This window comes from Streptomyces sp. NTD91, assembly GCF_059510455.1.
The window spans coordinates 55,551-113,221 of record NZ_JCAJZW010000013.1 but is presented as its reverse complement, the minus strand read 5'-3'; the positions used below and the strand labels follow the sequence as shown (position 1 = coordinate 113,221).

General features: G+C 70.8%; 48 protein-coding genes and 2 pseudogenes (2 of these 50 cut by a window edge). 14 read left to right on the top strand and 36 right to left on the bottom strand.

What is annotated here, in order from left to right; translation table 11 throughout:
- The 16 genes and pseudogenes from AC5WRT_RS16385 to AC5WRT_RS16310 form a co-directional block, all read right to left on the bottom strand.
- Positions 1-936: the 5' portion of a cytochrome P450 gene (locus tag AC5WRT_RS16385; RefSeq protein WP_496094740.1), read on the bottom strand. 540 nt of this gene lie to the left of the window's left edge; the window shows 936 of its 1,476 coding nt (coding positions 1-936); it begins with the start codon at positions 934-936; the stop codon falls past the left edge of the window.
- 59 nt (positions 937-995) lie between these two features.
- A pseudogene (locus AC5WRT_RS16380) lies at positions 996-1,610 on the bottom strand (GTP-binding protein); the annotation flags it as partial.
- Positions 1,591-2,004, bottom strand: a complete 414-nt coding sequence (locus AC5WRT_RS16375; protein ID WP_496094739.1) for a DUF742 domain-containing protein — start codon at positions 2,002-2,004, stop codon at positions 1,591-1,593. The pseudogene AC5WRT_RS16380 and the gene AC5WRT_RS16375, both read right to left, overlap by 20 nt.
- On the bottom strand, positions 2,001-2,405 hold the full coding sequence (locus AC5WRT_RS16370; protein WP_330341041.1) for a roadblock/LC7 domain-containing protein: 405 nt from the start codon (positions 2,403-2,405) through the stop codon (positions 2,001-2,003). The genes AC5WRT_RS16375 and AC5WRT_RS16370 overlap by 4 nt, the downstream gene beginning before the upstream one ends.
- The gene (locus AC5WRT_RS16365; protein ID WP_496094738.1) at positions 2,402-4,069 is read right to left on the bottom strand and encodes a sensor histidine kinase; all 1,668 of its coding nucleotides are present in this window, start codon (positions 4,067-4,069) and stop codon (positions 2,402-2,404) included. The genes AC5WRT_RS16370 and AC5WRT_RS16365 overlap by 4 nt, the downstream gene beginning before the upstream one ends.
- Before the next feature lie 384 nt (positions 4,070-4,453).
- Positions 4,454-7,309: a DEAD/DEAH box helicase gene (locus AC5WRT_RS16360; RefSeq protein ID WP_496094737.1), complete on the bottom strand. Its 2,856-nt coding sequence runs from the start codon at positions 7,307-7,309 to the stop codon at positions 4,454-4,456.
- A 417-nt stretch (positions 7,310-7,726) separates the two neighbouring features.
- Entirely contained in the window at positions 7,727-8,668 is a 942-nt protein-coding gene (gene tatC / locus AC5WRT_RS16355; RefSeq protein ID WP_496094736.1) for a twin-arginine translocase subunit TatC, read from the bottom strand.
- Positions 8,669-8,714: 46 nt separating this feature from the next.
- On the bottom strand, positions 8,715-9,002 hold the full coding sequence (gene tatA / locus AC5WRT_RS16350) for a Sec-independent protein translocase subunit TatA (RefSeq protein ID WP_496094735.1): 288 nt from the start codon (positions 9,000-9,002) through the stop codon (positions 8,715-8,717).
- 238 nt (positions 9,003-9,240) lie between these two features.
- Positions 9,241-9,435 (bottom strand): hypothetical protein, encoded by a 195-nt coding sequence (locus AC5WRT_RS16345; RefSeq protein WP_496094734.1) that lies wholly within the window; start codon positions 9,433-9,435, stop codon positions 9,241-9,243.
- A gap of 42 nt (positions 9,436-9,477) precedes the next feature.
- A complete protein-coding gene (locus tag AC5WRT_RS16340; RefSeq protein WP_496094774.1) occupies positions 9,478-9,738 on the bottom strand; it encodes a hypothetical protein in 261 nt (86 codons plus the stop codon).
- 189 nt (positions 9,739-9,927) lie between these two features.
- Positions 9,928-10,920, bottom strand: coding sequence for a helix-turn-helix transcriptional regulator (locus tag AC5WRT_RS16335; RefSeq protein ID WP_496094733.1), 993 nt, complete (start codon positions 10,918-10,920; stop codon positions 9,928-9,930).
- A gap of 15 nt (positions 10,921-10,935) precedes the next feature.
- On the bottom strand, positions 10,936-11,889 hold the full coding sequence (locus AC5WRT_RS16330; RefSeq protein WP_496094732.1) for a helix-turn-helix transcriptional regulator: 954 nt from the start codon (positions 11,887-11,889) through the stop codon (positions 10,936-10,938).
- Between the two features lie 181 nt (positions 11,890-12,070).
- Positions 12,071-12,442, bottom strand: a complete 372-nt coding sequence (locus AC5WRT_RS16325; RefSeq protein ID WP_228618670.1) for an FKBP-type peptidyl-prolyl cis-trans isomerase — start codon at positions 12,440-12,442, stop codon at positions 12,071-12,073.
- A gap of 119 nt (positions 12,443-12,561) precedes the next feature.
- Positions 12,562-13,572: an FKBP-type peptidyl-prolyl cis-trans isomerase gene (locus AC5WRT_RS16320; protein ID WP_496094731.1), complete on the bottom strand. Its 1,011-nt coding sequence runs from the start codon at positions 13,570-13,572 to the stop codon at positions 12,562-12,564.
- Positions 13,573-13,715: 143 nt separating this feature from the next.
- Positions 13,716-15,077, bottom strand: a complete 1,362-nt coding sequence (pafA, locus tag AC5WRT_RS16315; RefSeq protein ID WP_330341031.1) for a Pup--protein ligase — start codon at positions 15,075-15,077, stop codon at positions 13,716-13,718.
- Between the two features lie 9 nt (positions 15,078-15,086).
- On the bottom strand, positions 15,087-16,346 hold the full coding sequence (locus AC5WRT_RS16310) for an MFS transporter (RefSeq protein ID WP_496094773.1): 1,260 nt from the start codon (positions 16,344-16,346) through the stop codon (positions 15,087-15,089).
- A gap of 93 nt (positions 16,347-16,439) precedes the next feature.
- Here AC5WRT_RS16310 and AC5WRT_RS16305 point away from each other — a divergent pair, with 93 nt between their 5' ends.
- Entirely contained in the window at positions 16,440-17,468 is a 1,029-nt protein-coding gene (locus AC5WRT_RS16305) for a LacI family DNA-binding transcriptional regulator (protein WP_496100345.1), read from the top strand.
- A 64-nt stretch (positions 17,469-17,532) separates the two neighbouring features.
- Here the strand turns inward: AC5WRT_RS16305 and prcA are convergent, their stop codons facing one another.
- From prcA to arc, 6 genes are all read right to left on the bottom strand, one after another.
- On the bottom strand, positions 17,533-18,285 hold the full coding sequence (gene prcA, locus AC5WRT_RS16300) for a proteasome subunit alpha (protein WP_496094729.1): 753 nt from the start codon (positions 18,283-18,285) through the stop codon (positions 17,533-17,535).
- Between the two features lie 60 nt (positions 18,286-18,345).
- Positions 18,346-19,191, bottom strand: a complete 846-nt coding sequence (prcB, locus tag AC5WRT_RS16295) for a proteasome subunit beta (protein ID WP_496094728.1) — start codon at positions 19,189-19,191, stop codon at positions 18,346-18,348.
- Positions 19,143-19,646: an endonuclease VII domain-containing protein gene (locus tag AC5WRT_RS16290; RefSeq protein WP_496094727.1), complete on the bottom strand. Its 504-nt coding sequence runs from the start codon at positions 19,644-19,646 to the stop codon at positions 19,143-19,145. The genes prcB and AC5WRT_RS16290 overlap by 49 nt, the downstream gene beginning before the upstream one ends.
- Before the next feature lie 113 nt (positions 19,647-19,759).
- Entirely contained in the window at positions 19,760-19,978 is a 219-nt protein-coding gene (locus tag AC5WRT_RS16285) for a ubiquitin-like protein Pup (protein ID WP_496094726.1), read from the bottom strand.
- Between the two features lie 173 nt (positions 19,979-20,151).
- Entirely contained in the window at positions 20,152-21,663 is a 1,512-nt protein-coding gene (dop, locus tag AC5WRT_RS16280) for a depupylase/deamidase Dop (RefSeq protein WP_496094725.1), read from the bottom strand.
- 231 nt (positions 21,664-21,894) lie between these two features.
- Positions 21,895-23,661, bottom strand: coding sequence for a proteasome ATPase (gene arc, locus AC5WRT_RS16275; protein WP_496094724.1), 1,767 nt, complete (start codon positions 23,659-23,661; stop codon positions 21,895-21,897).
- Between the two features lie 527 nt (positions 23,662-24,188).
- Here arc and AC5WRT_RS16270 point away from each other — a divergent pair.
- Positions 24,189-24,491, top strand: coding sequence for a ferredoxin (locus AC5WRT_RS16270; RefSeq protein WP_496094723.1), 303 nt, complete (start codon positions 24,189-24,191; stop codon positions 24,489-24,491).
- Positions 24,492-24,510: 19 nt separating this feature from the next.
- Here the strand turns inward: AC5WRT_RS16270 and AC5WRT_RS16265 are convergent, their stop codons facing one another.
- The 3 genes from AC5WRT_RS16265 to AC5WRT_RS16255 all read right to left on the bottom strand — a co-directional run bounded on the left by AC5WRT_RS16265 (position 24,511) and on the right by AC5WRT_RS16255 (position 28,120).
- On the bottom strand, positions 24,511-25,092 hold the full coding sequence (locus tag AC5WRT_RS16265) for a hypothetical protein (protein WP_496094722.1): 582 nt from the start codon (positions 25,090-25,092) through the stop codon (positions 24,511-24,513).
- A gap of 234 nt (positions 25,093-25,326) precedes the next feature.
- Positions 25,327-26,229: a tRNA (adenine-N1)-methyltransferase gene (locus AC5WRT_RS16260; RefSeq protein ID WP_061921269.1), complete on the bottom strand. Its 903-nt coding sequence runs from the start codon at positions 26,227-26,229 to the stop codon at positions 25,327-25,329.
- Positions 26,230-26,365: 136 nt separating this feature from the next.
- Positions 26,366-28,120, bottom strand: coding sequence for a site-2 protease family protein (locus tag AC5WRT_RS16255; protein WP_496100344.1), 1,755 nt, complete (start codon positions 28,118-28,120; stop codon positions 26,366-26,368).
- 457 nt (positions 28,121-28,577) lie between these two features.
- Here AC5WRT_RS16255 and AC5WRT_RS16250 point away from each other — a divergent pair, with 457 nt between their 5' ends.
- Together AC5WRT_RS16250 and AC5WRT_RS16245 are read left to right on the top strand one after the other, a co-directional pair.
- On the top strand, positions 28,578-29,537 hold the full coding sequence (locus AC5WRT_RS16250; protein WP_496094772.1) for a RecB family exonuclease: 960 nt from the start codon (positions 28,578-28,580) through the stop codon (positions 29,535-29,537).
- A 52-nt stretch (positions 29,538-29,589) separates the two neighbouring features.
- Positions 29,590-30,261 (top strand): response regulator, encoded by a 672-nt coding sequence (locus tag AC5WRT_RS16245; RefSeq protein ID WP_055703620.1) that lies wholly within the window; start codon positions 29,590-29,592, stop codon positions 30,259-30,261.
- A gap of 29 nt (positions 30,262-30,290) precedes the next feature.
- On the opposite strand, the pseudogene AC5WRT_RS16240 reads toward AC5WRT_RS16245, so the two are convergent.
- The 4 genes and pseudogenes from AC5WRT_RS16240 to metH all read right to left on the bottom strand — a co-directional run.
- Positions 30,291-30,737, bottom strand: a pseudogene (locus tag AC5WRT_RS16240) (ABC transporter substrate-binding protein); the annotation flags it as partial.
- Between the two features lie 207 nt (positions 30,738-30,944).
- Entirely contained in the window at positions 30,945-32,549 is a 1,605-nt protein-coding gene (locus tag AC5WRT_RS16235; protein WP_496094720.1) for an ABC transporter substrate-binding protein, read from the bottom strand.
- 478 nt (positions 32,550-33,027) lie between these two features.
- On the bottom strand, positions 33,028-33,729 hold the full coding sequence (locus tag AC5WRT_RS16230) for an HAD family hydrolase (protein WP_496094719.1): 702 nt from the start codon (positions 33,727-33,729) through the stop codon (positions 33,028-33,030).
- A 299-nt stretch (positions 33,730-34,028) separates the two neighbouring features.
- Entirely contained in the window at positions 34,029-37,544 is a 3,516-nt protein-coding gene (gene metH / locus AC5WRT_RS16225; protein ID WP_496094718.1) for a methionine synthase, read from the bottom strand.
- A gap of 297 nt (positions 37,545-37,841) precedes the next feature.
- On the opposite strand from metH, the gene AC5WRT_RS16220 reads away from it, so the two are divergent.
- The 7 genes from AC5WRT_RS16220 to AC5WRT_RS16190 all read left to right on the top strand — a co-directional run bounded on the left by AC5WRT_RS16220 (position 37,842) and on the right by AC5WRT_RS16190 (position 45,538).
- On the top strand, positions 37,842-38,606 hold the full coding sequence (locus AC5WRT_RS16220) for an IclR family transcriptional regulator (protein ID WP_496094717.1): 765 nt from the start codon (positions 37,842-37,844) through the stop codon (positions 38,604-38,606).
- Between the two features lie 359 nt (positions 38,607-38,965).
- A complete protein-coding gene (locus AC5WRT_RS16215) occupies positions 38,966-39,760 on the top strand; it encodes an MIP/aquaporin family protein (RefSeq protein WP_496094716.1) in 795 nt (264 codons plus the stop codon).
- A gap of 64 nt (positions 39,761-39,824) precedes the next feature.
- Positions 39,825-41,363 carry a glycerol kinase GlpK gene (glpK, locus tag AC5WRT_RS16210; protein ID WP_496094715.1) on the top strand — a complete coding sequence of 513 codons (1,539 nt, stop codon included), beginning with the start codon at positions 39,825-39,827 and terminating at the stop codon, positions 41,361-41,363.
- Between the two features lie 41 nt (positions 41,364-41,404).
- Entirely contained in the window at positions 41,405-43,021 is a 1,617-nt protein-coding gene (locus AC5WRT_RS16205) for a glycerol-3-phosphate dehydrogenase/oxidase (protein ID WP_496094714.1), read from the top strand.
- A gap of 167 nt (positions 43,022-43,188) precedes the next feature.
- Positions 43,189-43,734 (top strand): SMI1/KNR4 family protein, encoded by a 546-nt coding sequence (locus tag AC5WRT_RS16200; RefSeq protein WP_496094713.1) that lies wholly within the window; start codon positions 43,189-43,191, stop codon positions 43,732-43,734.
- Positions 43,735-43,779: 45 nt separating this feature from the next.
- Complete coding sequence (locus AC5WRT_RS16195) at positions 43,780-44,451, top strand: FadR/GntR family transcriptional regulator (RefSeq protein WP_496094712.1); 672 nt, start codon at positions 43,780-43,782, stop codon at positions 44,449-44,451.
- 175 nt (positions 44,452-44,626) lie between these two features.
- A complete protein-coding gene (locus AC5WRT_RS16190; protein ID WP_496094711.1) occupies positions 44,627-45,538 on the top strand; it encodes a PAC2 family protein in 912 nt (303 codons plus the stop codon).
- A gap of 543 nt (positions 45,539-46,081) precedes the next feature.
- Here AC5WRT_RS16190 and mshC read toward each other — a convergent pair.
- The 4 genes from mshC to AC5WRT_RS16170 all read right to left on the bottom strand — a co-directional run bounded on the left by mshC (position 46,082) and on the right by AC5WRT_RS16170 (position 49,611).
- Complete coding sequence (gene mshC / locus AC5WRT_RS16185) at positions 46,082-47,311, bottom strand: cysteine--1-D-myo-inosityl 2-amino-2-deoxy-alpha-D-glucopyranoside ligase (protein WP_496094710.1); 1,230 nt, start codon at positions 47,309-47,311, stop codon at positions 46,082-46,084.
- A 124-nt stretch (positions 47,312-47,435) separates the two neighbouring features.
- On the bottom strand, positions 47,436-48,272 hold the full coding sequence (locus AC5WRT_RS16180; RefSeq protein ID WP_496094709.1) for an SCO1664 family protein: 837 nt from the start codon (positions 48,270-48,272) through the stop codon (positions 47,436-47,438).
- Positions 48,236-48,826 carry a DUF3090 domain-containing protein gene (locus tag AC5WRT_RS16175; protein WP_496094708.1) on the bottom strand — a complete coding sequence of 197 codons (591 nt, stop codon included), beginning with the start codon at positions 48,824-48,826 and terminating at the stop codon, positions 48,236-48,238. The genes AC5WRT_RS16180 and AC5WRT_RS16175 overlap by 37 nt, the downstream gene beginning before the upstream one ends.
- 98 nt (positions 48,827-48,924) lie before the next feature.
- Entirely contained in the window at positions 48,925-49,611 is a 687-nt protein-coding gene (locus AC5WRT_RS16170) for a histidine phosphatase family protein (protein ID WP_496094707.1), read from the bottom strand.
- 62 nt (positions 49,612-49,673) lie between these two features.
- On the opposite strand from AC5WRT_RS16170, the gene corA reads away from it, so the two are divergent.
- Positions 49,674-50,669, top strand: coding sequence for a magnesium/cobalt transporter CorA (gene corA, locus AC5WRT_RS16165; protein WP_496094706.1), 996 nt, complete (start codon positions 49,674-49,676; stop codon positions 50,667-50,669).
- A 16-nt stretch (positions 50,670-50,685) separates the two neighbouring features.
- Here corA and AC5WRT_RS16160 read toward each other — a convergent pair whose 3' ends face one another.
- Positions 50,686-51,474: a ferritin-like domain-containing protein gene (locus tag AC5WRT_RS16160; RefSeq protein WP_496094705.1), complete on the bottom strand. Its 789-nt coding sequence runs from the start codon at positions 51,472-51,474 to the stop codon at positions 50,686-50,688.
- A gap of 637 nt (positions 51,475-52,111) precedes the next feature.
- The gene (locus AC5WRT_RS16155; RefSeq protein WP_496094704.1) at positions 52,112-53,167 is read right to left on the bottom strand and encodes an LLM class F420-dependent oxidoreductase; all 1,056 of its coding nucleotides are present in this window, start codon (positions 53,165-53,167) and stop codon (positions 52,112-52,114) included.
- A gap of 412 nt (positions 53,168-53,579) precedes the next feature.
- Here AC5WRT_RS16155 and AC5WRT_RS16150 point away from each other — a divergent pair, with 412 nt between their 5' ends.
- Positions 53,580-54,563, top strand: coding sequence for an aldo/keto reductase (locus AC5WRT_RS16150; protein WP_496094703.1), 984 nt, complete (start codon positions 53,580-53,582; stop codon positions 54,561-54,563).
- Positions 54,560-56,881 carry a helix-hairpin-helix domain-containing protein gene (locus tag AC5WRT_RS16145; RefSeq protein WP_496100343.1) on the top strand — a complete coding sequence of 774 codons (2,322 nt, stop codon included), beginning with the start codon at positions 54,560-54,562 and terminating at the stop codon, positions 56,879-56,881. The genes AC5WRT_RS16150 and AC5WRT_RS16145 overlap by 4 nt, the downstream gene beginning before the upstream one ends.
- Positions 56,882-56,989: 108 nt before the next feature.
- Here the strand turns inward: AC5WRT_RS16145 and AC5WRT_RS16140 are convergent, their stop codons facing one another.
- Positions 56,990-57,671, bottom strand: partial view of a hypothetical protein gene (locus AC5WRT_RS16140; RefSeq protein WP_496100342.1) — the 3' portion only. 8 nt of this gene lie beyond the right edge of the window; the window shows 682 of its 690 coding nt (coding positions 9-690); its start codon lies off the right edge, out of view — the gene reads right to left on this strand; the stop codon is at positions 56,990-56,992.

Below are 57,671 nucleotides of genomic sequence, written 5' to 3'. Positions count from 1 at the left end.
GCCCAGCACCGTGCTGAACGGCGGCTCGTCCCACAGGGACTGCTCGATCGCCTCCGGCACCGTCATCTGGCCGCCGCTGAGCCGGGCGCGGAACCCGGGCTCGGTCAGGACCATGCGCAGCGCGTTGGCGAGGAGGTTCGCGGTGGCCTCGTAGGCCGCGAACAGCACGAGCCGCAGATGTTCCCGGACCTCGTCGTCACCGAGTCCGGCCGGGTGGGTGATGAGGTGACTGGTGAAGTCGTCCTCGGGCCGGGCGCGGCGCCGGGTGGTGAGCCGGCTCAGCGCGTCCATGACGTAGGCGTGGCTCTGCAGGGCGGTCTCGGTGCCCTTCAGGGCGTCCCGCGCGGCCTGCACCATCCGGTCGTTGTACTCCTCGGGCATGCCGAGGATCTCGCACATGACGGCCATCGGCAGATGGTCTGCGAACTGGGAGACCAGGTCGGCCCGGCCGCGCTCGCAGAACCTGTTGACCAGTCCCTGGGTGTAGCGGCCGATGTGCCGGCGCAGGGTGCGGTGGTCGATGGGGACCATGGCCGCGGTGACCGCCGCGCGCAGCCGCTCGTGTTCGTCGCCCTCGGCGTGCGAGCAGATCGGCTGCCAGGCGATGTGCGGCATGAGCGGGTGGTCGGGTTTGACCATGCCCTCCGCCAGGGGGCTCCAGATCCGGCTGTCCCGGGTGTAGAGCGAGGGGCTGCGCACCAGGTGCTGGTTCTCGGCGTGCCCGAGGACCACCCACATCGGCACGTCGTCGTGGAGCAGCACGGGTGCCACGGGGCCGCGCTCCTCCCGCAGCCGTTCGTAGAGGGCGCCCAGGTCCTCGGCGTCGGGGCCGTAGAGCCGGCGCAGCCCGCCGGGGCCGATGCCGTGCGCGGGGCAGCCGGGCGGCGGTCCGGGGGTGGGGTCGGTGTCGGTCAGCGAGGGCGATTCAGACGTCACGGTGTCGCTCCGGAGCGAAAGGACGGTGCGGGGTCGTCGGTCGGGGCCACGGGTCGGGCGAGGGTGCGGGACAGGGCGATGGAGTGCAGGAAACGCATCAGGGTCATCAGGACCTCCTTGCTGGAGGCCCGGCGGCGTACGTCGCACTCGACGATCGGGATCTCCGGGGTCAGGTCGAGCGCGGTGCGCAGTTCCTCGAGGGGGTAACGGGGCGCGTCCGGGAACGAGTTGACGGCGACGACGAAGGGCACGCCGCGTTCCTCCAGCCGGCCCATCACGTCGAAGCTGACCTCCAGGCGTCGGGTGTCGACGAGGACGACCGCGCCGAGCGCACCCTCGAACAGCCCGTTCCACAGGAACCAGAAGCGCTCCTGTCCGGGGGTGCCGAAGAGGTAGAGCACCAGCTTGTCGCTGATGCTGATCCGGCCGAAGTCCATGGCCACGGTGGTGGCCGTCTTGGTCTCGGAGCCGTAGTCGTCGTCCACGCCGATGCCGGCCTGGGTCATGGTCTCCTCGGTGGTCAGCGGTCTGATCTCGCTGACGGAACCGACCATGGTGGTCTTTCCGACGCCGAAGCCGCCCACGATCACGATCTTCACCGCGGCCTGTGCGGTGTGCGGCAGGTGGTCCTCGGTGCGTGGACCGGGGACGGTGTCAGAGGCGTTGAAGTCCATGCATCACCGCTTCGAGGAGTGAACGGTCGGGGCGCGCCCGGCGGACGACCGGGGCGCGCACCTGCACCAGTTCGGCCGTGATCAGCTCGGTGATCAGGACGGTCATCGCGCTGAACGGCAGGTTCAGATAGGCCGAGAGTTCGGCCACGGACAGGGGGTTGGCGCACAGCCGCAGGACGGCGGCCTGCTCCGGTGAGGCGGTCGGTTCGGGCGCGTCGCACGCCACGATCAGCGTCACAAGGTCGAGTTCGGCGCGTGTGCCGTCGGATCCGGCGACGGCGTAGAGCCGTTCGGGGTTCCTGGGCCCGGCCTGGCCGTCCGCCGGCGGGGGCGGCACCTGCCGGGGTGGCGGTGGGGGGTTCGGCTCGCGCCGTTTGCGTCGCGGAGGAGTCATACGGTCTGCCCGTTCCGCCGGGGCGGACTGGTGAGATGGGCGCCGATCCGGACGACGAGGTCCCGCATCATGCCGCTCATCCGACCGGGCTCGCAGGTCACGTCGGCGAGAACGGCGAGGTAGGCGTTGTCCCCGGCGTTCATCAGGTAGAAGTAGCCGCCGTCGATCTCGAAGACGACGACCTTCAGGTCACCGGCGCCCGGGAGTTCCTGGATGATGGCGCCGGCCAGGCTCTGTACGCCCGCGCAGGCGGCGGCGACCCGGTCGGCGGCGTCGGGGTCACCGCCGTAGCGCGCGATGCGCAGCCCGTCCGCGGAGAGGACCACGATCATCTCGATGCCCGGCACGCCGTCGTTGAGCTGCTTGAGCATCCAGTCGATGTTGCCTCGCTGCTGGATCACTTGAGGTCCCCCTCGTCGTCTGCGTAGGTGGCGCCCTCGGCGGGCTCGTCCGCGTAGTCGTTGAGCAGGTGCACGTACTTTTCCGGGTGCCTCGTGAAGTCGGTCAGTTCGGGTCCGGTGGCGTCCTCGGGCATGCCCTTGCGCAGGCCGTTCCAGAAGTCCTCGATGCCCTGGCCGATGGGCCGCTCCCTGAGCCTCTTGATCTCGGGGTCCATCTCGGGCTCGGGTTCGGGTCTCGGCCGGGACCAGATCGTCGGCCTGCCCTCGCGTTCGGCCTGCTCGATCTCGGCCTGCTCGGCGAGGCGCTGGCTGATCGGGGTCTTCACCCGGCTGCGGCGCTGCGGCAGGCCGCCCGCCGTCCACTCGGTGACCACCGGGACGTCGTCCTCCATGGAGATCCCGGCCGGGATCTTGGGGCTGGTGGGGCGGCGCCGCTTCGGGGGGCGCTTGGGGCCCTCGACGGCGCCCAGCTCGGGCATCGGGGTGCCGGTCGCACCGATGCCGTGGGCGGCGCCCACGCCGGGCTCCGTGGTGGTCATGACGCGGGGCACGACGAGGATCGCGCGGCAGCCGCCGTAGGCGGAGGCCCGCAGGGAGACCTCCATGTCGAACATCCGGCACAGCCGTCCCACGACGGCGAGACCGAGGCGCGGGCTGTCGCCGAGGTTGTGCGCGTCGTCGAGGTTCTTGGCGTCCTCGATCATCTTCTCGATGCGGGCGCGGGACTCCTCGGTGAGGCTGACGCCGGCATCCTCGATCTCGATGGCGATACCGGCCTGCACCTCGGTGGCGGTGACGTGCACCTTGGCCGTGGGCGGCGAGTAGCGGGTGGCGTTGTCGAGGAGTTCGGCGGCGGCGTGGATGACCGGCTCGACGCTGGTGCCCTTGATGTTGATGTTGACGATGGAGCTGAGCTGGATGCGGCGGTACTCGAGGATCCGCGACATGGCGCCGCGCAGCGTGCTGTAGAGGGAGACGGGCAGCGGCCACTGCCGGCCGGGGCGGCCGCCGCCGAGGACGGAGATGGTGTCGGCGAGACGGCCGATCAGCGAGGTGCCGTGGTCGATGCGCAGCAGGTCGTCGAAGACCTCGGGGTTGCGGCCGTGGTCCTCCTCCATCTCCCGCAGTTCGTTGGACTGCTGGTGGACGATGGCCTGGACGCGGCGTGCGATGCTCACGTAGGAGCGTTCGGTGGCGTCGCGCATCGAGATCTCGCGGTCGGCGCCGCGCATGGCGGCCCGGAACATCTCACGGTAGGAATCGGGCAGTCTGCGCAGCTCGGGGTCGACGTCGTAGCCGTTGACCATCACGTCGCGCAGCGGTTCTCCGGCGCGCAGCCGCAGGTGGCCGTTGGGGATGACCTCGGTGGCGAAGCGCATCATCAGCTCGTCGTGTGCGGCGAGCCGGTGCTCCAGATACGCGGTGTGCCGCGCGTTCTCGGCCCGTTCCGCGCGCAGCGTCCTGCCGCGGCGTGCGGCCTCCGCGGCCGTGACGAGGATCAGGAGCAGGGCCACGGCCCCGACCGCGCCGACGGCGATCCGGGCCGACGCCGGGCCCAGCGCGAGGCCCGCACCGATCGCGGCGGTCATCACTAGGGCCGGCGGCACCAGCACGCGCGCGTAGGGACGTTCACGGCCACCGGGAGGCTTCTGCACACTCACCATGGATGCCTTCTGGGACGAATCGGCTGGGTGTCGGGGGTGCTTGCGGGGGGAAGGTTCATGAACTGTCGGGATCCAACGCATGATTGGGAACAGGCGCACGAATTCACCTCAACTCGGCGCGCCGCGGGCGAGCTTAGTCCGGCCGGAACATCGCCCGTGTCATATTCGGCAAGCACCTGAAATCGCCGGTATGACAGGAGTACGCTCGACGCCATTTGCACGCCGAGCGTTCATTCGAACACGCACAGTAACGGCATACAGGTGTACGAAAGCCGCTCACCGTGATGGGTGAACGGCTCGTACGACCCCTGACACCGGGGCCGCAGTCGGACGTGGATCACCCCGAGGGGGAAATCCTCGGATGCGCCGGGACCGGGCGCGCGCTCAGCCCACCGAGGAGTAGGCGACCACACCCCGCAGCAGCTGGTCCACGGCCCTGCGCGCGGCCTTGGGCACGGTCGAGCCCTCCGCCGCGGGGGCCGCCGCGGAGATCTGGCCCAGCACGTCGATGACCTGCTTGCACCACCGCACGAAGTCACCAGCCGGCATGTCCGCCTCGCGCAGCACCTCGTCCAGCGCCTTGCCCGAGGCCCACATGTACGCGGCCCAGGCGAAGCCCAGATCCGGCTCGCGCTGCCCGACGCCCTCGGTCTGGCTGATCCGGAACTCCTCCTCCAGACCGTCCAGCCGACCCCAGATCCGGATCATCTCGCCGAGCGCGGCCTTGGCCTTGCCCGAGGGCAGCTTGGGCGCCATCGCGTCGTCGCCGACCCGCGCTTCGTACACCAACGCCGAGACACAGGCGGCGAGTTCGGCGGGACTGAGCCCCTCCCAGACCTGCTCGCGCAGGCATTCGCTGGCCAGCAGGTCCAGTTCGCCGTAGAGCCGGGCGAGCCGTCGACCGTGCTCGGTGACCTCGTCGCCGCGCAGATAGTCCAACTCGGTCAGCAGGGCGACGATCCGGTCGAAGGTCCGCGCGATGGTGTTCGTGCGGCCCTCGATACGGCGCTCCAGCTGCGAGGTGTCGCGCAGCAGCCGGTGGTAGCGCTCGGCCCAACGGGCATGGTCCTCACGGTCGTTGCAGCCGTGGCAGGGGTGCGCGCGGATCGCGGTGCGCAGCCGGGCGATCTCGCGGTCGTCGGCGGCCCGGGAGCGCTTCTTGCGCGCGCGCTCCGGCGGGATGTGCCCGGCCTTGGTACGCAGCGCGGACGCGAGGTCCCGGCGGGACTGCGGCGAGCGCGGGTTGAACGACTTCGGGATCCGCATCCGGTCCAGCGGCTCCACCGGCACCGGGAAGTCCATCGACGCCAGCCGCTTGACCTGCCGTTCGGCGGTCAGCACCAGCGGGCGCGGGCCGTCGTGGTGGTCGAAGCCGCGGTGGCCGTTGGAACGTCCGGCGGGCAGCCCGGGGTCCAGCACGAGCGCGAGACCCGCGTACTTGCCGGTCGGCACATGGATGACGTCGCCCGGCCTCAGCTTCTCCAGGGCGACGGCGGCCTCCGCGCGGCGCTGGTTCGCGCCCTGCCGGGCCAGCTCGGTCTCCCGGTCCTTCAGCTCACGGCGCAGCCGCGCGTACTCCTCGAAGTCACCGAGGTGGCAGGTCATGGAGGCCTGGTAACCGGCCAGGCCCTCCTCGTTGCGCTGCACCTGGCGCGAGATCCCGACCACCGACCTGTCGGCCTGGAACTGCGCGAAGGAGGTCTCCAGCAGCTCGCGGGAGCGATGCCGCCCGAACTGCTCGACCAGGTTGACCGCCATGTTGTACGACGGCTTGAAGCTGGAGCGCAGCGGGTACGTGCGCGTGCCCGCGAGACCTGCGAGGTGCTCGGGGCTCATGCCGCGCTGCCACAGCACGACCGCGTGGCCCTCGACGTCGATGCCCCGGCGGCCGGCGCGGCCGGTGAGCTGGGTGTACTCGCCGGGCGTGATGTCGGCGTGCTGCTCGCCGTTCCACTTGACGAGCTTCTCCAGCACCACCGAGCGGGCCGGCATGTTGATGCCGAGCGCGAGGGTCTCGGTGGCGAACACCGCCTTGACCAGGCCGTGCACGAACAGCTCCTCCACGACCTCCTTGAAGGTCGGCAGCATGCCCGCGTGGTGGGCGGCGATGCCGCGCTCCAGGCCCTCCAGCCACTCGTAGTAGCCGAGGACGTGCAGGTCCTCCGGCGCGATGTGCGCGGTGCGTTCCTCGACCAGCGCGCGGACCCGGTCCCGCGCCTCCTCGTCGTTGAGCCTCAGGCCCGCGTACAGGCACTGCTGGACGGCGGCCTCGCAGGCGGCGCGGCTGAAGATGAAGGTGATCGCCGGGAGCAGGCCCTCGGAGTCGAGGCGCTCGATGACCTCGGGCCGGCCCGGTGTCCACACCCGCGAGCGCTGCCGGCGCTCCCGCTCCCGGTCGGCCTCGCGCATGGACCTGCCGCGTCTGCGGTCCTGGTACGCCGGTCTGGTGGCCTCCATGCGGGCCAGGCGGACGAGGTCGGGGTTGACGGCCTTCTTGTGGCCCTCGCCCTCCTCGAACAGGTCGTACATCCGCCGCCCGGCGAGCACGTGCTGGAACAGCGGCACGGGCCGGTGCTCGGAGACGATCACCTCGGTGTCGCCGCGGACGGTGTCCAGCCAGTCACCGAACTCCTCGGCGTTGGAGACGGTCGCCGACAGTGACACCAGCGTCACCGACTCGGGGAGGTGGATGATCACCTCTTCCCAGACGGCGCCGCGGAAGCGGTCGGAGAGGTAGTGCACCTCGTCCATGACCACATGGCCCAGGCCGAGGAGGGTCTGGGAGCCGGCGTAGAGCATGTTCCGCAGGACCTCGGTGGTCATGACGACCACGGGCGCCTCGGAGTTCACGCTGTTGTCGCCGGTGAGCAGGCCGACCTTGCCGGTGCCGTAGCGACGGCACAGGTCGGCGTACTTCTGGTTCGACAGCGCCTTGATGGGTGTCGTGTAGAAGCACTTCTTGCCCTGCTGCAGGGCGAGGTGGACGGCGAACTCGCCCACGATCGTCTTGCCGGAGCCGGTGGGGGCGGCCACCAGGACGCCCCTCCCCGCCTCGAGTGCCTGGCAGGCCTCGATCTGGAAGGGGTCGAGGCCGAAGTCGTACATCTCGCGGAAGGACGCGAGCGCGGTGGCCTGCTCGGCTGCCCGCCTGCGGGCTGCCGCGTACCGCTCGGCCGGTGAGAGGTCCTCTGTCATCGTGCTTTCGAGCGTACCGGGCCCCACCGACAACAGGACGATCATTATCCGAACCCTGCCGCACGCACGAAGCGGGTTGCCGTCTCCCCGTGGATCGAACCCCAGCCTGTTCGCCTCGTGATCATTGGACCCCGGCCGGGGTCGGTCGTCACCGAGCGCATCCGGTTGACCACGTCGTGGGATTCCTCGGCGCCGGACCGGCCGCAGCCGCCAACGGATTCGGTGCACCGCGGAAGCACGCACTGTCTCAACTGGTCCTGGGGGGACGAAGCGATCTCCTGGACCGTGTGGGCCCACAAGCACGTGCGGCTCCACCACGGGCCCGGAGCGGACGACCAACGCCGGAGCGACCGCCTGCACGCACAAGTGGGGTGAGCGGTTGTGGACCGCTCACCCCACTTTTTTCGTCCCCGCTTCGAAGTCGGGCGGATGCGGCACGTACGTCCCCGCGCCTTCGTACTCCTACGTGACGTCGTCGTAGCCGTTGACGTGGTCCGTCCCCGGCGGCTCCGGGGCGCCGCTGGCGGTCACGGCCTCGACCTCGCCGACGTCCTCGGGGGTGAGGTCGAGCTCGGAGGCCTCGTCGTCGGCGGGGCCCTCGGCCGCCCGGCGGGCACGGCGGCGGTCGTTGAAGAGCGAGACGGCCACGGCGATGAAGTACAGCAGCCAGATCGGCGCCGCGAGCGCCAGCATCGAGATCGGGTCGGCACCGGGCGTGGCCACGGCCGCGAAGGCGGCGATTCCGACGACCATGCCCCGCCACCAGCCGAGCATGCGGTTGCCGGAGAGGATGCCGGTGAGGTTGAGCATGACGAGCAGGAGCGGCATCTCGAACGCGAGGCCGAAGACCACCACAAGGCGCGTCACGAGGTCGAGCATGTTGTCCAGCGGCAGCAGGTTCTCCGCGCCCTTGGGCGTGAGACCGATCATCACCTTCGCCGTGGTGGGCAGCACGTGGTAGGCGAGGTAGCCACCGCCGATGAAGAGCGGGAAGCCGAAGCCGACGAAGCCGTAGGCGTACTTCTTCTCGTGGCGGTGCAGACCCGGTGCGACGAACGCCCACAGCTGGTAGAGCCAGATCGGCGACGCCACCACCACACCGGCGGTCAGCGAGGCCTTCAGCGCCAGCGTGAAGGGCGTGAGCAGGCCGCTGACCGTGAGGTGCGCGCAGTGGACGTTCTTCGACTTCGCCAGCTCCCCGAAGGACTGGGTGCAGCCGACCGAGCGCAGGAGCGGCTCGGTGATGAAGTCGATGATGTCCTGGTAGAAGAACGCGGCCACGATCGTGACGACCAGGATCGCCAGGACACCCTTCGCGAGCCGGTTGCGCAGCTCACGCAAATGATCCGCGAGCGGCATCCGCCCCTCGGGATCTCTCTCCTGCTTGCGGGCAGACTTGAGCAACCCACATCCTCATCTCGTGCAACGGACCGGATGCCCGGTCCTCGCGTCAGCGCTGGGTGGTCGTGTCCGTCGGCTCGTTGACCGGTCGGGAGCTGGTCACGTCGCCGGGTGCGGCCTGGATGGTGCGCTGAGCGGGGGTCTGCTCCTCGGCGGACTGCGCCGGGGTGGCGGACTGCTTGCCCTCGTCCTTCATCGCCTTGGCCTCGCTCTTGAGGATGCGCGCGGACTTGCCGAGCGACCGGGCCATGTCCGGAAGCTTCTTGGAGCCGAACACGAGGACGATCACCAGAATCAGCAACACAATGTGCCACGGCTCAAGTGCGTTGCGGAACATAAGTCTTCACCTTCTCACTGAGGCGGGGCGGCGGGGCATGTCCGACGGGTCGGACAAGTGTCTGACCATCGTGCTGGCAGCGATCGTAGCGCCCGGGGGGGAACGTGGAACAATCCCCGTGCCTACTCCCGCTCCTCTGCGGACCGCGCCTCGTTCTCCGGGCCGCGATCGCAGCGTACCTGGCTGGACCGGTCAGGTGACAGGGCGAAGTGACCCAAAGCGCATGCAACCGAGGTCCTCACAGCGCATCGACGGCCCGTGACGCGCTGACGGCCGCCCGCTCCAGGTCCTCGGCCGCCCTGCTGATACGGCGCGCGGAGTCCGCGACCTGCTGCCCGAGACGCCGGGCCTCCAGAAAGACCCGTACGGCGAGCACCCCCAGCACCGCGAGACCCAGGAAACCCAGCGCTACCGCGAACATCGGCCAGAACATGACGTCGAGACTAGACCGTCCCCGGCGGCCGAGCGCAGCCGCCTACACCGTGGAGTGCACCCGGAGGGTCCGGACCCCGCCGCCCGTGAGCAGCTCCACGATGCGCTCCCCCGCCGGCTTGCGGACGGCCGCGCCGCACTCCGGGCAGGTGAAGGAGTAGAAGGTGGTCCGGCTGCTGGCGCCGATGGCGAGGCGCAGCGCGCTGGCGGCGAGCTCGAAGCGGCCCCGGCAGTCCGGGCAGCCCGCCCTGAACACCACGGGAACCGCTCTTCTCATCCCGGCGAAGGCGGCCGCCACCGTCATCTCACCCGCACGCTCGCTCACAGGCCTCGCTCCCTCTCGTGATCGTTCGCCGGCCGGCGACGCGCCGCCTCACCTCCGCGGCGCCGTCGTGGCCGGTCGCAGCCCCACGCTCCAGGTCCCGCCCGAGCCCGGGGAACGCCTCGCGGCGAAGGCCGTCCGGCGTCCTCCGGCGCTCAGGCGCCCGGTGGCTCACGCCGGCTGCGCCGTGTCGTACGCCGCCAGTGCCTCCGCCGCCGCTCTGCGGGCGCTGTCGGCCAGCTCCGGCGGGGACACGATCCGGCCGTCGCGGCCGAGCCGCAGCGCCAGGCGACGCAGCGAGGCCGGATCGGGGGTGCGCAGAGTGATACGCAGCCCGCCGTCGGGAAGCTCATCGGCGCTGTCGTGCGGGTAGTACTCGGCCACCCAGCGGCCGCCCGGACCGACCTCGATCACGACCTCGGGGTCCTCGGCGGCCGGCTGTACCAGGGCCTCGGAGAGGTCGCGCAGCTCCATCTCCGGCGGCGCCGACGGCTCGTCCAGGATCCGGATCTCCGCGACCCGGTCCAGGCGGAAGGTGCGCCGCGCCTCGGAGCGGCGGCACCAGGCCTCCACATAGGTGTGGCCGACGCTGACCAGGCGAATCGGGTCGATCTCGCGCTCGGTGACCTCGTCGCGGGCCGGGGAGTAGTAGCGGATCCACAGTCGGCGGCGCTCGGAGATCGCCCGGTCGACGTCGGCGAAGACGCCGCCCTCGGACTCGAAGGTCACCGAAAGCCGGGAGCTGGCGCCCGCGGCCTCACCGGCGGCGGCCTCCACCTTGGCGGTGGCCCGCAGCAACGCCTGCCGGTCGCTCTCGCGCAGCCCCGGCAGCGTCGAGACCGCACGCGCGGCAACCAGCAGCGCGGTCGCCTCGTCGGCGGCCAGCCGCAGCGGCTCGGCCGCCTCCTCGCCGAGCGCGGCCGGGTTGTGCCACCAGATCCGCTCGCCGTCCGTGTCGATGTCCAGCAGATCGCCACCGCGGAAGCTGGTGCCGCACATCGGCAGCAGATCCAGGTCGGCGACCAGCTCGTCCTCGGTGATGCCGAAGGCGCGCGCCACGTCCGCGATCCGGGCGCCGGGGCGCTCGCGGAGATAGGTCACCAGGGACAGCATCCGCCGGGTCTGGTCGATGGCGTTCACGGTCCTGACCGGTTTGCCTGCCACAGTCCTGCTCCCCCCTCAGCCCTTGGCCACGGCACGCAGCCGGTCCACCACGTCCGCGCGCAGCTCGGCGGGCTCCAGGACCACCGCGTCCGGCCCGAACTCCACCAGCCAGGCGTCCAGGCCGTGCCCGTACGGAATCTCCAACTCGTCCCAGCCGTCGCCGAGTTCCCGTACCCGGGTGGCCTTCGCCCGAAGGGGGTAACCGGCGCCGGAACGCAACCGGATCAGGGCCTTGCCGTCGGCGATCTCGCCCGCCCAGCTCGCGACGGTCTCGCGCACGGTGACGACGTCGGGCACGGGCGCGGTGAAGCCTGTGCCGCGCGAGCGGACCCGGCCGGTGATCCGGGACAGCCGGAAGACCCGCTCGGCACCCCGGTCCCGGTCCCAGCCGGCCAGGTACCAGTGGCCGCGCCAGCATTCCAGGGCCCACGGCTCGACGTGCCGGGGCTCGGGGTGGGCCGCGGAGGCCTTGCGGTAGTCGAAGACGACCGGGCGGCGGTCGCGGCAGGCCAGCATCAGCGGCTCGAAGGCGGCCTCGTGCACCGGGATACGGGGTTCCAGGGCGCCGTGCGCCTCGTACGGGTCGACGTCCTCCGGCAGCCCTGCGGCCCGCAGCTTCTGCAGGGCACCGCTCGCCGCGCCGGCCAGGCGGGCCTGCTGCCACACCTTCGCGGCGAGCCCGAGCGCCGCGGCCTCCTCGGCGTCCAGGGTGATGGGCGGCAGCCGGTTGCTGTCACGACGGGCGAGATAGCCGACCTCGCCGTCCAGGTTCTCGACGGTCTCGATCACCAGGCCGAGTTCGCGCAGGTCGTCCTTGTCCCGCTCGAACATCCGGTTGAAGGAGTCGTCGCTGCCCGCTTCGAGGTAGGCCTCGATGGACTCGCGCAGCTCACGCTTGCTCAGAGGCCGCCGTGTGCCGAGCAGACACAGCGCGAGGTTCATCAGCCGCTCGGCCTTGGCAATGGCCATCGACGCCCTTCGCCTTTCCTATGGTGCTTCCGACCGATGACCGTACCGCTCCGAGGCGTACCGGCAAAGCCGAGGGCCCATGCCCAAGACGGGCATGGGCCCCAGGTGATCGGATCCGGTCGGATCCGGCCGGTCGATCGGGTGACCGTCCCGTGGGGACCGGGCGCGGATCCGGCCGGGATCACACGCCCAGCAGGTCCACCACGAAGATCAGAGTCTCGCCCGGCTTGATGGCCGGGGTCGGACTCTGGTTGCCGTAGGCGAGGTGGGCGGGGATGGTCAGCTGGCGGCGGCCGCCGACCTTCATGCCCTGCACACCCCGGTCCCAGCCCGCGATGACCCGGCCCGCACCCAGCGGGAAGCGGAACGGAGTGCCCCGGTTCCAGCTGGCGTCGAACTCCTCGCCGGTGCTGAAGGCGACACCCACATAGTGGACGGTGACGGTCTGACCCGCCTGCGCCACCGGTCCGTCGCCCTCCCAGATGTCCTTGATCTCCAGGTCGGCCGGGGGCTCGCCGCCCGGGAAGTCGATCTCGGGCTTCTCGATGCTCACGTCAAAAGCTCCTGCTTGTGTACGACACGAAACGCCGACAGTCTTTCATCCCGGCAGCTCCACCGCCCGCCACGGACACCGGCCCCGTCACACCCGGGCGGGGAAACGGGCTCCGCCGGCTACATCGCGGCGAGGACGTCCACCGTGAACACCAGCGTCGAGCCCTTCTTGATGACACCACCGCTCGGCGGAGTGTCGCCGTACCCCAGCTCCGGCGGCACCACGATCAGCACCCGGCTGCCCACCTTCTTGCCGGTCAGCCCCTGCGCCAGACCCTTCACCGCCTGCTGCATCTGCTGCAGCGCGAACTGGCTCAGCCGGCCCGAACCATACGTCCGCTGAAACGTCTTGCCACCGTCCCACACGAGTCCCTGGAACTGGCACAGCACCGTCTGGTCGGCCTTCAGCTCCGGCCCGTCACCCTCCAGCACATACGTCGACACCAGCTTCTTCGGCGCCGCCGTCTTCGGCACCGTCACCTTCGGGACCGCACCATCGGTGTTCGTGCCCACCTTCGGCAGCACGGCGTCCGTCTGCGGCACCACCCTGCCCTTCGCCGAACTCTTGGAGTTGAACGAATCGATCAGATCGATGACGAACACCAGCGTGTCCGTGCCCTTGATCCCCGCCTGCGGATTGCCCTCCTTGCCATAACCCCAGGTCGGCGGCACGGCCATGAGAACCCGGCTGCCGGTCTTCTTCCCCGCCAGCCCGTACCGCCAGCCGTCGATGATGCTGCCCTGGGCGAGCTGCATCACCAGCGGACGCCTGCGGTCGTAGGAGTTGTCGAAGACCTTGCCCGTGTCCCAGATCTGGCCCAGGTAGTTCGCCTGGATGAAGTCGTTCTCCGCGACGGTGCGGCCACCGCCCGCGATCACCGTCTTGACCGCCAGGTTCTTCGACGGCGCACCCGGCCCCTTCGCCACGATCGGCTTCTCCCCGAACTTCGTGCCCCCCGTGATCGCCGGCAGCGGAGCGTCCGTGATCTTCGGCGGAGGCACCGTCGACACCGACGGCGAGGGCGACGGCGATACACCGGCCTTGCTTGACCCGGACTTGTTGTCACCGCACGCGGACACAGTGACCAGTCCGGCGGGAACGGCGGCGAGGAGGAGTGAACGTCGGCGCACGGAAGAGCCTCGTAATCGGTCGATCTTGCGGATGGCGTGCGCGCAACTCTACGGCGTGAGAAGGGCGCCGCACGAGAAACGTACGACGCCCGTGTGGCGTTCCGGAATTACACACCCGAAACGCTTGACTCACCCGCCTTGCACTACATTCCGGCGATCAGCTTCTCCACCCGGTCGTCCACCGATCGGAACGGGTCCTTGCACAACACCGTGCGCTGCGCCTGGTCGTTGAGCTTCAGATGCACCCAGTCGACCGTGAAGTCCCTGCGCTGTTCCTGTGCCCGCCGGATGAAGTCACCGCGCAACCGCGCCCGAGTCGTCTGCGGCGGAACCGACTTGCCCTCGAAGATCTTCAAGTCGTTGCAGACACGAGCCGCCTGGCCCTTCTTCTCCAGCAGGTAGTACAGGCCACGACGACGGTGGATGTCGTGGTAGGCGAGGTCTATCTGAGCGACCCGCGGATGCGACATGGTCATGTTGTTCTTCGACCGGTACCGCTCGATGAGCTTGTACTTCATCACCCAGTCGATCTCGGTGGCGATCCGGTCCAGTTCCTCGGTCTCGATCGCGTCCAGCGTGCGGCCCCACAGCTCCAGGACCTGCGCGACCGTACCCGTGCGGATACCGCGGCGGTCGCAGAAGTCCACGGCCTTGTCGAAGTACTCCCGCTGCACCTCCAGCGCGGAGGCCTCACGCCCGCTCGCCAGCCGCACCTTGCGCCGGCCCGTGATGTCGTGGCTCACCTCGCGGATCGCCCGGATCGGATTCTCCAAGGTCAGGTCACGCATCACCGTGCCCGCCTCGATCATGCGCAGAACCAGATCCGTGGCGCCGACCTTCAGCAGCATCGTCGTCTCGGACATGTTCGAGTCACCGACGATGACATGCAGCCGGCGGTAACGCTCCGCGTCCGCGTGCGGCTCGTCACGCGTGTTGATGATCGGCCTCGAGCGGGTCGTCGCCGACGACACACCCTCCCAGATGTGCTCGGCGCGCTGGCTCACGCAGTACACCGCACCGCGCGGTGTCTGCAGCACCTTCCCGGCACCACACAGCAGCTGCCGTGTGACCAGGAACGGGATCAGGATGTCCGCGAGCCGCGAGAACTCCCCGTGCCGTGCCACCAGATAGTTCTCGTGACAGCCGTAGGAGTTGCCCGCCGAGTCCGTGTTGTTCTTGAAGAGGTAGACGTCGCCCGCGATTCCCTCCTCGTGCAGGCGTCGCTCCGCGTCCACCAGGAGTCCTTCGAGAATGCGCTCGCCGGCCTTGTCGTGGGTGACCAGTTCGATCACATTGTCACACTCGGGTGTCGCGTATTCCGGATGTGAGCCCACGTCGAGATACAACCGGGCACCGTTGCGCAGAAAGACATTGCTGCTGCGGCCCCATGACACGACACGGCGGAAGAGGTACCGCGCCACCTCGTCAGGAGACAGGCGCCGCTGTCCCCTGAACGTGCACGTGACGCCGTACTCGTTCTCCAGCCCGAAAATGCGGCGGTCCATGACTGAACATTACGCCCGATCCCCCGAGCTGAAACGGGGTTCGGCAGCACGATTTGGATCATTTTCCGATGAAGACGCAACGACCCCGCCCCGCACCGGAGCTGTGAGGACCCGCCCCGTGGCCAGCAGCACCAGCAAGGACACCGCCCCCGCCGCACCCGGAACGGCGAACCCCCACACCGTGCCACCCGCCTGGACCACCGGCCCCGCCACACCCGTCCCCGCCGACGCACCCACCGTGAACGTCGTCACCAGCCACGAGAACGCCTCCGTCACCGTCCCGCCCGGCGTGTGCCGGTCCACGATGATGAACGCACACGCGATGCACGGCGCCAGGAACAGGCCCGAGAGCACCGACAGCAGCACCATGGCCACCGCACCCGGCGTCAGCGTCAACGGCAGATAACACACCGCCAGAAGAGCCACCAGCACCCGCAGTCGCCGCTCCGGCGAACCACCCCACCGACGGGCCCCGTACACCGAACCACCCACCAGCGCGCCGAGCCCCAGCCCCGCCATCATCCAGCCGTACACCGCGTCACCACCGTGGCCGTCGGCGTACGACACCGACGCGACCGTGATCGAGCCCAGCGCGATCCCCACGAACAGAAAGGCGCCCAGCAGAGCCAGCAGCCCCGGCGACCGCAGCGCTCCCAGCCAGTGCGCCTCGCGCGGCGCCGAACGCCAGGCACGGGAGGGCGGCGACACCACCACCGACAGCGCGCCCAGCACACCCAGCACATTCAGCACCAGCAGCGCCGCACGCTCGTCCCACAGCGACACGCACAGCGTCACCAGCAGCGGCCCCACCGTGAACATGATCTCCTGCGCGATCGCGTCCAGTGCGTACGCTGTGTGCACCCGCCCCTCTCCGCGCAGCACCGACGGCCACAGGGCCCGCAGGCCCCCCTCCAGCGGCGGGGTGAACACACCCGCCGCACCCACCGCCCCGTACGCCAGCGGCAGCGGATCGGTACCGCAGAACGCGAACACCGCCATCGACGCGGCCGCCAGGACGGCCGCCGGCAACTGCACCCGCGGCTGGCCGTGCAGATCCACCAGGCGGCCCAGCACCGGCTGGCCCACCGCGTTCGCGACGCCGTAGACGGCCGCCAGGGCCCCCGCCAGGCTGTACGTCCCGCCCTCCGCGCGCACGAACAGCACCAGCGCGATCGGGGCCGTCGCGTTCGGCAGCCGCCCCACCAGAGTGCCGGCGAGCAGCCGCAGCGCGTGTCGCGCCCGGAGTATCTCCAGATAACCCGTGGCCATGTGCTGCCCTCCCGCCCAAGTTTTACGTATAACCCCCGCCGTCATACGTACCATGTGCCCAGTTCAGACGTCCACACGAAGAGGCAGGCCCACGTGGCACGCAGCAGCACGCGCCCGACCAGCCGGGACGTCGCCCAGGCGGCCGGGGTCTCCCAGGCCGCCGTCTCCCTCGTCCTCGGCGACAAATGGCGCGGCCGCGTCTCCCAAGCCACCGCCGCACGCGTCCGGGAGGCCGCACGCGACCTCGGCTACCGGCCCAACCTCGCCGCCCGCAACCTCCGTCTCGGCCGCACCCGCACCGTCCTCCTCGTCGTCCCCGCCCTCACGACCGAGTTCTTCGCCGGCGTCTACACCGGCGCCGCACGCGTCGCCGCCGACCACGGCTTCGGCGTCGTCCTCTACCCCTCCCCCGAAGGCATCGGCCCCGCCCGCGACCCCTTCGCCTCCGCACAGGCCGCGCTCGACGGCGTCATCGTCTCCTCCATGGCCGCCGACGCCCTCACCGCCATCCGCGGCGACGAGCTCCCCCTCGTCATGCTCGACAGCGACCCCCGTGGCAGCCTCGGCGCCGCCACCGTCAACCTCGACATCACCGACGGTATCCGCCAGGTCGCCGAACACCTGCTCGGCCTCGGCCACCGCCGCATCCTGCACCTCGCCGCCGACGTACCCTCCTGGACCTTCGAGGTCCGGGCGAGGGAACTGGCGGCGCGCACGGCGGCCGTAGGGGGGACACGGATCCGTACGGCTCGAGCCCCCATCTCCATCGAAGGCGCCCTCGCCGCCACCGAGAGCGCGCTGACCGCACCCGGGCCCCGGCCCACCGCCGTCGTCTGCGACGACGACAAACTCGCGGCCGGCGCCTACAAGGCGCTCCGCCGCCTCGGTCTGCGCATCCCCGACGACATCTCCGTCACCGGCGTCGACGACCTCGGCCTGGCCACCGCCATCGACCCGGAACTGACCACCGTACGACTCGACGCCGAACGCTTCGGCGAACGCGGCATGCACGCCCTGCTCGCCGTCCTGGACGGCCGCGAACCCGACAGTGGAGACATCCCCGTGGAACTCGTCGTCCGCGGCTCCACGGCCCCGCCACCCCGGACGCCCCGCAGCCCCTGAAACGCCGTGTGCCCCGGCCGGGGCACAGCCGGGGCACACACGAACGGACGATCGAGTGGCAGGGTCACTCCTCCTCGGAACCGTCCTCCTCGGAACTCTCCGCCTCCGTGGCGGCACCGTCCGCCGCCAGCAGACGCGACAGCTGACGCCCCACGATCCGCTTGAACTTGCGCCGCTGCGGACGCGTGCGATCCAGCACCGCCACCTCGAGACGCTCCGCGGGAATCTCCCGCTCGCTGCCATTGGTGTCCCGCGACAGCGCCTGCACCGCCAGCTTCAGCGCCTCCGCCAGGCTCATGCCGTCACGATGCCGCTGATCCAGGAAACCGCTGATCTGCTCGGCATTGCCACCCACCGCGACGGAACCGTGCTCATCCACGATCGAGCCGTCGTGCGGCAGCCGGTAGATCTGGTCACCCGCCGGCGTCTCCCCCACCTCGGCCACGACCAGTTCCACCTCGTACGGCTTCTCCGCCGCCGACGAGAAGATCGTGCCCAGTGTCTGGGCGTACACGTTCGCCAGACCACGAGCGGTCACGTCATCACGGTCATAGGTGTAACCCCGCAGATCGGCATACCGCACACCACCGATCCGCAGATTCTCGTACTCGTTGTACTTACCGGCAGCGGCAAAAGCGATCCGGTCATAGATCTCGCTGAACTTGTGCAGCGCACGGGACGGGTTCTCGCCGACGAACACGATGCCGTCGGCGTACTGCAGCACGACCAGGCTCCGGCCACGCGCGATACCCTTCCGCGCGTATTCCGCCCGGTCGGCCATGGCCTGCTGAGGTGAGACATAGAACGGCGTGGACACCGGTTATCCGTCCCTTTCTGTCATGGTCACTGGATCACCTTGAAAAAACGGGGCCCGAGCTCAGAGCAGAGCCGCCTTCGGACCGTCCGGCTCCTCCAGCCGCCGCTGCAGCACCGCACGGGCGAGCCCGGAGGACTCCTCCTCCGTCAGCCGGCGGAAACCGTCCTCGGTGATCACGGTGATGATCGGGTAGATCCGGCGGGCGACATCGGGACCGCCGGTCGCCGAGTCGTCGTCAGCCGCGTCATACAGAGCCTGCACCACCAGCGTGGTCGCCTGCTCCTCGGTCAGATCGTCACGGAACAGCTTCTTCATCGCACCACGCGCGAAGATCGAGCCCGAGCCCGTCGCCGCGAAATTCTGCTCCTCCGAACGGCCACCCGTCACGTCGTACGAGAAGATCCGCCCCTTCTCCCGGTCCAAGTCGTACCCCGCGAACAGCGGCACGACGGCCAGCCCCTGCATCGCCATGCCCAGATTCGAGCGGATCATCGTCGACAACCGGTTCGCCTTGCCCTCCAGCGACAGCTGCGCACCTTCGACCTTCTCGAAGTGCTCCAGCTCCAGCTGGAAGAGCTTGACCATCTCCACGGCGAGACCCGCGGTGCCGGCGATGCCGACCGCGGAGTACTCGTCCGCCGGGAACACCTTCTCGATGTCCCGCTGAGCGATCACGTTCCCCATCGTCGCCCGGCGGTCACCGGCGAGCACGACACCCCCGGGGAAGGTGACGGCGACGATCGTCGTCCCGTGCGGCGCCTCGATCACCCCCTGCGTGGGCGGCAGCTGCCGCTTGCCGGGCAGCAGCTCGGGCTGGTGCTCGGAGAGGAAGTCCATGAACGAGGAGGACCCTGGCGTCAGGAAGGCAGCTGGTAGACGCCCGGTGCTACGAGGATTGGCTTCCACGGGTTTCCTTCCAGGTAAGCAACAGCGCGACGGCCAACGTCGGGATCATCCCGCAATTTGCCGATAGCCGAATTGCAGTTGAAGCACGGTACGCCTCGGACCCTACCCGTCTTGCGGCAGTGATCCACATGCGCGGGCGGGGCAGCCGGACGGATCGCGCAGAGCCCGTACGGGGAGGCGATCAGCGCGTCGCGCTCGGCTTCGGTGAGGCCGTGGTTGCGCGTGAGGTGGTGCTGCCGGCCTTTCACCGCCTTGCACAGTGTCGCCAGACCGTCCGAGGCACTGCTGTTCCGCGTCCACCCGCTGTGCGGCTTGATCTCGCCGCAGGTGCGGCGGTACTTGTGCCCCTCGGGCGCCTTGACCCGTGGACGGACATCGAGACCCTTCGCCAGCTGCCGCTGCTGATGGTAGGCAGCCGCGCACTCCCGGCAATAGGCCTGCAGGCCGTCCCGCATGGACCCGTTCTTCGCGAATGCTGCTCGCGGCTTGTATTCCTTGCACCGCGAGCAGCGTTTCGCGCCTGCTTCACTTGCCAACTCAGACCCCCCGGCAACCTTCGATTTGAAGGCTATTCGCCGCCCTTCTGAACGAAACTTCGAACGAAGTCCTCCGCGTTCTCCTCGAGTACGTCATCGATCTCGTCCAGCACGGAGTCCACGTCGTCACTCAGCTTCTCGTGCCGCTCCTTGAGGTCCTCCGAAGCCTGCGCTTCCTGCGCCTGCTCCTCGACCTCTTCGGTCGCGCGCGTGGCCTTCTGCTGGCCGCCGCCTGTGTCCTTGGTCGCCATAACCCTCACCCCGCTCAGTTCGCCTGCCGATCGGTGATGATCAGACCCTACAAGCCGGGTCCGACATCGGCCCCGCAGTTTCTCCAACGTACGGGGGCCATCTCGATGATTCCCGGGCGGCAGGATTTCCACCCTGGACGCCCGGGCCGCACCGAGTCCCCCCCCTGGCCCGCTCAGCCGCCGGACAGGACCCTGACCAGGTCTTCCGCGGTACGGCACCGGTCCAGCAGCTCCTTGACGTGATTTCGCGTTCCGCGTAGCGGTTCCAGGGTTGGAACGCGCTGCAAGGAGTCCCGGCCGGGAAGGTCGAAGATCACCGAGTCCCAGCTCGCCGCCGCGACGTCGTCGGCGTACTGCTCCAGGCAGCGCCCGCGGAAGTAGGCCCGTGTGTCCTCCGGTGGCTTCCTCATGGCCCGCTCGACGTCCGCCTCGTCCAGGAGCCGCTTCAAGCGCCCGCGGGCGGCGAGGCGGTTGTAGAGGCCCTTCTCGGGGCGTACGTCGGCGTACTGGAGGTCCACGAGGTGCAGGCGGGCGGCGTCCCAGTCGAGGTTGTCGCGGCGGCGGTAGCCCTCCATGAGTTCGCGTTTGGCGACCCAGTCCAGTTCGCCCGCGAGACTCATGGGGTCGTTCTCGAGCCGGGTGAGGGTGTCCTCCCAGCGGGTGAGGATGTCCTTGGTCTGTTCGTCGGCGTCTTCGCCGTAGCGTTCCTCGACGTATTTGCGTGAGAGTTCGTAGTACTCCATCTGGAGCTGGACCGCGGTCAGGGTGCGTCCGCTGCGCAGTGTGATCAGCCGCTTGAGCGACGGGTCGTGGGAGACCTGGTGCAGGGTGCGAACGGGCTGGTCGACGGCCAGGTCGACCGCGATGAAGCCGTCCTCGATCATGGACAGGACCAGGCTGGTCGTGCCCAGTTTGAGATAGGTGGAGATCTCGGAGAGGTTCGCGTCGCCGATGATCACGTGCAGGCGGCGGTACTTCTCCGCGTCGGCGTGGGGTTCGTCCCTGGTGTTGATGATGGGCCGCTTGAGCGTGGTCTCGAGGCCCACCTCGACTTCGAAGTAGTCGGCGCGCTGGCTGATCTGGAAGCCGTGTTCGTGGCCGTCCTGGCCGATCCCGACGCGGCCGGCGCCGGCGAACACCTGGCGGGAGACGAAGAAGGGGGTCAGGTGGCGCACGATGTCCGAGAAGGGGGTTTCCCGCTTCATCAGGTAGTTCTCGTGCGTGCCGTAGCTGGCGCCCTTGTTGTCGGTGTTGTTCTTGTAGAGGTGGATGGGCTGAGCGCCGGGGAGCTGGGCCGCCCGTTCGGCGGCCTCGGCCATGATGCGTTCGCCGGCCTTGTCCCAGAGGACGGCGTCGCGGGGGTTGGTGACTTCGGGGGCGCTGTATTCGGGGTGGGCATGGTCGACGTAGAGCCGTGCTCCGTTGGTGAGGATGACATTGGCGAGGCCGATGTCCTCGTCGGTGAGCTGGCTGGCGTCGGCGGCCTCCCGGGCGAGGTCGAAGCCTCGCGCGTCCCGGAGCGGGTTCTCTTCCTCGAAGTCCCAGCGGGCCCGGCGGGCCCGGTGCATCGCCGCCGCGTAGGCGTTGACGATCTGGGACGAGGTGAGCATGGCATTGGCGTTGGGGTGGCCGGGGACGGAGATCCCGTACTCCGTCTCGATGCCCATTACTCGCCGTACGGTCATGCGGCCCTCCTTGCCCGGCGGCACCCTCGGTCGTGGGCGCCGCTCACGTACCGCTGGCGCTCCGGTGCGTGTGCGGTGCCCGTCCCCGCACTGCGCGACTCGGCGGTAGGAACGAGCCTAGAACGCCTTGCGCTGGTGGGGAGATCATTTGCGTCATTGCCTGCTCCGGTCGTGGCCAGAAAAACAGTCGGCTGCGGGTACCCGGTGAGGGCACCCGCAGCCGCCCTGCTGTTACAGGTACTGACCGGTGTTCGCCACCGTGTCGATGGAGCGTCCGGTGTCCGCGCCCTGCTTTCCGGTGATGAGGGTGCGGATGTAGACGATCCGTTCGCCCTTCTTTCCGGAGATGCGGGCCCAGTCGTCGGGGTTGGTGGTGTTGGGCAGGTCCTCGTTCTCCTTGAACTCGTCCACGCAGGCCTGGAGGAGGTGGGAGACGCGGAGACCTTTCTGGTTCTTCTCCAGGAAGTCCTTGATCGCCATCTTCTTGGCGCGTCCGACGATGTTCTCGATCATGGCGCCGGAGTTGAAGTCCTTGAAATAGAGGACTTCCTTGTCTCCGTTGGCGTAGGTGACTTCCAGGAAGCGGTTTTCCTCGGATTCGGCGTACATATGTTCGACGGCGGTCTGGATCATGCCCTGGACCGTGGCGCTCTTGTCCCCGCCGTGTTCCGTGAGGTCGTCGGCGTGGAGGGGGAGGCGTTCGGTGAGGTACTTGCCGAAGATGTCCTTGGCGGCCTCGGCATCGGGGCGTTCGATCTTGATCTTCACGTCGAGTCGGCCCGGGCGCAGGATGGCGGGGTCGATCATGTCCTCGCGGTTGGAGGCGCCGATGACGACCACGTTCTGCAGGCCCTCCACACCGTCGATCTCGGCGAGCAGCTGGGGGACGATGGTGTTTTCCACGTCGGAGCTGACGCCGGAGCCGCGGGTGCGGAAGAGGGATTCCATCTCGTCGAAGAAGACGATGACGGGGGTGCCCTCGCTGGCCTTCTCACGGGCACGCTGGAAGACGAGGCGGATCTGCCGCTCGGTCTCGCCGACGTACTTGTTGAGGAGCTCGGGGCCCTTGATGTTGAGGAAGAAGCTCTTGCCGGCGGCCTGGCCGGTGACCTCGGCGACCTTCTTGGCGAGTGAGTTCGCGACGGCCTTGGCGATGAGTGTCTTGCCGCAGCCGGGGGGACCGTAGAGCAGGACACCCTTCGGCGGGCGCAGCTCGTGCTCCTTGAAGAGGTCGGGGTAGAGGTACGGCAGCTCGACCGCGTCGCGGATGGCTTCGATCTGGTTGCCGAGTCCGCCGATCTGGTCGTAGCCGATGTCGGGGACCTCTTCGAGGACGAGCTCTTCGACCTCGCTCTTGGGGACGACCTCGTAGACGTAGCCCGAGCGCGGTTCGAGCAGGAGGGCGTCGCCGGCGCGGATGGTGGTGCCGAGCAGGGGCTCGGCGAGCCGTACGACCCGTTCCTCGTCGGTGTGCCCCAGTACGAGGGCGCGCTCGCCGTCCTCGAGGATCTCCTTGAGGGTGACGATGTCGCCGACGCTCTCGAACTCCATGGCTTCGACCACGTTGAGCGCTTCGTTGAGCATGACTTCCTGACCGCGCCTGAGGTCGTCGAGGTCGACGCTCGGGCTGACGTTCACCCGGAGCTTGCGTCCTCCGGTGAAGATGTCGGCGGTGCCGTCCTCGTTGGCTTGCAGGAACACGCCGAAGCCGGCCGGCGGCTGCGCGAGCCGGTCGACTTCTTCCTTGAGGGCCACGATCTGGTCGCGGGCCTCGCGGAGCGTGTTGGCCAGCCGTTCGTTCTGGGCGGACACGCCGGCCAGGTTGGTCTGCAGCTCGACGATCCGCTCCTCGAGAATTCTCGTGTGCCGCGGAGAGTCGGCGAGCTTGCGTCGCAGGACGGCGATCTCCTGCTCAAGGTAGGCGATCTGCCCGGCGGGGTCGTCGGACCCTCGTCCCGGGCGGATGCCGCGGTTCATGTCGTCGTCGTGGGCTGCCACGGTCCTCACCTCCTCCAAGGGGAGCTGGACGCTTCCAGACCCTACCTGGGTGGGTGTCGATTGAAACCCCTAGATCACAAAGACTGTCAAGGTGTGTCGTCGGTCACCCGTTGCGCTCTCCCTCGCACGGAGGGGATACCCACTCAACGTGATACGGAAGCGGCTTGTTCCGGGCATCGCGTGGTCAAAACCCTTCGGTAGTGGCCGGAGTTGTCCGTTCCGGGCCGGTGGGTGCGGTGGTGGGTCGCCGGGTGGTGCTCTGCGCACATCACGCAGAGCGACGGCCCGGGCTGTGGGTGTCACGTCCGACGGCGGCTTGAACTGGTCGGGTGCCGTGGCCGGAGGTGGCTGTCGGCGTCCTGGACCCGCGCTCGTACCCGGGCGGGCGGGGACGGAAACCACCGGTACCGGTGCAGCGTGGCCGGGTGGCGGGCGGAGGTAGGGTCGGGGGTGTTCAACAGCCGCTGGTGCGGACCCGGCTGGCCCTGGTGGCGCCGGTCCCGCCCGGTGTTCCGACGGCAGGAGAGGTGACCGTGCAGCAGGAGGCCCCGGGCGGGCAGGCGCTGGAGGTCTGGATCGACCAGGATCTGTGTACCGGCGACGGGATCTGCGCCCAGTACGCCCCTGAGGTGTTCGAGCTGGACATTGACGGGCTGGCCTATGTGAAGGGCGCGCACGAGGAGCTGTTGCAGGCTCCGGGGGCGTCGGTTCCGGTGCCGCTGCCGCTGCTGGCGGATGTGGTGGACTCGGCGCGGGAGTGCCCCGGCGAGTGCATTCATGTGCGGCGGGTTTCGGACAGGGTCGAGGTGTACGGGCCCGACGCGGAGTGAGTCCGGGCCGGGCCCTGTTTCAGACGCTGTGGGTGTCGGCGGAGGTGGTGCGGATGAACGCGGTGCCGTTCCAGTGCCAGGCGGTCGGGGTCTTCAGGTCCGGGCAGCAGTTGGGGACGGCGTCGGAGGAGTAGCCGAGGAGGGTGGCGAAGACCGTGCCGGTGCGCAGGGAGAAGCCGGTGACGGTGAGCCGGTCCTTGGGGTCGACGAGGGTGGCCACGATGCGTGGTGCGGCGCTGTCGGCGGAGCGGGTGAGCACGTAGACGCCGTCGGGCGGGGTGCCCATGGTGGCGTCGCAGTGGACGACGGCGACGGTTTCGGGTCTGCCGTCGCCGTCGAGGTCTCCGGTGGCCTTCTTGACGACCACGGCCTTCGTGGGTCCGCACTGCAGCGGGAAGTCGACGCCGGTGGTGCTGGGCGGTGCGACAGCCACGGGCGCGGTGCTGGGGCGCGCGTCGGTGTGGGTCTGGGCGGCCGTGGCCGATCCGGGCTGGACGACGGAGGAGAGGGCGACGACGCCGGCGACGGCCGTGGCGGTGGCGACCCAGTGGATGGGCCGGGTCTGGGCGTGGGCGAGCTCCGGAACGGCGGATTGCTGCACTAGGAGTGTCTCCTGTGAGGGCTGTGCCGGTGGGGGTGGCCAGCATCGTGCCACACGTCACAGTGCGGGGGAACGGCGGGGTCGGAGGATTCCCGCAGGCGGTGTCCGCGGGCGGGAGTTGGGCAGTCGGGGAGGAGCTGGTGCCGTGTCAACGTGCGGGCGCCGTGCCGCGGTTCCCGTCGGTGTGCGGGAACTGCGGCACGGCGCCCGTGCGTTGTGCTGTGTGCGGGTGGGTCAGCGGCCGGTGCCGCCGTCGGCGTTGGGGCCGGCGTAGTCCTCGCCGTACGCGCCCTTGGCGGGGCGGCGGCGGCGCATGGGCGGCTCGACTCCGTCGGCGAGGCGGCGGGCGGTGAGCAGGAAGCCGGTATGGCCGATCATGCGGTGGTCGGGGCGGACGGCCAGGCCCTCGATGTGCCAGTTGCGGATCATGGTCTCCCAGGCGGTCGGCTCGTTGAAGCAGCCGATCTCCCGGATGGATTCCACGGTCCGGGCGAGCTGGGTGGTGGTGGCCACGTAGCAGCAGAGGATGCCGCCGGGGACGAGTGCCTTGGAGACGGCCTCCAGGCATTCCCAGGGGGCGAGCATGTCGAGGATGACGCGGTCGACGTCGGTGTCGGACAGGTTGTCCTGGAGGTCGCCGACGGTGAGCTGCCAGGCGGGGTGGGGGCCGCCGAAGTAGCGTTCGACGTTCTGCCGGGCGATGTCGGCGAAGTCCTCGCGGCGCTCGTAGGAGTGCAGCATGCCCTGGTCGCCGATGGCACGCAGCAGGAAGCTGCTGAGCGAGCCGGAGCCGACGCCGGCTTCCACGACGCGGGCGCCGGGGAAGATGTCGGCGAAGGCGAGGATCTGCCCCGCGTCCTTCGGGTAGACGACGGCCGCCCCGCGGGGCATGGACAGGACGTAGTCGGGGAGCAGGGGGCGCAGCGCGAGGTAGGCGACGTTGCCGGTGGTGCGGACAACGCTGCCCTCGGGAGCGCCGATCAGTTCGTCGTGCGGGAAGGAACCCTTGTGGGTGTGGAAGTTCTTCCCGGCCTCGAGCGTGAACGTGTAGTGGCGGCCCTTGGGGTCGGTCAGCTGTACCTGGTCCCCGACCTTGAAGGGCCCGCGTCTGCGGGCGGCACCGGTCGGTTCGGACATGTGACCAGCGTACCGGTTCCGTGCCGGGGCCCGGGCCGAGGACGGTGGGGGCGGCGGTGTGCTGTCCAGGAGGGGGTCGTCTTCGGCTTGTCGCACCGGTCCCCGCCCCCTCCGGGGCACGCCCCGGTTCAGCGCGTCAGGAAGCGGGCCTTGCCATGGCCTTGACGAAGGCACGCTCCACGTCGGCCGCGGACAGGACACCGTAGATCTCGCCGGTCTCCTCCACCACCAGGTACTCCGTGGCGGGGGTGGCACGCAGGACGTCGAGGAGTTCTTCTCCCGCGAGTTCGGCGGAGACGCGCATGCCCTCGGTGAGGTCCTGGGCGAGGCCGCTGACGGCGACCCAGGGACGGCGGTGTTCGGGTACGCCGACGATGGCGGACTCGCGGACCAGGGAGACGGGGTTGCCGTGGGCGTCGACGACGACCAGGGCGCGGGCGCCCGCCGCGTTGGCCCGGCGCAGGGCCTCGGAGAGCGGGGTGTCGCTCTGCACGGGTACGGCGCGCCGGGTGAGGGTGCGGGCGCGCAGTTCGGGAAGGTGTTCGCGCAGGCGGGCCATGCGCAGGCTGTTGCCGGCGCCGGTCCAGATGATCGCGGCGAGGATGGCGGCGAGCAGGGCGTCGGTGACGGTGTCCATGCCGCCGGTGTTCTCGCTGTTGCCGCCGAAGGTGCCGGACTGGTTGAGCAGGGGCAGGCCGATGAGGACGGCGACGGCGAGGGCGCGACCGACCCAGGCGGCGGCGACGGTGCCGCTCATGGGGCTGCCGGTGATCTTCCAGACGACGGCGCGGAGCATGCGGCCGCCGTCCAGGGGCAGGCCGGGCAGCAGGTTGAAGACGGCGACGATGAGGTTGGAGATCATCAGGCCGGCCAGCAGGACACCGGGTACGGTGCCGGGCTCGACGGGTTTCATGGCGAGGTAGAACAGGCCGGCCAGGATGAGGGAGAGCAGGGGCCCGACGAAGGCGAGCACGAACTCGCGGCCGGGGGTCTCGGCCTCCTTCTCGATCTCGGAGACGCCGCCGAAGAACTGGAGCTGGATGCGGCGGACCGGGAGTTGGAAGCGGATCGCGGCGACCGTGTGGGCCAGTTCGTGGACCAGGACGGAGGCGTAGAAGGCGACGGCGAAGAACAGGGAGACGAGGTAGCGGGCGGCGCCGAGATCGGGCAGCACGCGGTCGAGCTGTCCGCCGAAGACCCAGGTGATCAGTGCGGCGACGAGGAACCAGCTCGGGGCGACGTACACGGGCACGCCGAACGGCCGTCCCATGAGAATGCCGCCACCGGGCTCCTTGGGTCGCCGCTGCGGCGGCTCGCCCCTGGCGATCCCGGAGTGGGCGAGTGACCGGTCGGGCCGCGTGTCGTGCGGGGAGCCGGTGCCTGTGCCCGTGCCGGTGGCGTTGTCCGGTCGGGAGGGTGTGCCGGGGGTGTGGGCGCTGCCGGCCCGCCCTTCGGCTCCGGCACCACCGGTGGCGCCGCCGGTGCCGGGGGGCTGGGGGCGGTCTTCGGTCCTGTCCGCGTCCGGGCCGCTGGGACCGGCGTCGGGGCGGTCCTGGCTGCCGTCGGCGTCCGCGCCTCGGCCGGTGCCCGTGCCGTCCGGGTACTCAGCGGTGTCCGAGCCGGTGCCGCAGCGGGCGCCGGCCGTGGCCTCCCGGGGGTCGGCGGCGGCCGAGGTGCCGGACGCGCCGCGGTCGGGGGCCGGGTCGGGCGGTGGGGGGCCTGGCGTGTGCCCGCGGTCGGGCGTGGCCCGGGTGTCCTCGGCTTCGGCCCCGTGGTCCGTGGGGGGCTGGGGCTCCGGGCCGGTGGGGTCGGTCGTCGGGGCCGTCGGACCCGCGGGGTGCTCGGCCGGCTCGTCGTTGCCGGACCGCGGCTGCCCGCTCCCGCCGCTCACGTCCACGGTGTCCCCTCGTTCGAAGCGTCTTCCGTACCTGAGGGACGGAAGGGTCTGTGGTCGATGGTATGCGGCCGTGGTGACCTGTTCCGCCCCGGCACCCCTTGTGTTTGCCCCGTGGCCGCGCGGTCGAACACGGCGGCGGCCGGGTCACTGTCAGTGGTGGGCCGTAAGGTCTGTGGTCATGGACAGCAGCATCGAGGACGCGGGGGCCCGGTCGGGCGGCGCCGGGCGAACGGATCCGGACGGGGAGCCGCGGCCGGCGCCCGTGACGGCCGCGGTGCCGGAACCCTCGGCGGCCGTGACGGCGGCCGAGCCGGACCCGGAGACGGCGGAAGACACCGCCGACCCGGACCCGGAGACGGCGGAAGACACCGCCGACCCGGACCCGGCGACGGCCACGAAGACCCTCCCGTCCGGCCCTGCGACGCCCGCAGTGCCCGAACCCTCGGCGGCCGTGACGGCGGCCGAGCCGGACCCGGAGACGGCGGAAGACACCGCCGACCCGGACCCGGCGACGGCCACGAAGACCCTCCCGTCCGGCCCTGCGACGCCCGGCTCGGTCGTGCAGGCGTCGGCGGAGGCCGGTGCCGGGCGCGTGGCCGTTGCGCCGACGTCACTGTCCCCGTCCCGGGCGAGCGACTTCATGCAGTGCCCGTTGCTCTACCGGTTCCGGGTGATCGACCGGCTGCCGGAGAAGCCGAGCGCGGCGGCGACCCGGGGCACGCTGGTGCACGCGGTGCTGGAGCGGCTGTTCGACGCGCCGGCGGCGGAGCGGACCGCGCCGCGGGCGAAGGCGCTGATCCCGGGGCAGTGGGACCGGCTGCGGGAGAGCAGGCCGGAGGTTACGGAGCTGTTCGCCGACGATCCGGAGGGCGAGCGGCTGGCCGGGTGGCTGGCGGAGGCCGAGCGGCTGGTCGAGCGCTGGTTCACGCTGGAGGATCCGACACGCTTGGAGCCGGCCGAGCGGGAGCTGTTCGTGGAGGCCGAGCTGGAGTCGGGGCTGCGGCTGCGCGGGATCATCGACCGGGTGGACGTGGCGCCGACCGGTGAGGTGCGGATCGTCGACTACAAGACGGGGAAGGCGCCGCGGCCGGAGTACTCCGAGGGTGCGCTGTTCCAGATGAAGTTCTACGCCCTGGTGGTGTGGCGGCTGAAGCGGGTGCTGCCGCGGCGGCTTCAGCTGGTGTATCTGGGCAGCGGGGACGTGGTGACGTACGACCCGGTGCTCGCGGATCTGGAGCGGGTGGAGCGCAAGCTGCACGCGCTGTGGGAGGCCATCGGACAGGCGACGGCGACCGGGGAGTGGCGGCCTCGTCCGACCAAGCTGTGCGGCTGGTGCGACCACCAGCCGCACTGCCCGGAGTTCGGCGGCACTCCCCCGCCGTATCCGCTGCCTGTGGCCGGGACCGGGTGAACCGGAAAACCCGGCAGGGCAGAATGGGCCGCGACTAGCGAAGGAGTGTCACGTGGCCATCCGTGTCCTACTGGTCGACGACCAGCCCCTGCTGCGTACGGGTTTCCGGATGATCCTGGAGGCCGAGCAGGACATCGCGGTCGTGGGCGAGGCCGGTGACGGTCTGCAGGCCCTCGACCAGGTGCGGGCCCTGCAGCCGGACGTGGTGCTGATGGACATCCGTATGCCGCGGATGGACGGGGTGGAGGCGACCCGGCAGATCACCGGGCCGGGACGGGACGGTCCGGCGAAGGTGCTGGTGCTGACGACGTTCGATCTGGACGAGTACGTGGTGGAGGCGCTGCGCGCGGGGGCGAGCGGTTTTCTGCTGAAGGACGCGCCGGCGAACGAACTGGTGCAGGCGATCCGGGTGGTGGCGGCGGGTGAGGCGATGCTTGCGCCGAGCATCACGCGCCGGCTGCTGGACAAGTACGCCGGGCATCTGCCGTCCGGTGAGGAGCCGGTGCCGGACACGCTGAACACCCTCACCGACCGTGAGGTGGAGGTGCTGAAGCTGGTGGCGCGGGGGCTGTCGAACGCGGAGATCGCGGCCGATCTGTTCGTCAGCGAGACGACAGTGAAGACGCATGTGGGGCATGTGCTGACCAAGCTGGGCCTGCGGGACCGGGTGCAGGCGGCGGTGTACGCGTACGAGAGCGGTCTGGTGCGGCCCGGCGCGCAGTAGGGCGTACGACGACGAAGGGCGCCCTTCCACTTGTCGGTGGCGGCCCGGTCGCTCTGCGCGCCGGTGTCGGGGATGAGGCTGCCGGTGATGGTGGCGTTGCCGTAGTGGTCGTCCAGCACGTTGCCCTTGCCGAAGAACGGCGCGGTGAAGTTGTCGGGGCCGGGGTAGTCGGGCACCCAGCCCTTGACGTACACGCCGTACTTGCCGGCGGCGATGTCCTTCTCGTACTGGTCGAAGGGGACCGACTTGACGTCGGCGTCGAAGAGGCCGCTGGCGTTGAGCTGGCCGGCGATGGCCTTCAGCTCTTCGTCGGTGGCGGGGCCGTAACGGGTCGGCGTGGACCACAGGGTGAGCCTGACCTTGCCGGTGATGCCGGCGGCGCGCAGTGCGGCGGCGGCCTCGGCCCGGGAGGGGCGGGCGCCGTAGGTGTCGAAGAAGGCCGTGTTGTGGCCGGTGATGCCCGCGGGGATGATCGACGGAGGAGCCGGTGCCCCCGGAATCACCGGACCCCGAGCCGCAGGCGGTCAACAGGCCGGAGGCCAGCCCCGCCACGACGGGCAGGACTGGCCACTGGTTGCGCTTGTTCGCTTGCTGTGCCTTGTCGTCGGTTCGTCACCCCCGGGGCCGCCGTCCTGGCCCGGGGTGTCCGGGACGGCCGTCGCCGGTCCCGGACCGGAGAGCCGTCAGCCGCTCACACCGCGGCCGAGCTCCCACAACTGGAGCGTGGACGAGGAGTTGAGGGCGTAGGCGACGCCCGTGATGTCGTCGCGTGCGGCGACGTACTGCTTGCCCTGCCACAGCGGGAGCACCGGGACGTCGTCGGCGACGATGTCCTGGATCGCAGTCAGGCTCTTGGCGGCGTTGAGCCGGTCGGCCTCGCGGCGGGACTCCGGGATGAGGGTGCGCTGGATGGTGGGGTTGGAGTAGGGCGAGCCGAGGAAGTTGTCCTTGTCGAGGAAGGGCGCGAGGAAGTTGTCGGCGTCGGGGAAGTCGGGGAACCAGCCCATGCCGTAGACGTCGTACTGGCCCTTCTGCTCGGCCGGGCGGAAGGTGTCCCAGGGGTGGCCCTGGATGGAGGCGTCGAAGAGGCCGCTGTCGTTGAGCTGCTTCTGCAGGATCTGGAACTCCTGCTTGGTGGCGGAGCCGTAGTGGTCGGTGGTGTAGTGCAGGGTCAGCTTGATCGGGGTCGTGATGCCGGCCTTGGTCAGCAGGTCCTTGGCCTTGGCGACACTGGGGTTGCCGTACTTGTTGAAGAACGAGTTGGAGTGGCCGGTGACCGTGGCGGGGACGAGCGAGTACAGCGGCTCGGCCTGGGTGCCGTACACCTTGGAGACGAGTTCCGCGCGGTCGATGAGCTGGGCCATGGCCTGACGCACGGCCCTGGACTTGACGCTGGGCGCGTTGGTGTCGAAGGCGAGGTAGCGGATCTCCAGGCCCGGCATGTCGACGAGGTCGACCTTGTCGTCGCCGCCGGCGTCCAGCTTCTGGATCTGGGCGGGCGACATGGTGCGGGTCATGACGTCGATGTCGCCCTTGTCGATGGCTGCGCCCATGGCGTCGGCGTCGGGGAAGGAGCGCAGTTCCACCTTGTCGTTGTTCACCTTCACGGCGCCCTTGTAGTTGGGGTTCTTGGTGAAGGTGGCGGTGGTGACGGAGTTGCCGCTGACGTCGGCGTGGAAGGTGTAGGGGCCGGAGCCGTCGACCTCGAAGCCGTCGCGGAGCTTGTCCTTCTGGTAGTCCTTCGGGTTGATGATGCCCGCGACCGGGGTGGACAGCTTGTACGGGAACGTGGCGTCGGCGGTCTTGAGGTGGAAGACGACCTCGCGGTCGCCCTGGGTCTCGATGGTGTCGATGGTGTTCAGCAGGGAGGACACACCACTGCTGGCCTTGATGCGCAGGGCGCGCTCGATGGAGTACTTCACGTCCTGGGCGGTGACCGGGTCGCCGCTGGCGAACTTCAGGCCGTCGCGGAGCTTGCAGGCGTAGCGCTCGCTGCCGCTGTCGGTGAAGGAGCAGCTCTCGGCGGCGTCGGGGACGGGGTCGCCTTCGCCCTTGGGCTGGGCCATCAGGGTCTGCACGGTCTGGCGCAGGATGTTCCAGGTGCCGACGTCGTAGGCGTAGGCCGGGTCGATGGGTGCCGGGGCGTCCTTGGTGGCGGTGAACCGGTCCGTGGTGCCGACGACGATGGCGTCCGAGCTCTTGCTCCCGCTGTCGGATCCGCCGCACGCGGCGAGAACCGGGGTGAGCAGGCCGGCGACCGCCGGCAGCACCAAAGTCTTGCGGTTCATGCGGGAGTTTCTCCAGAGCTGTTCGGGTCCGTGTATCCGCCATGCATGGGTGTGTGCGGCGGATCACGGGGGGTGCGGTGATGTTCTCGCGATGAGATTAGTCCGCGCCTGCAGCAGGGTTCACGGCTCCGCGAGTTGACCCCCCATCACGCAGTGAAACCGGTTGCGGACGCACCGAAAACCCGACAGCGGCATGATTAGTGCAGCGATCCATCAATCGGGACACAAGGACCCGCCGTTCCGGGCCGAACGGGGTCGTTCAGCACACTTGACCCGGCTTGTCGAGGGCCACTGGGGTGGCGAACGTCACACCCCCAACTGTGCGGGGAATCAGTGGAATTCGGGCCTGCCGACCGGCCGCGAATTCCACCGGGGTGTACTTCCTCGGAAATTTGTCCAACCCGGCCAATGGACCGGGGCCGATGGACTTTGCACTCCCCCCGGACTCCGGGAGCCCGGAGATACTCCCAGTGAACGGCTAGAGCTTTTCCGTCATCAGGCCGCGGAGAAATGCCAGGTCGACCTCTTCCAGTGAGCTCACCACGGTGCGTCCGGCGGAGGGGCCGATGGGCGCGATGGAGGGTACGGCGACGACACGGCAGCCTGCGGCCTCGGCGGCGGCGACACCCGTCGCGGTGTCCTCGACGACCGCGCATCTGTCCGGCCGTGCGCCCAGTCCGGCCGCGGCCAGCAGGTAGGGGTCGGGGAAGGGCTTGGTACGGGAGACCTCGTCGCCGGCGACGGACAGGGCGAAGTGATGCGGGCCCAGCACGCCCAGCACGCGGTCGATGATGCGCCGGTGGGAGGCGGAGACCAGGGCGGTGGGGATGGCGTGCTCGTGGAGTTCGGCGAGCAGGCGGGCTGCGCCCGGCATCAGCGGCAGGGCCCGGTCTATGCGGTCCTCGAAGCCCTCGTTGAGGAGCACGGTGAGTTCGGGGAGGGTGATGTCGGCGCCGGTGGCCTCGATGAGGAAGCCGGCGCTGCGGGTCATGGGGCCGCCGACCACGACGTGCCGCCAGGAGTCGTCCAGGGTGTGGCCGAGGGACGCGAAGACCTCGACCTCGACCTCCCACCAGAATCCCTCCGTGTCCACCAGGGTGCCGTCCATGTCGAGGAGCACGGCCTGGAGGGCTGAACCTTCGGCCGTACGGGTTCCGAGCGCGGGGACCGTGCTGGTCATCCGGGCGCACCTCCTTGAGGGACGAGCAGGCCGGTTCCCGGACAGGGAACCGGCCTGCAGTGGACCGACCAGTGTACGACTCCGCCGCGCGAACCGCCTCGTTTACCCCTCGTGCCCCGGGGTACCTTCGGTCACACCTCGGGCGCGGCCCCGAGGACCGTCGGCATGCCCCCGTGAGGCCCTCACCCGCACCGCGGCGACGAGCGGCCCGGGGCGTGGGGCCCACCCGGTCGGCCCCACGCACCCCGCGACCGCGTACCGGTCCCGGCGGCACCCCCTGAGGGCGCCTCGGTCGCCCCTCAGCGCGCGTTGAAGTACTTCGCCTCCGGGTGGTGGATCACGATCGCGTCCGTGGACTGCTCGGGGTGCAGCTGGAACTCCTCGGACAGGTGGACGCCGATCCGCTCCGGGCGGAGCAGGTCCGCGATCTTGGCGCGGTCCTCCAGGTCGGGGCAGGCGCCGTAGCCGAGGGAGAAGCGGGCGCCCCGGTACTTCAGCGCGAACATGTCTTCCATGTCGGCCGGGTCCTCGCCGGCGAAGCCGAGTTCGGCGCGGACGCGCGCGTGCCAGTACTCGGCGAGCGCCTCGGCCAACTGCACGGAGAGGCCGTGCAGTTCGAGGTAGTCGCGGTAGGAGTTGGCTGCGAAGAGCTGCGCGGTCTCCTCGCCGATGCGGGAGCCGATGGTGACGACCTGCAGGCCGACGACGTCGGTCTCGCCGGACTCCTCCGGGCGGAAGAAGTCGGCCAGGCACAGCCGGCGGCCGCGGCGCTGGCGCGGGAAGGTGAACCGGGTGCGTTCGTTGCCCTGCTCGTCCAGGATGATCAGGTCGTCGTCCTTGGAGACGCAGCGGAAGTAGCCGTACACGACGGCCGCTTCCAGCAGGTTCTCCGTCTGGAGCCGCTCGAGGAGGCCGCGCAGCCGGGGGCGGCCCTCGGTCTCCACCAGTTCCTCGTACGACGGCCCCTCGCCGGTGCGGGCCTGCCTCAGGCCCCACTGCCCCTTGAACAGGGCCCCCTCGTCCAGCCAGCTCGCGTACTCCTTGAGGTGGATGCCCTTGACGATCCGGGTGTCCCAGAACGGCGGGGTCGGCACGGGGTTGTCGGTGGCGACGTCGGAGCGGACGTGCCCCTCCTCGGGGCGTTCCTCGGTCTCGACGGGAGCGGTGGCCCGTACCCGGCGCCGGCGCAGCTCGGGCAGCTTGGCGCCGGGCACGCCGCGCTTGACGCCGATGAGGGCGTCCATCAGGCGCAGGCCCTCGAAGGCGTCGCGGGCGTAGCGGACCTCGCCGTCGTAGATCTCGTGCAGGTCCTGTTCGACGTAGGCGCGGGTGAGGGCGGCGCCGCCGAGGATGACCGGGAAGCGGGCGGCGAGGCCGCGCTGGTTGAGCTCCTCCAGGTTCTCCTTCATGATCACCGTGGACTTCACCAGCAGGCCGGACATGCCGATGACGTCGGCCCGGTGCTCCTCGGCGGCCTCCAGGATCGCGGCGACCGGCTGCTTGATGCCCAGGTTGACCACGTTGTAGCCGTTGTTGGACAGGATGATGTCGACGAGGTTCTTGCCGATGTCGTGGACGTCGCCGCGCACGGTGGCCAGCACGATGGTGCCCTTGCCCTCCGCGTCGGACTTCTCCATGTGCGGTTCGAGGTGGGCGACGGCGGCCTTCATGACCTCGGCGGACTGCAGCACGAACGGCAGCTGCATCTGGCCGGAGCCGAACAGGTCGCCGACGACCTTCATGCCGTCCAGCAGAGTGTCGTTGACGATGTCCAGCGCCGGACGGTCCCGCAGGGCCTCGTCCAGGTCCTGCTCCAGCCCGTTGCGCTCGCCGTCGATGATGCGCCGCTTGAGGCGCTCCTCCAGCGGGAGGGCGGCCAGTTCCTCGGCCTTGCCCGCCTTCAGCGACTTGGCGGTCGCGCCCTCGAAGAGCTGCATGAGCTTCTGGAGGGGGTCGTAGCCCTCGCGGCGGCGGTCGTAGATCAGGTCGAGGGCGGTGGTGACCTCTTCCTCGCTGAACCGGGCGATCGGAAGGATCTTGGAGGCGTGCACGATCGCCGAGTCCAGGCCGGCCTTCACGCATTCGTCGAGGAAGACGGAGTTCAGCAGGATACGGGCGGCCGGGTTGAGGCCGAAGGAGATGTTGGACAGGCCGAGGGTGGTCTGGACGGCCGGGTGGCGCCTCTTCAGCTCGCGGATCGCCTCGATGGTGGCGAGACCGTCCTTGCGGGACTCCTCCTGACCGGTACAGATGGTGAAGGTCAGGGTGTCGATGAGGATGTCCTCCTCGCGGATGCCCCAGTTCCCGGTGAGGTCGGTGATGAGCCGTTCGGCGATCTCGACCTTCTTCTCGGGGGTGCGGGCCTGCCCCTCCTCGTCGATGGTGAGCGCGATCAGCGCGGCGCCGTGCTCCCGGGCCAGCTCGGTGACCCTGGCGAACCGGGAGTCGGGGCCGTCGCCGTCCTCGTAGTTCACCGAGTTGATCACCGCGCGGCCGCCGAGCTTCTCCAGGCCCGCCCGGATCACGTCGACCTCCGTGGAGTCCAGCACGATCGGCAGGGTGGAGGCGGTGGCGAAGCGGCCGGCGAGTTCCTCCATGTCGGCGACGCCGTCGCGGCCGACGTAGTCCACGCACAGGTCGAGCATGTGCGCGCCCTCGCGGATCTGCTCGCGCGCCATCTCGACACAGTCGTCCCAGCGGCCCTGGAGCATGGCCTCGCGGAACTTCTTGGAGCCGTTGGCGTTGGTGCGCTCGCCGATGGCCAGGTAGGAGGTGTCCTGGCGGAAGGGGACGCTCTGGTAGAGGGAGGCGGCGCCCGGTTCGGGCCGCGGGTGGCGCTCGGGCGGGGTCAGGCCCTGGACGCGCTCGACGACCTGACGCAGGTGCTCCGGCGTCGTACCGCAGCAGCCGCCGACGAGGGAGAGGCCGTACTCGCGGACGAAGGTCTCCTGGGCGTCGGCCAGCTCGGGCGCGGTCAGCGGGTAGTGGGCGCCGTCCTTGCCGAGGACGGGCAGGCCCGCGTTGGGCATGCAGGACAGCGGCACACGCGCGTTGCGGGCGAGGTGGCGCAGGTGCTCGCTCATCTCGGCCGGGCCGGTGGCGCAGTTCAGGCCGATCATGTCGATGCCGAGGGGCTCCAGCGCGGTGAGCGCGGCGCCGATCTCGGAGCCCAGCAGCATGGTGCCGGTGGTCTCCACGGTCACCGAGACGATGACCGGCAGGTCGAGGCCGAGGGCGTCGAGGGCGCGGCGGGCACCGAGGACGGCCGCCTTGGTCTGCAGCAGGTCCTGGGTGGTCTCGACGAGCAGGCCGTCGGCACCGCCGGTGACCAGGCCCTCGGCGTTGCGCTGGTAGGCGTCGCGCAGGGTGGTGTAGGGGGCGTGGCCGAGGGTGGGCAGCTTGGTGCCGGGCCCCATGGAGCCGAGGACCCAGCGCTGGCGGCCGTCCTTCGCGGTGAACTCGTCGGCGACCTCTCGGGCGACCCTGGCGCCGGCCTCGGACAGCTCGTGGACGCGCTCGGAGATGTCGTACTCGCCGAGGGCGGAGTGGTTGGCCCCGAAGGTGTTGGTCTCGACGCAGTCGACGCCCACGGCGAAGTACGCCTCGTGGACGGAGCGGACGATGTCGGGGCGGGTGAGGTTGAGGATCTCGTTGCAGCCCTCGAGCTGCTGGAAGTCCTCGAGGGTCGGTTCCTGGGCCTGGAGCATGGTGCCCATGGCTCCGTCGGCGACCACCACGCGAGTGGCGAGCGCCTGTCGGAGCGCGGACGCACGGGTCCGGCTGTCGGCGGAAGGGGACGGTGGCGACGAGGCCATGAATGGGCTCCCTAGATGCGACGGCTGTCGGCTATGCGGTGCCCCCGGTCAGGGTTTCCTGGCAGGCGGGGATGCCGCACGGCGTCAGCGTAACCGGGAGTCGGCTTGGATGGGCAGCGGCGTCCACGACGCGGACGCGGGGTGACCCCGGCGCCACGGCCAGGTCACGTGTGATGTAACAGGTGTCGACCGACCATTAGCGGGAGGTCGGCATGGACCGGTAGTGTTCGACATTGCCGAACGGTGCGGAATCCGAAGCACCGTGCGGCAGTCGAAGGGGACGGAGGCAGGACGGCGATGGCACGGAACATCCAGTCGCTCGAACGGGCGGCCGCGATGCTGCGGCTGCTCGCGGGCGGCGAGCGGCGGCTCGGCCTGTCGGACATCGCCTCCTCACTGGGACTCGCCAAGGGCACCGCGCACGGCATCCTGCGCACCCTCCAGCAGGAGGGCTTCGTGGAGCAGGACGACGCCTCCGGGCGCTACCAGCTGGGCGCGGAGCTGCTGCGTCTCGGCACCACGTATCTGGACGTGCACGAGCTGCGGGCCAGGGCCCTGGTATGGACCGACGACCTGGCCCGCTCCAGCGGGGAGAGCGTCTACCTGGGGGTCGTGCACCAGCAGGGGGTGCTGATCGTGCACCACGTCTTCCGGCCGGACGACAGCCGGCAGGTGCTGGAGATCGGCGCGATGCAGCCGCTGCACTCCACGGCGCTCGGCAAGGTGCTCTCCGCCTACGACCCGGTCGCGCACAGCGAGGCACTGGAGTCGGACCGCAAGCCCTTCACCGACCGCACGGTGTGCGACACCGAGGACTTCGAGCACCTGCTGGACCTCACGCGCGCGCGGGGGTACGCCGCCGACATCGAGGAGACCTGGGAGGGCGTGGCGTCCATCGCCGCACCCATCCACGACCGGCGCCGCATGCCCGTGGGCGCGCTCGGCATCACGGGCGCGGTGGAGCGGCTGTGCCGGGACGGGCAGCTGCGTCCCGAGCTGATCGCGGCGGTGCGCGACTGCGCCCGCGCGGTGTCCAGGGACCTGGGCGCGGGCCGGTTCTGACGGCTCCCGGGACGGGGCCCGGGGCCTTTCGCGGTACGACCGGGACGCCGGGCGGCGTCCCGGGCCTCGCCCTACCCTGAAGTGGACAATTCGGACCAATGTCCACGTCAGCACGCGAAGAGTGATAACCGCCGACGATCAATAACGATCCTGTTTTCGATAACAGAACCCTTGACTCATGCGTAAGCCCGAAGCAAGACTCCCGTCCATCGGTCGGCATTGTCGAACACCTACCGGCAATACGCGCTAGAGTGTGGCAACGCCAAGGGCCGGCATCGCTCTCACCCACCGAGGGCGCCAGAACCACCGGAGGGACCCGGGGTTCGGCTACCCCTGGACGAAGGACAAAGGAGTCGCGGGTGTCCAGCTCCGACATCTTCATCGGCGAGACCATCGGTACCGCCATACTCATCCTGCTCGGCGGCGGCGTCTGCGCGGCCGTCACGCTGAAGGCCTCCAAGGCCCGTAACGCCGGCTGGCTCGCCATCGCCTTCGGGTGGGGCTTCGCCGTGCTGACGGCCGTGTACGTCTCCGGACCTCTCTCCGGTGCTCACCTCAACCCGGCCGTCACCGTCGCCCTGGCGATCAAGAACAACGACTGGAGCAACGTCCCGACCTATCTCGCCGGCCAGCTGCTCGGCGCGATGATCGGCGCGACCCTCGTGTGGGTCGCCTACTACGGCCAGTTCCACGCCCACCTCACCGACAAGGAGATCGTCGGCGGTCCGGGTGCCCAGGCCACCGCGGCCAAGGCGGTCGAGGCCCAGGAGAAGGGCGCGGGACCGGTCCTCGGTGTCTTCTCCACCGGCCCGGAGATCCGGAACGCGGTGCAGAACCTCGCCACCGAGATCATCGGCACCGTGGTGCTGATCCTCGCGGTCCTCACGCAGGGCCTGAACGACAAGGGCAACGGCCTCGGCGTCCTCGGCGGTCTGATCACCGCGCTCGTGGTGGTCTCGATCGGCCTCTCCCTCGGCGGCCCGACGGGGTACGCGATCAACCCGGCCCGCGACCTGGGCCCCCGCATCGTGCACGCCCTGCTGCCGCTGCCCAACAAGGGCGGTTCGGACTGGACCTACGCCTGGATCCCGGTTGTCGGTCCGCTGATCGGCGGCGCCGTCGCGGCAGGCATATACAACGTCGCCTTCGCTTGAGAATCAGCTCGGAGCACGCGCCGCACGGCATGCCTCTTCACTACGGATCTTTCAGGAGCACACAGTGACCGACGCCCACACCGCAGGCCCCTTCATCGCCGCGATCGACCAGGGCACCACCTCCTCGCGCTGCATCGTCTTCGACCGGGACGGCCGTATCGTCGCCGTCGACCAGAAGGAGCACGAGCAGATCTTCCCCAAGCCGGGCTGGGTCGAGCACGACGCCAACGAGATCTGGACCAACGTCCAGGAAGTCGTCGCCGGAGCCGTCGCCAAGGCCGGCATCACCCGCGACGACATCAAGGCCATCGGCATCACCAACCAGCGCGAGACGACCGTGCTGTGGGACAAGAACACCGGTGAGCCCGTCCACAACGCCATCGTCTGGCAGGACACCCGCACCGACGCCCTGTGCCGGGAACTGGGCCGCAACGTCGGGCAGGACCGCTTCCGCCGCGAGACCGGCCTGCCGCTGGCCTCCTACTTCGCCGGGCCCAAGGCCCGCTGGCTGCTCGACCACGTCGACGGCCTGAAGGAGCGCGCCGAGGCGGGCGACATCCTCTTCGGCACCATGGACACCTGGGTCATCTGGAACCTGACCGGCGGCGTCGACGGCGGCCGTCACGTCACCGACGTCACCAACGCCTCCCGCACCCTTCTCATGAACCTGCACACGATGCAGTGGGACGACAAGATCTGCGAGTCCATCGGCGTGCCGGAGCAGATCCTGCCCGAGATCCGCTCCTCCGCCGAGGTCTACGGCGAGATCAAGGGCGGCAGGCTCGGCGAGCTGCTCGGCGGCATCCCGGTCGCCTCCGCGCTCGGCGACCAGCAGGCGGCCCTGTTCGGCCAGTGCTGCTTCTCCGAGGGCGAGACCAAGTCGACCTACGGCACCGGCACCTTCATGGTGATGAACACCGGTGACAAGATCATCAACTCCTACGCCGGTCTGCTGACCACCGTCGGTTACAAGATCGGCGACCGGCCGACAGTCTACGCCCTGGAGGGCTCGATCGCCGTCACCGGCTCGCTGGTGCAGTGGATGCGCGACCAGATGGGCCTGATCTCCACCGCCGCCGAGATCGAGACGCTCGCGCTCTCGGTCGAGGACAACGGCGGTGCCTACTTCGTGCCGGCGTTCTCCGGACTCTTCGCCCCGCACTGGCGCTCCGACGCCCGCGGTGTGATCGCCGGCCTGACCCGGTACGTCACCAAGGCGCACCTCGCGCGCGCCGTCCTGGAGGCGACCGCCTGGCAGACCCGGGAGATCGCCGACGCGATGGTGAAGGACTCCGGCGACGAGCTGGTGGCCCTCAAGGTCGACGGTGGCATGACCGCCAACAACCTGCTGATGCAGACGCTCGCCGACGTCCTGGACGCGCCCGTGGTGCGCCCGATGGTCGCGGAGACCACCTGCCTCGGCGCCGCCTATGCCGCCGGCCTCGCCGTCGGCTTCTGGTCCAGCACCGACGAACTGCGCGCCAACTGGCGCCGGGCCGCCGAGTGGACCCCCCGCATGGACGCGGAGACCCGCGACCGTGAGTACAAGAACTGGCTCAAGGCCGTCGACCGGACCATGGGCTGGCTCGAGGACGAGAGCTGAGCTGCCTCCCCGACAGCTCTGACGAGGAGTAAGTACCCGACATGACCAGTCAGTCCACCCTGAGTTCCGTACCTGCCCTGGGGACGCACCCGGCCTCCGGCTCCAACCCGAGCCGGGCCGAGACCAGGGAGCAGCTCTCCAAGGCGTCGTACGACCTTCTGGTGATCGGCGGCGGCATCCTGGGCATCTCGACCGCCTGGCACGCCGCGCAGTCCGGCCTGAGGGTGGCCCTGGTCGACGCCGGCGACTTCGCCGGCGCCACCTCCTCCGCCTCCTCCAAGCTGCTCCACGGCGGTCTGCGCTACCTGCAGACCGGCGCGGTGAAGCTGGTGGCGGAGAACCACTTCGAGCGCCGTGCGGTCTCCCGCCAGGTGGCCCCCCACCTGGCGAACCCGCTCACCTTCTACCTCCCCGTGTACAAGGGCGGGCCGCACGGCGCGGCGAAGCTCGGCGCGGGCGTGTTCGCCTACTCCGCGCTCTCCGCGTTCGGTGACGGCGTGGGCCACCTGCTCTCCCCCGCCAAGGCGGCGCAGGACGTGCCCGAGCTCCGCACCGAGAACCTCAAGGCCGTGGCCGTGTACGGCGACGACCAGATGAACGACGCGCGCATGGCGCTGATGACGGTCCGCGCGGCCGTCGAGGCGGGCGCGGTCGTCCTCAACCACGCCGAGGTCACCGGCCTGCGCTTCACCCGCGGCCGGGTCACCGGCGCCGACCTCAAGGACCGCGTCTGCGGCGACGAGTTCGGGGTCGACGCCCGGCTGGTGCTGAACGCGACCGGCCCCTGGGTCGACCACCTGCGCAGGATGGAGGACCCGAACGCGGCACCGTCCATCCGCCTGTCCAAGGGCGCCCACCTGGTCCTGAAGCGCACCTCCCCCTGGAAGGCCGCGCTCGCGACCCCCATCGACAAGTACCGCATCACCTTCGCCCTCCCCTGGGAGGACATGCTGCTGCTCGGCACCACCGACGAGGAGTACGAGGGCGACCCGGCGGACGTGTCCGTCACCGACCAGGACGTGGCGCAGATCCTGGACGAGGCCGCGTTCTCCGTCCGCGACCAGCAGCTACGGCCGGATCTGATCACCTACGCGTTCGCCGGTCTGCGGGTGCTGCCGGGCGGCCCCGGCGACACCGCCAAGGCCAAGCGGGAGACCGTGGTGACCGAGGGCAGGGGCGGCATGCTGTCGGTCGCCGGCGGCAAGTGGACCACGTTCCGGCACATCGGTCGTACGATCATGAAGAAGCTGGAGTCGCTGCCCGGTCAGCCGCTCGGCGACGACTTCGAGCCGATCTCCTCGCTGCCGAGGAAGCTGCCGCTGCCCGGTGTCGCCAACCCGCGCGCCGTCGCCCACCGCCTGCTGGTGGACCACCCGGCGCCCGGCCCGCGCATGGCCGCCGACACCGCCAAGCACCTGGCCACCCACTACGGCTCCCTGGCCTTCGACATCGCCCGCCTGGCGAACGAGAACCCCGAGCTGGCCGCGCGGGTCCACCCCGACGCGCCCGAGATCTGGGCGCAGGTCGTGTGGGCCCGCGACCACGAATGGGCCGAGACCCCGGACGACGTGCTGCGCCGCCGCACGACGCTGACGATCCGCGGCCTGGCCACGGACGAGGTCAGGGCCAAGGTCAAGGACCTGCTCGACGAGAAGTAGGCCTCGGGGGCGACCGGTCCGCCTCCCCCGATCGGGACCGGCCGCCAGCGCAGCGCCGGACCGCCGCACCGGGTCCGGACGACCGGGAGGGGCGACCCCACGCCGATGGGGCCGCCCCTCCCGCCTGTCCGAGGGGCGTCGTCGGTGCCGGATGCTTTCATGAGGACATGGACAACGATCAAGCGGACCCGGCCGAACTCGCCGTGCTCCGGGAGGCGTTCGGTGTCGACGACGGCGGCGGGTCGGCACTGGGCCGGGCGGCGGTGCGCGCCTTCGAGGCGGAACACGGGGTGGTGCTGCCGGAGCCGTACCGGACCTTCGTGGCGGAGGTGACGGACGGGTCGTACCAGGGGCCGCCGGAGTACGGGATGGCCGGGCTCCGCGAAAGCGCCGGGCAGCAGCGCCTCGCCGAGCCGTTCCCGCTGACGCGGGCGTGGATGTGGGAGGACGACGACGGCCCGTACGAGGACGCCGAGGCCGTGATCGAGCAGGTGGCCCACCACGGTTCCCTGGCGCTGGGGACCGACGGCTGCGGCATGGACTGGCACCTGATCGTCACCGGCCCGCACCGGGGCCACATGTGGCAGATCACCGGCGAGGGCGCGGTGCCCTTCGGTGCGGAGTTCGGTCACACCACCGCCGGGCCCGGTTTCGCCGGCTGGGTGCGGCACTGGGCCGCCGGCAGGGAGTGGTTCGACGCCCCGCCCGCATAATGGCCGCTGAGACATCCGATGTCCGGGCGACCCGGGAGGCCGGTCATGGCAGTCACCGACGAGGCGATCGAGAAGATCAAGGAGATGATCGTCTCCGGTGCGCTGCGCCCCGGGGACCGGCTGCCCAAGGAGAGCGAACTCGCCGCCGAGCTGGGGCTGTCGCGCAACTCGTTGCGCGAGGCCGTCCGCGCACTGTCGCTGATCCGGATCCTGGACGTGCGGCAGGGCGACGGCACCTATGTCACCAGCCTCGATCCGCAGTTGCTGCTGGAGGCGCTGAACTTCGTCGTGGACTTCCACCGCGACGACACCGTGCTGGAGTTCCTCGCGGTGCGCCGCATCCTGGAGCCGGCCGCGACGGCGATGGCCGCCTTCCGGATCGGTGAGCGGGAACTGGACACGCTGGCCGGCCAGTTGGACGCCCTCGGTGGCGCCCCGTCGGTGGAGGAACTGGTCGCCGCCGACCTGGAGTTCCACCGCGGAATCGTGCGCGGCGCCGGCAACTCGGTGCTGTGCTCGCTGCTGGACGGCCTGTCGGGACCGACCACCCGCGCCCGGATCTGGCGGGGCCTCACCCAGGAGGACGCGGTCGGCCGCACCCTGAGGGAGCACCGGGCGATCCTGGCCGCGCTGCGCGACCGGGACGCCGAGGCGGCCCGCTCCTGGGCGACCGTGCACATCGCGAGCGTGGAGCAGTGGCTGCGCAGCACGCTGTGACGGCGGGCAGACGTCCTGGCGGATCGCTCGAGACCCTCGGATCGACGGGGGTGTCCGACGGTGACGAACGGGGCAGTGATCCGGTCAACCCCCCGCACACGGGGGCTGCGGGCGCCCCCGCCGGACGCCGTAAGGTTGGTGGGTCAAGCGAGGGCACGTCGGAAGGAGGCACTGGGTGATCGAGCTGGAGGGGGTTCCCGAGCTGATCGACCCAGTCATGGTGGCCGCGTTCGAGGGCTGGAACGACGCCGGCGACGCCGCCTCCACGGCGGTCGCGCATCTGGAACGCGAGTGGAAGGGCGAGGTCTTCGCCGCGCTGGACGCCGAGGACTACTACGACTTCCAGGTGAACCGGCCCACGGTGTTCATGGAGGCCGGTGTGCGCAAGATCACCTGGCCGACGACCAGGTTGTCGGTCGTGCGGGTCGGCGGCGAGAAACCGCGCGACCTGGTGCTGGTCCGCGGCATCGAACCGTCCATGCGCTGGCGCTCGTTCTGCAACGAGCTGCTGGGCTTCGCGCACGAGCTGGGTGTGGAGCTGGTGGTCATCCTGGGCGCTCTGCTCGGTGACACCCCGCACACGCGTCCCGTGCCGGTCAGCGGGGTGACGTCCGACCCGGACCTGGCCCGCCGCATGGACCTGGAGGAGACCAAGTACGAGGGCCCGACGGGCATCGTCGGCGTCCTGCAGGAGGCGTGCACGCACGCCGGTGTCCCGGCGGTGTCGCTGTGGGCGGCCGTGCCGCACTACGTCTCCCAGCCACCCAATCCGAAGGCCACGCTGGCGCTGCTCAACCGGCTCGAGGACCTGCTGGACCTGCGCATCCCCCAGGGCGAACTGCCCGAGGACGCGCGGGCCTGGCAGGTGGGCGTGGACCAGCTGGCCGCCGAGGACAGCGAGGTCGCCGAGTACGTGCAGACGCTGGAGGAGGCCCGGGACACCGCGGAGCTGCCCGAGGCGTCGGGCGAGGCGATCGCCCGCGAGTTCGAGCGGTATCTGCGGCGCCGGGACGTGGGCCCTCCGGGCGGGAAGCCGCGGCCTGCTCCCGGCGGGTCCAAGGACGACGAGGACGACGGCGAGGACTAGTGCGTGTTTCGAAAGTGGCGTCGTCCGCCCGGAGGGCGGGGTCCGCGGCGTCTGGTGCGGTGCATCGCAAGGCGGAGGGTCGTCCTCGTACCGGGCGTACGTGGACGATCCCGACAACGCGGCGAGGTGCCGTGCCAGGCGTCGCGGACCGGACGGGACTTTCGAAACACGCCCTAGCGTGCTGTCCCGGGACGTAGGGCCTGTCTGACGGTTCCCGTCCGCCGCGCGACGCCGTGCACGCTCGCCCACTGTGCCCCCACTCGCCGCACCGGCCCCATGTCCAGGTACGTCCAGCACGAGCCTGGGGACGGCACGCCGACAGCACGCACCTGACGCCGCGCGGCCGCCCTTCGGGCAACAACGCGAATGGTCGGACGGGCCCTGGGCAGGGCGAAGGGGCGGTTCCCGGTGGGGAAGCGCCCCTTCTGTGTGGTGCCGATGCGCCGGAGGTGTGCCGCTACCCGTCGTGCGGCTGCCGCGGACTCGTTGTGGTCGCTCGCGCAGTTCCCCGTGCCCCCGTCGGGACGCCCCTGCCCGGGGCGTTCAGAGGGCGACCCCGAGCAGCGCGTCCACCGCTCGCGTCACCAGACCCGGGGCGCCCGTGTCCGTGCCGCCCTCTGCCTCCTGCCGGGCCGCCCAGCGGTCCACCGCTGTCAGGGCGGTGGGGGCGTCCAGGTCGTCGGAGAGGGCCTCGCGGATCTCCTCGACCATTGCGTCGGCGGGCGGGCCGTCGGGGCGGGAGACGGCGGAGCGCCAGCGGCCGAGGCGGGCCACGGCGTCCTGGAGGACCTGGTCGGTCCACTCCCAGTCGGCGCGGTAGTGGTGGGCCAGCAGGGCGAGGCGGATGGCGGCCGGGTCGACACCGTCGCGGCGCAGCTGGGAGACGAAGACCAGGTTGCCCTTGGACTTGGACATCTTCTCGCCGTGCAGGGCGACCATGCCGGCGTGGACGTAGACCTTGGCCATGGGGAACTCGCCGGTGAGCACCTGGGCGTGCGAGGCGCCCATCTCGTGGTGCGGAAAGGCCAGGTCGGAGCCGCCGCCCTGGACGTCGAAGCCCATGCCGAGGTGGTCGAGAGCGATGGCCACGCACTCGATGTGCCAGCCGGGCCGGCCCCGGCCGAGGGAGCCGCCGTCCCAGCTGGGCTCACCCGCACGGGCCGCCATCCACAGCATCGGGTCCAGCGGGTTCTTCTTGCCCGGACGGTCCGGGTCGCCACCGCGCTCGGCGGACAGCAGCCGCATGGCGGCCGCGTCGAGATTCGAGACCTTGCCGAAGTTCGGGTCGGACCCGACGGAGAAGTAGACGTCGCCCTCCAGCTCGTAGGCCGCGCCGAGGTCGCGCAGCCGCTCCACGAGCGGGACGATGCCGGGTATGGCCTCAACGGCACCTATGTAGTGCCGCGGCGGGAGCATCCTGAGGGCGGTCATGTCCTCGCGGAAGAGGGCCGTCTCCTTCTCGGCGAGGGCGACCCAGTCGACGCCGTCCCGGTCCGCGCGCTCCAGCAGCGGATCGTCGACGTCGGTGACGTTCTGGACGTAGTGGACCTGCCGCTTGGTGTCGAGCCACACGCGCTGAACGAGGTCGAACGCGTTGTAGGTCGCCGCGTGACCCATGTGGGTCGCGTCGTACGGGGTGATGCCGCAGACGTAGAGACGGGCGACGGGACCGGGGGCGAGGGTGACGAGGCCGCCGGTCGCGGTGTCGTGGATCCTCAGGTCGCGGCCCTGACCAGGCAGGGCGGGGACCTCGGAAGCGGGCCAGGCATGCATGTACCTGAGCCTAACCGGCCACCGGCTGCGCCTACGAACGGGATCGCGCCGGTTGGCCGGTTGTACGGTCTTGTACCTTCGCTGCCGAAGTGCTCGCGCTCCCGGCCGCTCACGCCCCGGCCGCCTACACGGGTGGCCAGGGGATGGCGGGCCACTCGCCGCCCGGCTCCGGGTGCACTCCCGTGGTGAGCAGCGCCTCGACACGCGCGCGTGTGGCGTCGATCTCGGCCGGGGTGATCAGTGCGGCCAGCCGCTCGCCCAGCGGCCCGCCGAAGGCCCCCCGGAGTCCCTTGAGGACGTCGACGGCCTCGTCGGTCAGCGGTTCCCCGGCCCAGCCCCACAGCAGCGTACGCAGCTTGTTCTCGACGTTGAAAGTGACGCCGTGGTCGATGCCGTAGAGCCGGCCGTCGGGGGTGGGCAGCAGATGGCCGCCCTTGCGGTCGGCGTTGTTGATCACCGCGTCGAGGACGGCGAGCCGGCGCAGCCGCTCGTCGTCGGCGTGCACGAGGAGCGCGGTGCGGCCCTCACCGATGTCGGCCAGGCCGATCGCCTTCCAGCCCGGTTCCGGATCCTCGGCATCGACCAGGGCGAGCAGCTCCGCCTCGGCCTGGACGTCGATCCACAGCTGGCACATGCCCTCGCCGTACGGGCCGTCGCGCAGCACGGTCGGCGGGACAAGGCCCCAGCCGGTGGCCTCGGAGACCTCGTAGGCGGCCACCTCGCGGGCGGCCAGGGTGCCGTCGGGGAAGTCCCACAGCGGGCGCTCCCCGGCGACCGGCTTGTAGACGCAGGAGGCCTCCCGGCCGTCGAGGGCGATGGTGCAGAACAGCGCGGCGTTGGACGCCTCGCGGATCCGGCCGCGCACGGTCAGCTCACCTCGTGCGAGCAGCTCGGCGGCCGGGCCGGCTACGGCGTCGGTGGGCGTCAGGCTCCGCGGCGGTATCCGTTCTGGCGCGGACATACATGTCCTTCCGGATCGAGCGGGAGGCTGCACAGCGGGCACGGCGGCCTTCCGGCGTTGACGACGTCGAGGGCGCGCTTGGCGAAGGCACGGGCCTGCGCGCCGGTCAGCCGGACCCGCAGCATCGGGGGTCCGTTCTCCTCGTCCTGGAGCAGCCGTTCCTCGGCCTCGGCGAGGTCCTCCTCGGTGTCGGCGTCCAGCTCCACCAGGGCCTGCGCCTCGACGATCATGCGCTGTTCCTCGCCGTCCCAGGCCAGCGCCATGGTGCCCACGCGGAACTCCTCCTCGATGGGGGTCTCCAGCGGGGCGGTGTCGGCGACCTCGGTGGGCGCCATGGCGGGGACGGCGGCGCTGCCGCCACTGCGCCGTACGACCTCGTCGAGCAGTTCGTCCATGCGCTCGGCGAGCGCGGCGACCTGGGTCTTCTCCAGAGCCACGCTGGTCACCCGGGAGCCTGCGGTGGCCTGGAGGAAGAACGTACGGCGTCCGGGCAGTCCGACCGTGCCGGCCACGAAGCGGTCCGGCTGGTCGTAGAGGAACACCTGACGGGACACGTCCTGTCTCCAGTGAGAGTGAGTTCGAGTGGTTCGGCGGTACGGGCCACAGCGGAGTCGCGACTGTGTGGATCGCTTCACCCTACTGCGGCCGACGATCACGGTGCGCCCGCACCGCCCCCGACCGGTGCGTCGCCCTCGGCGGGTTCCTCGCGCGGGGCCAGGGAGGCGAAATCCCCGGTGTCGCCGAGACGAACGAGAAACGGCCGCAACCGGGTGTAACGGATCGCGGTGACGGAACACGGTTCCACAGAGATCCGCTGGAAGAGGTCGAGGTGGAGTCCGAGGGCGTCGGCGACGAGGGATTTGATGATGTCACCGTGGGAGCACATGAGGTAGACGGCGTCGGCGCCGTGGTCGCGCTCCACACGCGCGTTCCACTCGCGTACGGCCTCCGCGGCGCGGGACTGCATGGCGCGCATGGACTCGCCGCCGGGGAACGCGGCGGCCGACGGGTGGGCCTGGACGACCTCCATGAGTGGCTCGTCCTTGAGCTCGGCGAGCTTGCGGCCGGACCAGTCGCCGTAGTGGCACTCCCCGATCCGTTCCTCGGTGTGGACGCGCAGCCCGGGACGGGCCTCGAGCAGCGGCCGTACCGTCTCCTGGCAGCGCTGCAGGGGGCTGGTGACGACCTCGGAGATCGGCAGTGCGGCGAGCCGTGCGGGCAGGGCGGCCGCCTGTGCGGCGCCGCGCTCGTCCAGGGCGACGCCTGGCGTCCAGCCGGCGAGGACACCGGAGGTGTTGGCGGTGGAGCGTCCGTGCCGGACGAGGATCAGCGTGGGCATGCCGCCCAGGGTAGGCGTATCCGCACAGGCACCGGAGAACGGACGAAGGGAGAATGCGCTCCGTGATCGTCGACTGCGCCATCTACCGGCAGGGGCACCGCACCGAGGGCCCGGAGGACCTGTCCGACGCGCTCAGCGAGGCGCGGGCGGCCTGCGGGTTCGTCTGGATCGGTCTGCACGAGCCGTCCGAGCGGGAGTTCGACCTGGTCACGCAGGAGTTCGGGCTGCATCCGCTGGCGGTGGAGGACGCGCTCAAGGCGCATCAGCGGCCCAAGCTGGAGGTGTACGACGACTCACTTTTCATGGTGTTGAAACCGGTCGTGTACGAGGCGCGCAGCGACACCGTCTCAGCGGGCGAGATCATGGTCTTCGTCGGCGACTGCTTCGTGGTCACCGTCCGTCACGGCGAGGGCTCGCCGCTGGCCGCCGTGCGGCGCCGGCTGGAGGAGGAGCCGGACATGCTGGACAAGGGCCCGACCGCGGTGCTGTACGCGATCTCCGACGCGGTCGTCGACCACTATCTGGAGGTGGCGACGGACCTGGGGACCGATCTGGAGGAGCTGGAGACGGAGGTGTTCCTGCCGGAGGGCGGCGGCTCGCGGGGCACCGCGTCCCGGATCTACGGCTTCAAACGGCAGGTCCTGGAGTTCCGCCGGGCCACCGGCCCGCTGACGGTGCCGCTGAGCCGGCTGGCCGGCACCGGGCAGTTCGGCGCCCCGGTGCCGTTCGTGCACGACAAGGCGCGCCCGTTCTTCCGGGACGTCGGCGACCATCTCGCGCGCGTGAACGAGTCCGTGGAGGCCCTGGACAGGCTGGTGTCGGACGTGCTGTCGGCGCATCTTGCGCAGATGAGCGTGCGGCAGAACGACGACATGCGGAAGATCTCGGCGTGGGCGGCGATGGCCGCGGTGCCCACGATGATCGCGGGCATCTACGGCATGAACTTCGACCACATGCCGGAGCTGCACTGGCTGTGGTCGTATCCGGCGGTGATCCTGGTGATGGCGGCCCTGGAGGTGCTGCTGTACCGCCTGTTCAAGCGGCGCGACTGGCTGTGAGGCCGTCCCGCGCCGCTCAGACGAACTCGGGGGCGGGGGCGGCGGGGCCGCCGAGGGGGTTGCGGCGGGCGGGCATGCGGAGGGTGATCATGCGGCGCCGGCCGGCGAGGCGTTCGTAGGCGTACACGGCGTGGATGCCGGCGGCGAGGAGGGCGTACCTGGCCCGGGACCAGCCCAGGATGCGGCGCATGCGGGCCGTCACGGCGAGGCTGACGTCCCGGTGGACGCGGATCTCGGCGAGGGCGCACGCGTGCAGGGTGCGCCGGATCAGCGGGCCGTGCCCGGCGGCGGCGAGCCGCAGCAGTTCCTCGTGGGTGTAGGCGAGGTGCTTGTCCTCGTCGTCGGCGATCACGCGGACGGCCCGGCCGATGTCGGGATGGTCGGCGAAGTGCTTGAGCAGCAGGCGCATCTGCTCGGCGGCGCGCTGTTCGGTGACGCGGCTGTGGGAGAGGTAGACGACGATGTCCTGCTCGGTGAGCGGCTCGTCCCGCCTGAGCCGGTCGTGGGCCAGGCCGATGCCGCGCCGCTCCAGGAGCATGGTGTAGTCGGCCTCGGGGGGTACGGCCACGGCGGTGAGCCCGCGCTTCCTCATCAGGGCCTCGAAGATGCGTCCGTGCTTGTCCTCGTCGGCGCCGTGCCGGGCGATCTTCGGGGCCATGGCGCGTTCGCTGCACGGGACCAGCGCGGCGATCCGCCGGTTCTCCCAGCCGCCCTGGGACTCACCGCCGGCGGCGATGGAGCAGAACAGCCGGAACGACTCGTCGTGGTCGAGGATCTCCTGGAACAGACTCCTGGCCGACAGCATGGACGCCACCTCTCCCGCACGACTGCGCACCGTGTCGCGGACTTCCGCGGTGATTTCACAGCTTCCGCGAAGAACGAGTCAATTGCGCCCGGAGGGGGGCCGCAACACGAGTACGCGGCGGCTCGGCCGAAAGAAGGAACGCCGGGGTCGTAACCGCGAGGCGCCCCGGAGCGTTGTTCCCCGTGACGGCCGTGGCGGGGAAGACCCCCCGAGCCCCCACCACGGCCGCTGAAGCTCACAGGGCCTGGTTGACAATTCGTTGCCCGAAGGACCGCCGCGCGGCGTCAGGTGCGAGCTCTCGGCGTACCGGCCCCAGGCCCTCGTACCGGACGTGCTCGGGCCTGGGGCCGGTGCGGCGAGTGGGGGCACCTCCCACACCCTTGAGGCAGTGGGGGAGCGGGCACGGCGTCGCGCGGCGGACGGGAACCGTCAGACAGGCCCTACGTCCCGGGACAGCACGCTAGGGCGTGTTTCGAAAGTCCCGTCTGGTCCGCGACGCCTGGCACGGCACCTCGCCGCGTTGTCGGGGTCGTCCACGTACGCCCGGTACGAGGGCGACCCTCCTCCTTGTGATGCACCGCACCAGACGCCGCGGACCCCGCCCTCCGGGCGGACGACGCCACTTTCGAAACACGCCCTAGGCCAGTCCGGCGCGTTCCAGGGCCTCGCTGCCGGCCCGCAGCGAGGCGAGCCGCTCCTCGAGCGTGAAGCCGGCCGGGGACAGGCTGAGCGTGGTGACACCGGCGGCGGCGTAGGCCTTCATCCGGTCGGCGATGCGGTCGACGGAGCCGAGCAGCGTCGTGTCGTCGATGAGGTCCTGCGGGACCGCCTCGGCGGCTCCCTGCTTGTCCCCCGCCAGGTACTTCTGCTGGATCTCGGCGGCCTCCCTCTCGTATCCCATGCGCCGGGCGAGCTGGTTGTAGAAGTTCTGCTTGGCGCTGCCCATGCCGCCGACGTACAGCGCGGTGTACGGCCGGAAGGTGTCGGCGAGGCGGGCCACGTCCTTGTCGTCGCCGACGGCGATCGGCAGGGTCGGGCAGACGTCGAACCCGTCGAGGGTCTTGCCGGCCTTCTCGCGCCCCGCACGCAGGTGCTTGAGGGTGGTCTCCTCCAGGTGGTCGGCGGAGGGGAAGATCAGCAGGGCGCCGTCGGCGATCTCGCCGGTCTGCTCCAGGTTCTTCGGCCCGATCGCCGCGATGTAGAGCGGGATGTGCTCGCGCTGCGGGTGCACGGTCAGCTTGATGGGCTTGCCCGGGCCGCCGGGCAGCGGCAGCGTCCAGTGCTCGCCCTCGTACGTCAGCCGCTCCCGGGTCATCGCCTTGCGCACGATCTCCACGTACTCGCGGGTGCGGGCGAGCGGCTTGTCGAACTTGACGCCGTACCAGCCCTCGGAGACCTGCGGGCCGGAGACACCGAGGCCCAGCCGGAAGCGGCCGCCGGAGAGCGAGTCGAGCGTCGCGGCCGTCATCGCGGTCATCGCGGGCTGCCGGGCGGGGATCTGGAAGATGGCCGAGCCGACGTCGATGCGCTCGGTCTGCGCGGCGACCCAGGACAACACGGTCGCCGCGTCGGACCCGTAGGCCTCGGCGGCCCAGCACACGGAGAAGCCCAGCCGGTCGGCCTCCTGGGCCACGGCCAGATTGTCCCCGTCCATTCCGGCACCCCAGTAGCCGAGGTTGATCCCGAGCTGCATCGCCGACTCCTCTTACCCGTGAGTAACGTCCCTGTGGGGGTGACATTAGCGCGGGGCTGGGGGATGGGGCAGACCGGCGTGGGGGTTGCCGGGGTTCGGGCGGTCAGCCGTCCGTGGCGGGGTGCTCGCGCGGTCCGTCGCGCCGCCGGGTGAACCGCGATGCCGTCCGGGGGCTGCGGGGCTCGGCGATCAGCCGTCCGCGGCCGCCGGGGACGGGTCACGCAGTTCCCCGCGCCCTCGGGGCTGCGGTGCCGTCCGCATTCGGGGCCGCTGCCGCCTCGGGCATCCGAGCGCGGGTGGACGGCACCACCCTGCCCGGCTCGAGCGCGCTGCCCGGAACACCGGGCCACAGCCGGACCCGGTTGTCCACAGGCCACCCACCGCACCGGTTCTGGCCAGTAATCTCGCCCGCATGGAGCAGAGGCATCTCGGCCGTACCGGCCTGCGTGTGTCCCGGATCGGACTCGGCACCCTCACCTGGGGCCGGGACACCGACGAGCACGACGCCGCGGACACGCTGAAGGCGTTCTGGGAGGCCGGTGGAACCCTCGTCGACACGGCGGACGTGTACGGCGACGGAGAGGCGGAGTACCTGCTCGGGCGGCTGATGGACGGCCTGGTGCCGCGCCGGGACCTGGTGATCTCCACCAAGGCGGGCAGCGTGCCCGACCCCGAGCGCCGCTTCGACGGCTCCCGCGGCCATCTGCTCGCGGCGCTCGACGCCTCCCTGGCCCGCCTGGGCACGGAGTACGTCGACCTGTGGCACATCCACGCCTACGACCCCGAGACCCCGCTGGAGGAGACCCTCCAGGCGCTGGACATAGCGGTCGGCAGCGGCCGCGCCCGGTACGCGGGCGTCTCCAACTTCTGCGGCTGGCAGCTCGCCAAGGCCGCCACCTGGCAGCTCGCGGCGCCGGGCATGCGCACCCGGCTGGCCAGCACGCAGATGGAGTACTCCCTCCTGCAGCGGGGCGTGGAGCGCGAAGTGCTGCCCGCCGCGCTGGATCTCGGTGTCGGTCTGCTGCCCTCCTCGCCGCTCGGCCGGGGCGTGCTGACCGGCAAGTACCGGCACGCCACGCCGCCGGACTCGCGTGGCGCGTCCGAGCACCTCGCGCCGTTCGTCGAGCCGTACCTGGACGACACGGCGAGCCGCATCGTGGACGCGGTGACGACGGCCGCCGACGGCCTCGCCGTCACCGCGCTGCAGGTGGCCCTCGCCTGGGTCCGGGACCGGCCCGGCGTGGCCGCGCCGATCGTCGGCGCGCGCAACGCACAGCAGCTCACGGCGGCATTGTCAGTGGAGGCCCTTAGTCTTCCTGACGAGATCTGCCGGGCGCTGGACGATGTGTCGGCGCCCGTGCACCGCTATCCCGATCACGACTGGAGCACGCTGTGAGCACGGAGCCGGAGACCACGGGGGAAGCCGGGCCGGGGACGCCGGACGTTCCCGTGACCGCCGAGCGGAAGGCGGCCCCCGGCAGGAGCCGTGCCGAGAACGGCGCCGGTACGGCAGAGAGGGCCGCGCAGGAGTCGTCCGCGGAGACCGACGACGGGGCCGGCGCCGAGGACGAGGGCGCGTCGAGCGCGCACGGAGCCGACAGCGGTTCCGGCACCGCGGACGGCGAGGACGACGCGGCCGAGTTGTCCGAGGCCGAGGCCGAGTTGGCGGCGCAGCGGGTCGAGCGGGAGCGGATCGAGCGGCGCAGGGCCGAGAAGAAGGGCCCGATCGAGAGCGGCGCGAAGCTCAGTGGTAAGGCGGCCGACCTGCTCGCGGCGGTCCGCGCGGTGGAGAGCGGCGAGAAGCCGGTGGCCACGGTGTTCGCCGAGCCCGCGCCGGCACCGCGCCGCCCGGCCGCCGAGCCGGTGCGCCGGCCGCAGCCCGTCCCCGCCTCCGTCCCGGCCGCCGCGCCCGCACCACAGTCCGTCGAGGCCGTCCGCCGGGTGCTGGCCGAGGGCGGCGCGCCCGAGGCCCTCGCCCCTCAGGTGGCCGCGGCGCTCGGCGAGGGAGCCGACGCCGAGCTTCGCGAGGACCCCTGGCAGCTGCTGCGGGTCGGCGGTGTACGGCCCGACCGGGCCGACGGCTTCGCGCGGACCCTGCTCGGCGCCGCCTGCGGCCCGGACGACGCGCGGCGGGGCCGCGCGATCACCGTCTGGCTGCTGGAGCAGGCGGCCCTGGCCGGGCACACCGCGCTGGAACTGCCCACGCTCACCGCGGCCCTGGCCCGGCAGGGCGTGCCGGACCCCGACGCGGCTGTGCGGGACACGCTCGCGGAGGGCGAGGCCCTGGCGTTCCAGGACGCACTGGAGGAGCCGTCGACCGCCGCGCCGCGGGCGGCCGGTGACGAGGGTGAGGAGGAGCGGCCGGTCCGGGTCCTCGTCGGCCCGGAGCGGTACGCGCTGGCCGAGGAGAGCCTCGCCGACGGCCTGGCCCGGCTGCTCAACTCGCCGTCCAAGCAGAGCGAGCAGGCCTGGGAGTCGGCCGCCGGTGCCCTCTCCGACGGGGCCGCCGAGCTGGCCCGTGCGGTCGCCGAACACGGCCTGGCGCTGCACACCGGCGGGGAGGCGGCCCGCGCCGAACCGGCCGCGCTGGTCGGTGCCGCGCGTGCCGCGGGCCTGCGCGCCTTCGCCGCCTGCCACACCCTCGACGGCCGCCACCGCCTCGCCGCCGTCCTCTCGGGCACGGACCCGGCCCGGCGCGACCCGGGCCCGGTCGTCGGCGCCGCCCCCGAGGATCACGGGCACCCCTCCCCCGGCGAAGAGCACGGCGTCTGTACGGTCGCGGGGCTGTTGGCCGGTGCCGAGGGGCCGGGGCGGGACGCGGAGGGTGCGCTGGACCTCGATCTGCTGGTCGTGCTGGACTCGCCGCAGCTCGACGTGGAGAGCGCGGCCATGCTGGTGGAGTTGCTGCCCGACGGGGCCCGACTGGTGCTCAGCGGCGACCCGGCGCTGCTGTGGTCGGCAGGACCGGGGCGGGTCTTCGCCGACCTGCTCGCCGCCCACGTGTGCCCGCAGATCGCCTCGCGCGTCCCCGACCCGGGCCCGATCGGCGAGCTGGTCTCCGGCATCGGCGTCGGCGAGCTGAACCAGGTCGCCGCTCCGGGCAAGGAGATCGTCATCGTCCCGGTGCGGGACGCGGGTGAGGCCGTGCACCGGACGGTCCAGCTGGTCGCGGACTCGGTGCCGCGGGCGATCGGCGTCCCGGCCGACCAGACCGTGGTGATCACCCCGGGCCACGGGGGCGCCGCGGGCACCCGCGCCCTCAACTCCGCGCTGAAGGAACGCCTCAACCCCGGCCCCGGCCGCTTCGGCGGCTTCGACCCCGGCGACCGGATCGCCTACTCCCCCGCCCCGGGCCGTACGCTGCCGGGCGTGGTGGTGAGGGCCGGCGCGGACGGGCTGCACCTGTCGTGCGCGGGCGCTGCGGTGGTCGTACCGCGCGAGCGGGTGGAGGGTGCCGTACGGCACGGCTGGGCGCTGACCGCGCACCAGGCGGCGGGTGCGCGCTGGCCGGCGGCGGTCGTGGTGCTGCCCGGTGACGCGGCGCAGGCGCTCAGCAGGCCCTGGATCTACACGGCCTTCGGCCGGGCGGAGCGGCATCTGTCCGTGGTGCACGGCGTGGAGCAGGCCCTGCAGCAGGCCGTGGTGGAGACCCCGGCCAAGCCCCGTACGACCCGGCTGCGGACGCTGCTGCGCACCCAGGTACCGGCGAGCTGATCTTCCCTGAGCCGCGATGCCGTCCGCGGCCGCGCCCGTGATCAGCAGGGACGCCGGGCATCGGCGGTGCCGTACCGGCCTGTGGCCGCACGGCACCGCCGACCGCCCTCATCGCCCGGCACCCTCGACCTCGTCGGCCTCTTCCTCGTCCTCGACGAACTCGAGATCGTCCTCCTCGTCGGACTCGTCCTCGTCGTCGAACACCGCGCTGACATCGAACCGGCACACCACTCCCTGCGGGTCGATGTGCTCGAACGGCGCCTCCAGCCACTCCCCCGGCTCGGTGGCCTCCTCCGCCGCGGTGACCCAGAGCGTGGAGTCGCCTTCCTCCAGACCGAACTCCTTGTGCCGCGAGGCGATCTCATCGGGTTCGAACTCGCCGAACAGGACGCCGAGCGCTCCCGGAACCGTCCCGGCGGCGTCCTCGGACAGTCCGCCCGCGGACTCGTACTCCGCCGCCTCCACCCGCTGCGCCTGCGCCAGCAGCCGCTGCGGTTCCACCACGGCGTAGTCGCGGCGGATCAGCACACTGATGGCGTGCGGTTCCTCCGGACCGGCGTACGGCGGCAGCTCCTCCGCACCGGGGATCTCGAAGGGCGTGACCTCGTCGTAGCGGTCGTAGAGCAGCTCGTCGTACACCTCGGCGGCCGCGGCCAGCTGGTTGAACGCCTCCAGCACGGCCGGGTCGTCCTCCCCCGACCTGCGTTCGACCGCGGCCAGATGACGGTCGAGCGCGGTCTTGATCGCCTCCGCGGCGGCGCGTACCTCGGCAGCGGTGGGCTGCGCAGCA

What these genes read in the sequence shown, in the direction of transcription:
- AC5WRT_RS16375 (WP_496094739.1), bottom strand. Translation starts at nt 2,004, where the DNA reads ATGACTCCTCCGCGACGCAAACGGCGCGAGCCGAACCCCCCACCGCCA.
- AC5WRT_RS16365 (WP_496094738.1), bottom strand. Translation starts at nt 4,069, where the DNA reads ATGGTGAGTGTGCAGAAGCCTCCCGGTGGCCGTGAACGTCCCTACGCG.
- AC5WRT_RS16360 (WP_496094737.1), bottom strand. Translation starts at nt 7,309, where the DNA reads ATGATCGTCCTGTTGTCGGTGGGGCCCGGTACGCTCGAAAGCACGATG.
- tatA (WP_496094735.1), bottom strand. Translation starts at nt 9,002, where the DNA reads ATGTTCCGCAACGCACTTGAGCCGTGGCACATTGTGTTGCTGATTCTG.
- AC5WRT_RS16345 (WP_496094734.1), bottom strand. Translation starts at nt 9,435, where the DNA reads ATGTTCTGGCCGATGTTCGCGGTAGCGCTGGGTTTCCTGGGTCTCGCG.
- AC5WRT_RS16340 (WP_496094774.1), bottom strand. Translation starts at nt 9,738, where the DNA reads ATGACGGTGGCGGCCGCCTTCGCCGGGATGAGAAGAGCGGTTCCCGTG.
- AC5WRT_RS16330 (WP_496094732.1), bottom strand. Translation starts at nt 11,889, where the DNA reads ATGGCCATTGCCAAGGCCGAGCGGCTGATGAACCTCGCGCTGTGTCTG.
- pafA (WP_330341031.1), bottom strand. Translation starts at nt 15,077, where the DNA reads ATGGACCGCCGCATTTTCGGGCTGGAGAACGAGTACGGCGTCACGTGC.
- AC5WRT_RS16310 (WP_496094773.1), bottom strand. Translation starts at nt 16,346, where the DNA reads ATGGCCACGGGTTATCTGGAGATACTCCGGGCGCGACACGCGCTGCGG.
- AC5WRT_RS16290 (WP_496094727.1), bottom strand. Translation starts at nt 19,646, where the DNA reads ATGCGGGACGGCCTGCAGGCCTATTGCCGGGAGTGCGCGGCTGCCTAC.
- AC5WRT_RS16285 (WP_496094726.1), bottom strand. Translation starts at nt 19,978, where the DNA reads ATGGCGACCAAGGACACAGGCGGCGGCCAGCAGAAGGCCACGCGCGCG.
- dop (WP_496094725.1), bottom strand. Translation starts at nt 21,663, where the DNA reads ATGACCGTACGGCGAGTAATGGGCATCGAGACGGAGTACGGGATCTCC.
- AC5WRT_RS16260 (WP_061921269.1), bottom strand. Translation starts at nt 26,229, where the DNA reads ATGTCCGAACCGACCGGTGCCGCCCGCAGACGCGGGCCCTTCAAGGTC.
- AC5WRT_RS16235 (WP_496094720.1), bottom strand. Translation starts at nt 32,549, where the DNA reads ATGAACCGCAAGACTTTGGTGCTGCCGGCGGTCGCCGGCCTGCTCACC.
- AC5WRT_RS16230 (WP_496094719.1), bottom strand. Translation starts at nt 33,729, where the DNA reads ATGACCAGCACGGTCCCCGCGCTCGGAACCCGTACGGCCGAAGGTTCA.
- metH (WP_496094718.1), bottom strand. Translation starts at nt 37,544, where the DNA reads ATGGCCTCGTCGCCACCGTCCCCTTCCGCCGACAGCCGGACCCGTGCG.
- AC5WRT_RS16220 (WP_496094717.1), top strand. Translation starts at nt 37,842, where the DNA reads ATGGCACGGAACATCCAGTCGCTCGAACGGGCGGCCGCGATGCTGCGG.
- AC5WRT_RS16205 (WP_496094714.1), top strand. Translation starts at nt 41,405, where the DNA reads ATGACCAGTCAGTCCACCCTGAGTTCCGTACCTGCCCTGGGGACGCAC.
- AC5WRT_RS16200 (WP_496094713.1), top strand. Translation starts at nt 43,189, where the DNA reads ATGGACAACGATCAAGCGGACCCGGCCGAACTCGCCGTGCTCCGGGAG.
- AC5WRT_RS16195 (WP_496094712.1), top strand. Translation starts at nt 43,780, where the DNA reads ATGGCAGTCACCGACGAGGCGATCGAGAAGATCAAGGAGATGATCGTC.
- mshC (WP_496094710.1), bottom strand. Translation starts at nt 47,311, where the DNA reads ATGCATGCCTGGCCCGCTTCCGAGGTCCCCGCCCTGCCTGGTCAGGGC.
- AC5WRT_RS16180 (WP_496094709.1), bottom strand. Translation starts at nt 48,272, where the DNA reads ATGTCCGCGCCAGAACGGATACCGCCGCGGAGCCTGACGCCCACCGAC.
- AC5WRT_RS16170 (WP_496094707.1), bottom strand. Translation starts at nt 49,611, where the DNA reads ATGCCCACGCTGATCCTCGTCCGGCACGGACGCTCCACCGCCAACACC.
- AC5WRT_RS16160 (WP_496094705.1), bottom strand. Translation starts at nt 51,474, where the DNA reads ATGCTGTCGGCCAGGAGTCTGTTCCAGGAGATCCTCGACCACGACGAG.
- AC5WRT_RS16155 (WP_496094704.1), bottom strand. Translation starts at nt 53,167, where the DNA reads ATGCAGCTCGGGATCAACCTCGGCTACTGGGGTGCCGGAATGGACGGG.
- AC5WRT_RS16150 (WP_496094703.1), top strand. Translation starts at nt 53,580, where the DNA reads ATGGAGCAGAGGCATCTCGGCCGTACCGGCCTGCGTGTGTCCCGGATC.